The organism is Kineococcus gurbantunggutensis (assembly GCF_050871925.1).
Taxonomy (GTDB): Bacteria; Actinomycetota; Actinomycetes; order Actinomycetales; family Kineococcaceae; genus Kineococcus.
Window position 1 is genome coordinate 1 of the sequence record NZ_JBJLSG010000008.1, and the last position, 57,671, is coordinate 57,671.

The 57,671-nt window shown below is 70.5% G+C and carries 53 protein-coding genes and 4 pseudogenes (1 of these 57 running past the window's edge); 34 read left to right on the forward strand and 23 right to left on the reverse strand.

Annotated features, from left to right (window positions below):
• Window positions 1-139: 139 nt before the first annotated feature.
• From ACRYR7_RS02400 to ACRYR7_RS02410, 3 genes are all read right to left on the reverse strand, one after another.
• Window positions 140-1,036 (reverse strand): LGFP repeat-containing protein, encoded by an 897-nt coding sequence (locus ACRYR7_RS02400; RefSeq protein ID WP_432570459.1) that lies wholly within the window; start codon window positions 1,034-1,036, stop codon window positions 140-142.
• Window positions 1,037-1,328: 292 nt separating this feature from the next.
• Window positions 1,329-1,553, reverse strand: a complete 225-nt coding sequence (locus ACRYR7_RS02405; protein WP_432570460.1) for a hypothetical protein — start codon at window positions 1,551-1,553, stop codon at window positions 1,329-1,331.
• A 57-nt stretch (window positions 1,554-1,610) separates the two neighbouring features.
• The gene (locus tag ACRYR7_RS02410; protein ID WP_432570461.1) at window positions 1,611-1,982 is read right to left on the reverse strand and encodes a hypothetical protein; all 372 of its coding nucleotides are present in this window, start codon (window positions 1,980-1,982) and stop codon (window positions 1,611-1,613) included.
• 567 nt (window positions 1,983-2,549) lie between these two features.
• On the opposite strand from ACRYR7_RS02410, the gene ACRYR7_RS02415 reads away from it, so the two are divergent.
• From ACRYR7_RS02415 to ACRYR7_RS02435, 5 genes are all read left to right on the forward strand, one after another.
• Complete coding sequence (locus tag ACRYR7_RS02415) at window positions 2,550-3,080, forward strand: hypothetical protein (protein WP_432570462.1); 531 nt, start codon at window positions 2,550-2,552, stop codon at window positions 3,078-3,080.
• A 318-nt stretch (window positions 3,081-3,398) separates the two neighbouring features.
• The gene (locus ACRYR7_RS02420) at window positions 3,399-3,764 is read left to right on the forward strand and encodes a hypothetical protein (RefSeq protein ID WP_432570463.1); all 366 of its coding nucleotides are present in this window, start codon (window positions 3,399-3,401) and stop codon (window positions 3,762-3,764) included.
• Between the two features lie 94 nt (window positions 3,765-3,858).
• Window positions 3,859-4,164, forward strand: coding sequence for a hypothetical protein (locus ACRYR7_RS02425; protein WP_432570464.1), 306 nt, complete (start codon window positions 3,859-3,861; stop codon window positions 4,162-4,164).
• Window positions 4,165-4,335: 171 nt separating this feature from the next.
• Window positions 4,336-4,713 (forward strand): hypothetical protein, encoded by a 378-nt coding sequence (locus tag ACRYR7_RS02430; RefSeq protein ID WP_432570465.1) that lies wholly within the window; start codon window positions 4,336-4,338, stop codon window positions 4,711-4,713.
• 171 nt (window positions 4,714-4,884) lie between these two features.
• Window positions 4,885-5,634, forward strand: coding sequence for a class I SAM-dependent methyltransferase (locus ACRYR7_RS02435; protein ID WP_432570466.1), 750 nt, complete (start codon window positions 4,885-4,887; stop codon window positions 5,632-5,634).
• A 142-nt stretch (window positions 5,635-5,776) separates the two neighbouring features.
• Here the strand turns inward: ACRYR7_RS02435 and ACRYR7_RS02440 are convergent, their stop codons facing one another.
• The 5 genes and pseudogenes from ACRYR7_RS02440 to ACRYR7_RS02460 all read right to left on the reverse strand — a co-directional run.
• Window positions 5,777-6,283, reverse strand: a complete 507-nt coding sequence (locus tag ACRYR7_RS02440) for a GNAT family N-acetyltransferase (protein WP_432570467.1) — start codon at window positions 6,281-6,283, stop codon at window positions 5,777-5,779.
• Between the two features lie 126 nt (window positions 6,284-6,409).
• Window positions 6,410-7,051 (reverse strand): hypothetical protein, encoded by a 642-nt coding sequence (locus ACRYR7_RS02445; protein WP_432570468.1) that lies wholly within the window; start codon window positions 7,049-7,051, stop codon window positions 6,410-6,412.
• Between the two features lie 178 nt (window positions 7,052-7,229).
• Window positions 7,230-7,925 (reverse strand): alpha/beta hydrolase, encoded by a 696-nt coding sequence (locus ACRYR7_RS02450; RefSeq protein ID WP_432570469.1) that lies wholly within the window; start codon window positions 7,923-7,925, stop codon window positions 7,230-7,232.
• A 164-nt stretch (window positions 7,926-8,089) separates the two neighbouring features.
• Window positions 8,090-8,446, reverse strand: coding sequence for a tyrosine-type recombinase/integrase (locus tag ACRYR7_RS02455; protein WP_432570470.1), 357 nt, complete (start codon window positions 8,444-8,446; stop codon window positions 8,090-8,092).
• 61 nt (window positions 8,447-8,507) lie between these two features.
• Window positions 8,508-8,771 (reverse strand): annotated as a pseudogene (locus ACRYR7_RS02460) (tyrosine-type recombinase/integrase); the annotation flags it as partial.
• 1,007 nt (window positions 8,772-9,778) lie between these two features.
• On the opposite strand from ACRYR7_RS02460, the gene ACRYR7_RS02465 reads away from it, so the two are divergent.
• From ACRYR7_RS02465 to ACRYR7_RS02485, 5 genes are all read left to right on the forward strand, one after another.
• Complete coding sequence (locus ACRYR7_RS02465; protein ID WP_432570471.1) at window positions 9,779-13,783, forward strand: FtsK/SpoIIIE domain-containing protein; 4,005 nt, start codon at window positions 9,779-9,781, stop codon at window positions 13,781-13,783.
• A 72-nt stretch (window positions 13,784-13,855) separates the two neighbouring features.
• Entirely contained in the window at window positions 13,856-15,073 is a 1,218-nt protein-coding gene (locus tag ACRYR7_RS02470; protein ID WP_432570472.1) for a hypothetical protein, read from the forward strand.
• A complete protein-coding gene (locus ACRYR7_RS02475; RefSeq protein WP_432570473.1) occupies window positions 15,070-15,309 on the forward strand; it encodes a hypothetical protein in 240 nt (79 codons plus the stop codon). The genes ACRYR7_RS02470 and ACRYR7_RS02475 overlap by 4 nt, the downstream gene beginning before the upstream one ends.
• Window positions 15,306-15,632, forward strand: a complete 327-nt coding sequence (locus ACRYR7_RS02480) for a hypothetical protein (RefSeq protein WP_432570474.1) — start codon at window positions 15,306-15,308, stop codon at window positions 15,630-15,632. The genes ACRYR7_RS02475 and ACRYR7_RS02480 overlap by 4 nt, the downstream gene beginning before the upstream one ends.
• A 170-nt stretch (window positions 15,633-15,802) precedes the next feature.
• The gene (locus ACRYR7_RS02485; RefSeq protein WP_432570475.1) at window positions 15,803-16,777 is read left to right on the forward strand and encodes an ABC-2 transporter permease; all 975 of its coding nucleotides are present in this window, start codon (window positions 15,803-15,805) and stop codon (window positions 16,775-16,777) included.
• Between the two features lie 122 nt (window positions 16,778-16,899).
• Here the strand turns inward: ACRYR7_RS02485 and ACRYR7_RS02490 are convergent, their stop codons facing one another.
• Window positions 16,900-17,208 (reverse strand): hypothetical protein, encoded by a 309-nt coding sequence (locus ACRYR7_RS02490; RefSeq protein ID WP_432570476.1) that lies wholly within the window; start codon window positions 17,206-17,208, stop codon window positions 16,900-16,902.
• A gap of 31 nt (window positions 17,209-17,239) precedes the next feature.
• On the opposite strand from ACRYR7_RS02490, the gene ACRYR7_RS02495 reads away from it, so the two are divergent.
• Window positions 17,240-18,940, forward strand: coding sequence for a hypothetical protein (locus ACRYR7_RS02495; RefSeq protein WP_432570477.1), 1,701 nt, complete (start codon window positions 17,240-17,242; stop codon window positions 18,938-18,940).
• A gap of 109 nt (window positions 18,941-19,049) precedes the next feature.
• Window positions 19,050-19,298: a hypothetical protein gene (locus ACRYR7_RS02500; RefSeq protein WP_432570478.1), complete on the forward strand. Its 249-nt coding sequence runs from the start codon at window positions 19,050-19,052 to the stop codon at window positions 19,296-19,298.
• Here ACRYR7_RS02500 and ACRYR7_RS02505 read toward each other — a convergent pair.
• Window positions 19,265-19,534, reverse strand: a complete 270-nt coding sequence (locus tag ACRYR7_RS02505; RefSeq protein WP_432570479.1) for a hypothetical protein — start codon at window positions 19,532-19,534, stop codon at window positions 19,265-19,267. The genes ACRYR7_RS02500 and ACRYR7_RS02505 overlap by 34 nt on opposite strands.
• 61 nt (window positions 19,535-19,595) lie before the next feature.
• Here ACRYR7_RS02505 and ACRYR7_RS02510 point away from each other — a divergent pair, with 61 nt between their 5' ends.
• Together ACRYR7_RS02510 and ACRYR7_RS02515 are read left to right on the forward strand one after the other, a co-directional pair.
• Window positions 19,596-20,525: an NHL repeat-containing protein gene (locus ACRYR7_RS02510; protein WP_432570480.1), complete on the forward strand. Its 930-nt coding sequence runs from the start codon at window positions 19,596-19,598 to the stop codon at window positions 20,523-20,525.
• A pseudogene (locus ACRYR7_RS02515) lies at window positions 20,458-20,861 on the forward strand (transposase); the annotation flags it as partial. The gene ACRYR7_RS02510 and the pseudogene ACRYR7_RS02515, both read left to right, overlap by 68 nt.
• On the opposite strand, the gene ACRYR7_RS02520 reads toward ACRYR7_RS02515, so the two are convergent.
• The gene (locus ACRYR7_RS02520) at window positions 20,833-21,150 is read right to left on the reverse strand and encodes an integrase core domain-containing protein (RefSeq protein ID WP_432570520.1); all 318 of its coding nucleotides are present in this window, start codon (window positions 21,148-21,150) and stop codon (window positions 20,833-20,835) included. The pseudogene ACRYR7_RS02515 and the gene ACRYR7_RS02520 overlap by 29 nt on opposite strands.
• Before the next feature lie 252 nt (window positions 21,151-21,402).
• Here ACRYR7_RS02520 and ACRYR7_RS02525 point away from each other — a divergent pair, with 252 nt between their 5' ends.
• Together ACRYR7_RS02525 and ACRYR7_RS02530 are read left to right on the forward strand one after the other, a co-directional pair.
• Entirely contained in the window at window positions 21,403-21,654 is a 252-nt protein-coding gene (locus tag ACRYR7_RS02525) for a hypothetical protein (protein ID WP_432570481.1), read from the forward strand.
• 641 nt (window positions 21,655-22,295) lie between these two features.
• Window positions 22,296-22,637: pseudogene (locus ACRYR7_RS02530) on the forward strand (transposase); the annotation flags it as partial.
• A 362-nt stretch (window positions 22,638-22,999) separates the two neighbouring features.
• Here the strand turns inward: ACRYR7_RS02530 and ACRYR7_RS02535 are convergent.
• On the reverse strand, window positions 23,000-23,842 hold the full coding sequence (locus ACRYR7_RS02535; RefSeq protein WP_432570482.1) for a nucleotide exchange factor GrpE: 843 nt from the start codon (window positions 23,840-23,842) through the stop codon (window positions 23,000-23,002).
• A gap of 249 nt (window positions 23,843-24,091) precedes the next feature.
• On the opposite strand from ACRYR7_RS02535, the gene ACRYR7_RS02540 reads away from it, so the two are divergent.
• From ACRYR7_RS02540 to ACRYR7_RS02550, 3 genes are read left to right on the forward strand one after another with little or no spacing between them, the layout of a single operon-like run.
• Window positions 24,092-26,992 carry an ATP-binding protein gene (locus ACRYR7_RS02540; RefSeq protein WP_432570483.1) on the forward strand — a complete coding sequence of 967 codons (2,901 nt, stop codon included), beginning with the start codon at window positions 24,092-24,094 and terminating at the stop codon, window positions 26,990-26,992.
• A gap of 21 nt (window positions 26,993-27,013) precedes the next feature.
• Window positions 27,014-28,114, forward strand: a complete 1,101-nt coding sequence (locus tag ACRYR7_RS02545; protein ID WP_432570484.1) for a DNA/RNA non-specific endonuclease — start codon at window positions 27,014-27,016, stop codon at window positions 28,112-28,114.
• Window positions 28,111-28,539, forward strand: coding sequence for an antitoxin YezG family protein (locus tag ACRYR7_RS02550; protein ID WP_432570485.1), 429 nt, complete (start codon window positions 28,111-28,113; stop codon window positions 28,537-28,539). Before ACRYR7_RS02545 ends, ACRYR7_RS02550 begins: the two co-directional genes overlap by 4 nt.
• 332 nt (window positions 28,540-28,871) lie before the next feature.
• On the opposite strand, the gene ACRYR7_RS02555 is transcribed toward ACRYR7_RS02550, so the two are convergent.
• Together ACRYR7_RS02555 and ACRYR7_RS02560 are read right to left on the reverse strand one after the other, a co-directional pair.
• Window positions 28,872-29,633 carry a transposase family protein gene (locus ACRYR7_RS02555; protein ID WP_432570486.1) on the reverse strand — a complete coding sequence of 254 codons (762 nt, stop codon included), beginning with the start codon at window positions 29,631-29,633 and terminating at the stop codon, window positions 28,872-28,874.
• A gap of 577 nt (window positions 29,634-30,210) precedes the next feature.
• A complete protein-coding gene (locus ACRYR7_RS02560) occupies window positions 30,211-30,864 on the reverse strand; it encodes a hypothetical protein (protein ID WP_432570487.1) in 654 nt (217 codons plus the stop codon).
• Between the two features lie 944 nt (window positions 30,865-31,808).
• Here ACRYR7_RS02560 and ACRYR7_RS02565 point away from each other — a divergent pair.
• From ACRYR7_RS02565 to ACRYR7_RS02595, 7 genes are all read left to right on the forward strand, one after another.
• Complete coding sequence (locus tag ACRYR7_RS02565; protein ID WP_432570488.1) at window positions 31,809-32,918, forward strand: vWA domain-containing protein; 1,110 nt, start codon at window positions 31,809-31,811, stop codon at window positions 32,916-32,918.
• Between the two features lie 63 nt (window positions 32,919-32,981).
• On the forward strand, window positions 32,982-34,607 hold the full coding sequence (locus tag ACRYR7_RS02570; protein WP_432570489.1) for an Hsp70 family protein: 1,626 nt from the start codon (window positions 32,982-32,984) through the stop codon (window positions 34,605-34,607).
• A gap of 12 nt (window positions 34,608-34,619) precedes the next feature.
• Window positions 34,620-37,304 carry a hypothetical protein gene (locus ACRYR7_RS02575; protein WP_432570490.1) on the forward strand — a complete coding sequence of 895 codons (2,685 nt, stop codon included), beginning with the start codon at window positions 34,620-34,622 and terminating at the stop codon, window positions 37,302-37,304.
• A 13-nt stretch (window positions 37,305-37,317) separates the two neighbouring features.
• A complete protein-coding gene (locus tag ACRYR7_RS02580; protein ID WP_432570491.1) occupies window positions 37,318-38,409 on the forward strand; it encodes a TRAFAC clade GTPase domain-containing protein in 1,092 nt (363 codons plus the stop codon).
• 2 nt (window positions 38,410-38,411) lie between these two features.
• A complete protein-coding gene (locus ACRYR7_RS02585) occupies window positions 38,412-40,859 on the forward strand; it encodes a GAP1-N2 domain-containing protein (RefSeq protein ID WP_432570492.1) in 2,448 nt (815 codons plus the stop codon).
• A gap of 1 nt (window position 40,860) precedes the next feature.
• Window positions 40,861-42,579, forward strand: a complete 1,719-nt coding sequence (locus tag ACRYR7_RS02590; protein ID WP_432570493.1) for a TRAFAC clade GTPase domain-containing protein — start codon at window positions 40,861-40,863, stop codon at window positions 42,577-42,579.
• Window positions 42,576-43,085, forward strand: coding sequence for a hypothetical protein (locus ACRYR7_RS02595; protein ID WP_432570494.1), 510 nt, complete (start codon window positions 42,576-42,578; stop codon window positions 43,083-43,085). The genes ACRYR7_RS02590 and ACRYR7_RS02595 overlap by 4 nt, the downstream gene beginning before the upstream one ends.
• Window positions 43,086-43,615: 530 nt before the next feature.
• On the opposite strand, the pseudogene ACRYR7_RS02600 reads toward ACRYR7_RS02595, so the two are convergent.
• A pseudogene (locus tag ACRYR7_RS02600) lies at window positions 43,616-43,966 on the reverse strand (transposase); the annotation flags it as partial.
• A gap of 81 nt (window positions 43,967-44,047) precedes the next feature.
• On the opposite strand from ACRYR7_RS02600, the gene ACRYR7_RS02605 reads away from it, so the two are divergent.
• Complete coding sequence (locus ACRYR7_RS02605; RefSeq protein ID WP_432570495.1) at window positions 44,048-44,341, forward strand: hypothetical protein; 294 nt, start codon at window positions 44,048-44,050, stop codon at window positions 44,339-44,341.
• A 96-nt stretch (window positions 44,342-44,437) separates the two neighbouring features.
• On the opposite strand, the gene ACRYR7_RS02610 is transcribed toward ACRYR7_RS02605, so the two are convergent.
• The 6 genes from ACRYR7_RS02610 to ACRYR7_RS02635 form a co-directional block, all read right to left on the reverse strand.
• Window positions 44,438-44,965: a hypothetical protein gene (locus ACRYR7_RS02610; RefSeq protein WP_432570496.1), complete on the reverse strand. Its 528-nt coding sequence runs from the start codon at window positions 44,963-44,965 to the stop codon at window positions 44,438-44,440.
• A 293-nt stretch (window positions 44,966-45,258) separates the two neighbouring features.
• Entirely contained in the window at window positions 45,259-45,570 is a 312-nt protein-coding gene (locus ACRYR7_RS02615) for a hypothetical protein (RefSeq protein ID WP_432570497.1), read from the reverse strand.
• A 501-nt stretch (window positions 45,571-46,071) separates the two neighbouring features.
• Window positions 46,072-46,872 (reverse strand): hypothetical protein, encoded by an 801-nt coding sequence (locus ACRYR7_RS02620; protein WP_432570498.1) that lies wholly within the window; start codon window positions 46,870-46,872, stop codon window positions 46,072-46,074.
• A 149-nt stretch (window positions 46,873-47,021) separates the two neighbouring features.
• Complete coding sequence (locus ACRYR7_RS02625; protein ID WP_432570499.1) at window positions 47,022-47,405, reverse strand: hypothetical protein; 384 nt, start codon at window positions 47,403-47,405, stop codon at window positions 47,022-47,024.
• 343 nt (window positions 47,406-47,748) lie between these two features.
• Window positions 47,749-47,925 (reverse strand): hypothetical protein, encoded by a 177-nt coding sequence (locus tag ACRYR7_RS02630; protein WP_432570500.1) that lies wholly within the window; start codon window positions 47,923-47,925, stop codon window positions 47,749-47,751.
• A gap of 336 nt (window positions 47,926-48,261) precedes the next feature.
• Complete coding sequence (locus ACRYR7_RS02635; protein ID WP_432570501.1) at window positions 48,262-48,681, reverse strand: hypothetical protein; 420 nt, start codon at window positions 48,679-48,681, stop codon at window positions 48,262-48,264.
• A 467-nt stretch (window positions 48,682-49,148) separates the two neighbouring features.
• Between ACRYR7_RS02635 and ACRYR7_RS02640 the strand changes: the two genes are divergently transcribed.
• From ACRYR7_RS02640 to ACRYR7_RS02655, 4 genes are all read left to right on the forward strand, one after another.
• Window positions 49,149-49,658 carry a helix-turn-helix domain-containing protein gene (locus ACRYR7_RS02640; RefSeq protein WP_432570502.1) on the forward strand — a complete coding sequence of 170 codons (510 nt, stop codon included), beginning with the start codon at window positions 49,149-49,151 and terminating at the stop codon, window positions 49,656-49,658.
• A 91-nt stretch (window positions 49,659-49,749) separates the two neighbouring features.
• A complete protein-coding gene (locus ACRYR7_RS02645; protein ID WP_432570503.1) occupies window positions 49,750-50,373 on the forward strand; it encodes a hypothetical protein in 624 nt (207 codons plus the stop codon).
• Window positions 50,370-51,608 carry a DUF6545 domain-containing protein gene (locus ACRYR7_RS02650; RefSeq protein WP_432570504.1) on the forward strand — a complete coding sequence of 413 codons (1,239 nt, stop codon included), beginning with the start codon at window positions 50,370-50,372 and terminating at the stop codon, window positions 51,606-51,608. The genes ACRYR7_RS02645 and ACRYR7_RS02650 overlap by 4 nt, the downstream gene beginning before the upstream one ends.
• Entirely contained in the window at window positions 51,598-52,221 is a 624-nt protein-coding gene (locus ACRYR7_RS02655; RefSeq protein ID WP_432570505.1) for a phosphoesterase PA-phosphatase, read from the forward strand. Before ACRYR7_RS02650 ends, ACRYR7_RS02655 begins: the two co-directional genes overlap by 11 nt.
• A gap of 563 nt (window positions 52,222-52,784) precedes the next feature.
• On the opposite strand, the gene ACRYR7_RS02660 is transcribed toward ACRYR7_RS02655, so the two are convergent.
• Together ACRYR7_RS02660 and ACRYR7_RS02665 are read right to left on the reverse strand one after the other, a co-directional pair.
• On the reverse strand, window positions 52,785-53,537 hold the full coding sequence (locus ACRYR7_RS02660; RefSeq protein WP_432570506.1) for a helix-turn-helix domain-containing protein: 753 nt from the start codon (window positions 53,535-53,537) through the stop codon (window positions 52,785-52,787).
• 694 nt (window positions 53,538-54,231) lie between these two features.
• The gene (locus ACRYR7_RS02665; protein ID WP_432570507.1) at window positions 54,232-54,510 is read right to left on the reverse strand and encodes a hypothetical protein; all 279 of its coding nucleotides are present in this window, start codon (window positions 54,508-54,510) and stop codon (window positions 54,232-54,234) included.
• Between ACRYR7_RS02665 and ACRYR7_RS02670 the strand changes: the two genes are divergently transcribed.
• The 3 genes from ACRYR7_RS02670 to ACRYR7_RS02680 all read left to right on the forward strand — a co-directional run.
• Entirely contained in the window at window positions 54,493-56,136 is a 1,644-nt protein-coding gene (locus ACRYR7_RS02670; RefSeq protein ID WP_432570508.1) for a nucleotide-binding protein, read from the forward strand. The two genes, ACRYR7_RS02665 and ACRYR7_RS02670, sit on opposite strands and share 18 nt — an antisense overlap.
• Before the next feature lie 239 nt (window positions 56,137-56,375).
• Complete coding sequence (locus tag ACRYR7_RS02675) at window positions 56,376-56,726, forward strand: YciI family protein (protein ID WP_432570509.1); 351 nt, start codon at window positions 56,376-56,378, stop codon at window positions 56,724-56,726.
• Between the two features lie 17 nt (window positions 56,727-56,743).
• Window positions 56,744-57,671, forward strand: the 5' portion of a protein-coding gene (locus tag ACRYR7_RS02680) for an RNA polymerase sigma factor (RefSeq protein WP_432570521.1). The gene runs 329 nt beyond the window's last position; 928 of the gene's 1,257 nt are visible here — the first part of the coding sequence; the start codon lies at window positions 56,744-56,746; the stop codon falls past the right edge of the window.

Genomic DNA, 57,671 nt, shown 5'->3' on the forward strand with positions numbered 1-57,671 from the left:
GTGGCCGTGGCTGCAGCCACGGCCACCGGCCCGCGGTGGTTGCCTGTGCCGTACGTCGGGTCAGGCGGCTCACGATCGTGCCGCCGCCGGCACGTCCCCGCCCGGGACGGGTGGTCAGCGCAGCTCGTGCCTCACCGCGTCACGCTGCGTAGGAGATGACCGCTCCGCCGGCCGGGGTCCAGGTGATGGAGCCGCCCTGGAAGTCGCTGCGCCGCCCGCCGGGCACGTCGTACTCGTCGGAGGTGGGGTAACCCAGCCGCCCGCTCTCCCAGCCCTGCCGTGCCCAGGCGTCGCGGATCAGCCCGCGCACCAGGTGCGCGCCCGTGGACGGCGAGAAGTACACCGAGCCGCCGGTGAAGTGGTTGAAGGCCCCGCTGCGGATCGCGGTCTCGTCGGTGGTCGGGTAGCCCAGCGGGCCGGTCTCCCAGCCCTGGCGCGCCCAGGTGTCGCGGATGAGCCCGCGCACCGCGTGCGCACCCGTCGGGGGCGACCAGTAGATGGAGCCGCCCTGGAAGTGGTTGAAGGCCCCGCCGCGCAGGGCGTTCTCCCCGGTGAGCGGCAGCGCCAGCCAGGAGGTCTCCCAGCCCAGGGCGGCCCAGCGGTCCTTGATGGCCCCACGCACGTCCTGCGCCCCGGTCGAGGAGGACCAGTAGATCGAGCCGTTCTGGAAGTGGGTGTAGCGCGCGGCGCCGTTGGGGGTGAGCAGCTCGCAGGTGGTGGCGGCGCCGAGCACTCCGCGCGCGGCGCCCAGGGCGTTCCAGCGGGCGGCGATGGCGCCCTGCACACCGCACGGCGGGGGCGGGGGAGCGGGGCGGTGCGGCAGGGACTCGCAGGCGATGCCGTCCTTGGGGTTGCCGTCCAGGCCGTCGGGGTCACCGGGGTGGGCGTTCATGTGCGCCTGGGCGTCCTCCTGGTACTGGAAGTCGCCGCAGTCCACGTCGTAGCCGTGGTGGGCCTGCGCCGGCCCGGCCCCCAGCGCGCCGATGCTGAGCGCTGCCAGGGCCGCGGCAGCCCCGCGCCGTGCCCACCCGCCCACACCCGTGCTCGTGCCTGTGCCCGCACTCGTGCTCGTGCCTGTGCCCGTGCTTGTACGTGCGCCCGTACCCACCATGCCTGTTCCTCCGTGCTCGTTGCCCGAAGCCGCTGTGCTCCGCCGCGCCACGCTAGTGGCGCACCGGGTGGGCACAGGGCAGCTTCAGCCAACTCCCCGGCTCCGCGGACGCTGGTTCCCCCGGGGGCCGGCGCCTCGGACGCTGAGCAGCCGCCGGGCAGGCTGCGGCGCGCTGTGCGGGGCTGAGCAGGCCGGCAGGAGCGCGCGGTGTGGGCCTCTACTGCTGCGCGGAACCCTCGGCGTCAGGACCCTCGGGGCGGGCACGGTCGCACTCGGGGCAGCGCCCTACTGAGAGGTACCAGGCGCCGTCGTTCTGGTGGCGGTACCAGGTCCACCACTCGCTGCGCCGCTCGCAGCCGGGGCATACCTGGTGCGGGAAGCGCATGGTCTCCTCCAGCGTGAAGGCGCGCGCGCCCTCGGGGTGCTGGTGCCCGCGCCTCACGAGGCGTCCCCGCCGTGCTCGCCCACCACGCCGCTCACGCCCCTCATGTCGGCGTCCTCACGCCGGCGTCCGCAGCCTCCACCCCGAGCGGTGGTGCTGCCCGTCGTGCTCCAGCCAGCCGTGCTGACGCAGCCACGCGGTGCGCTGCTGCCACACCCGCGCCCCCACACCCGCCTCGCGGGCCAGCACCGCGGCGGTGAAGGACGCCGGGATGCGGTCCTCGAAGTCGGCCGCGGCGGCCAGCACCCACACCACCGCGCTCAGCGAGCGCCGGGCCGGGCGCAGCATCACCTGGGAGGGCACGGCCTTGACCGCGGCGTGCACGACCTGGGCCCAGCGCACCGCCGAGGGCACCATGTCGCGCGCCTCGGTGGGCAGCAGCCGCACGCCGGCAGGCGCGGCGGCGACATGCAAGTCCTCGGGGATCACCGTCAGCTCATCGGTAGGCTGTGAGCTCACCTTGAGGTGGGTCACCCGATCGCCTGCACCGAATCACGAGGCGCTGCCCACCGTCGTCCCCGTCCACCGCACCCCTGGCACGCAGGACCCGGTGACCGAGGAGAACCGCATCCGCGCTGCCCTGATCACGCTGACGTCCTTCTCGTTCGTGCTGCTGGGCCTCCAGGCCGCGCACGTCGGCTTCCGGTGACTGCGCACCGGCGACTCCAGGGACCCCGCACGCCGGAGCGCGTGCGTGGCCCCTGGCACGCCCGACGGGAGTGCGCGGCCGACGCGCTGCAGGGGTGTCGCAAGCCGGCCCCGGCCCGAGTCGGCAGCGGGGTGAGCAGCGGGGTGAGCAGCGGGACGACCCGCCGGGGCGCACCCCGGGGCGGTCCAGGATGCTGTCGCGGTGCCCGCCCGGATCGTCAGCCTCCTCTTCTGCGCTGCCGCCCGCGCGTCCTCACGGTCAGCATCAGCCCTGCCACTGCCACTGCCACTGCCACTGCCACTGCCCTCGCGCTCGCCCGTGCCGCCGCTGCCGCGGAGGTGGCGGGGGTGAGCGTGCACGTCTTCGTGGACGAGACCAAGGCCGACGGGCTGCTGGTGGCCGCCGCCCTGGTCCAGCCGCGGCAGCTGGCCCCGACCCGCACCCTGCTGCGGGGGTTGCTGCTGGCGCGGCAGGAGCGGCTGCACTTCACCAAGGAGGGCAAGGCCCGCCAGGGGCAGATCGCGGCGGCGTTGTGCCGCAGCGGGGTGCTCGTCGACCTGTACGACGCCCGCACGATCGCCGATCAGCGCACCGCGCGACGCATGGTTCTGGAGCAGCTGGTCGCCGACTGCGCCGGCGCCGGGGCGCACCGGCTGGTGCTGGAACAGGACGACTCCCTGCTGGCCAGCGACCGGCGCACCCTGCGCGCGGCGGTGCACCAGGCGGGGGTGGCCGATGAGCTGGTGTACGAGCACCTACCACCGCGCAGCGAGCCGCTGCTGTGGATCGCGGACGCGGTGGCGTGGTGCTGGAGCCACGGCAGTACCTGGCAGCAGCGGGTCCGCCCGATCATCGGTGAGGTCCGGCAGGTGCGGTGAGCGCGTCGGCGAGGCTGTGACGCCGCCGTGAGCACGCGGTCACGGCGCGGCTGCTGCGGCTGGGACGCGCTCGGGCCTGAGCGGCCGCGCCGGCCCGATCCGGGCTGGACAGCGCGAAGCCCGGCTCACCCACCGTCCGGAAGGCTGCCGGGCCCACTTCGCACCCCTACGGGGATGCGCACCTGCCCAGTATCGGCCTCGGTGGCGGCGGGCACAAGCTGCCCGCCTCATCCGGGTCGGAGCTGCCACCCAGCCTCACGAGGACGCGCAGCAGGCGGCGCGGGCGGGCGTGTCGTCACGGCGAGGCACAGTGCTGTGGTGATGGATCCGCTGCCGGCGCTGCAGGACCTGGCCCGGCTCTTCGAGAGCGAGCCGCTCTACCCGTTCGGCATCCAGGACGCGCCCTGGCCCTACGTCTGCGTCCGCTTCACCCTGACGCGGGGAGCCAGCCGGGTGCAGCTGCAGGTGGAGCCGGCCTCGGACCTGGTCCGGCTGGTGCTGCACGCGGCCGGTGAGGAGCTGGTGCACCTGCAGCTGCACGCGGTGCGCTCGCTGAGGGCGGAACGAGCCGCCGGGCGCGAGCTGCTGGGCATCGCCTTCGACGAGCGCTTGCCCGTGGACGGCTTGTGGCTGCGCACCAGGCCGAGCTTGTCGCTGACCTGGCGCGCTGGAGCGGGTCAGTAGAGGCACCTCGCCCGATGCCGTCAGCGGGTGCGCTGCAGCGCGGCCTGACCGGTGGGTGCGCCCGGGCGAGCGCGGGTCCTGCAAGCATGGAGAGGTGGACGTCGATGGCGTGGACCCTCGAGACATCAGCTGGGAGATCGAGCAGCCGGTCTACCGCGTCTACTTCTGGGGCGTACCGGGGCCGGATGCGGCCTCAGCCTGCGACGAGCGGCGGGTCGCGGGCGCCGGCGACGTCGAGGAGGTCATGCGGTGGGCTCGACGCCACGCGCAGGGACGCGTCTTCGTCGTCTACGCCGAAACCAGCGACGGCGGCCAGCGGGGTCTGCTGCGCCTGTACGGCCAGGACCCGTCGCTCAGCGACGCAGGAGCACCGGGTGTTCCTGCGAGGGCTGCTGGCTGACCTTGGCCACTCCTGCGGCATGTGCGCGGGAGCGCTGGTGGGGCTGGGTAGCGCTGCTGCCCGGGGCGAGTGCACGAGTGCTCGCCCGCAGGCCGGTGATTGCTGTCATGATCGCTCGGTGAGGTACGTGCAGGGACGGCGCTCACGGTCGTCACGGTCGGACTGGCTCGGGTGAGCACACCGACCGCTGCCGAGCTGCAGCCAGGTGCCCGGCGCCGCCGGGTGCGCTTGGCTGCCGCGCTCGCGCTGGGGCTGGTGCTCCTGGCTGGTGAGGCCCTGTTCTCGTGGTGGACGCTGGGGCCCCTCCTGGGGGCGGTGCTCACTCTGCTCGGGGGCGACTTCTCCAGCTGTACCTGGGGCTGGACCAGCGTTGTGATCACGCTTGTGTGCTTCGGGGGGTGGCTGTTCGGCGCGACCACGCGCACGCTGGTCATGCTGCTCTTCCTCGACGGCTTCGCGCTGCGGCGGGTGCTGCTGCTCAGCTACGGCGTGGACTTCGCAGTGCTGGTGGTGCTGCTGGTGGCCGCTCGGGCGTGGGGCTCTTTCTAATCGATGGCTCACGCAGGTTGCACGGCAGGTGCTGCTGGTGGTCGCCACCAAGCGGGGCTGGCGACGGGGGGTGCATGCGGCCCGCGCCCGCCACGCACCACGACCCGAGATCGCGCAACGCGGGATGACCGCGAGGTTCAGGGCCGGGCGCCGGGCGCCTATGGTGTGGAGATGCTTGGTCCCAGGCACTTCGAGGCCCATGCCGGGACCTACGAACGTGCCAGACCGCCGTACCCGGCGCAGCTGTGGGCGCGCCTGGCTGAGCTGGGTCTGCTGACATCGAGCGCCCGGGTGCTCGAGCTGGGCGCGGGGACCGGGCAGGCCACCGGGCCGATGATCGAGGCCGGTGCCCGGGTGCTGGCCGTGGAGCCTGGCGCCGAGCTGGCCGGGCGCCTGCGCCGGCGCTTCCCGCAGGTCGAGGTGCGGGTCGGCACCGCCGAGAGCGTGCCGTTGCCGACGGCGGCTTTCGAGGTGGCGGTGGCGGCCACCTCGGTGCACTGGTTCGACTTGGACGTGGTGCTGCCGAAAGTGCACCGCGCTCTGGCCCCAGACGGCTGGTTCGCTGTGTGGCGCAACGTCTTCGGTGACCCGTCCGTGCCACTGACGCCTTTCCGGGAGCGGGTCGTGCAGATCAAGCCCCCGCGCAGTGAGCCGCCACGGCCCGGCCCTGGGGAGCTGGACACCACGGCGTGGGTCGAGCAGCTGACCCGCAGCGGGCATTTCAGCCTCAGCCACGTCGAGCACTTCCCATGGGCGATCGAGCTGAGCACTGAGCAGGTGCGGGACTTGTTCACCACCTTCAGCAACTGGGACACGGCCGAGGTGGCGGAGGCGGCAGGGGCGGTCGAGGAGCTCGGTGGACGGGTGCTCGAGCACTACGTGACCCCGCTGATCGTGTTGCAGCGCGCTGACCGGCCCTGACGTACCTCGTGTCACTGGCCCACACCCCCACGGTGGGGGCACCTCGAACCTGCTCTTCGGCAAGACCATGAAGTCTCCAACCATGATCGCGCACGGATTGCGGGATGACCGTGACGTCGAGGGCGGAGCAGGACTGCGGTCGCTACGACGTACCGGCGGGGCGGACCCATCGGACCTCGCGCACGCCGTCCTCGGTCTTGCTGCGTCCGTCGGGGGCGAAGCGGTGCTTGCGGTAGAAGGCCTGGGCGCGAGGGTTGGGGTCTGCGACCCACAGGGCAGCCGACTCTTCGGGCTCGAGGACGGCGTTGAGCAGTGCTGCTCCTGCTCCGCAGCCGTGGTGGGCCGCATCGGCGTAGATGAGGTGCAGCTGGAACTCCTCGGTGGCGTCGGGCTCCTGCGCGGGACCGGACATCGCGATGCCGACGATGGTGCCGTCCACTTCGGCGACGACGGTGCGGTTGCTGCTCCACCGCTCATCGGTGAGGGCGCCGGTCCAGAAGCGTTCACGGGCTGGCAGGAGGTCCGGGTCGTCCAGGAGGGAGTCAGGCATCAGGCCGCGGTAGGTCTGCTGCCAGGAGGTGACGTGGACCTGCGCCATCTGTGGCGCGTCGCTGGGTCGTGCACGGCGAACGATGACCCCCGACCTCATGCGCTCACCCTAGGAGCCGGCGGCTCGAGCCACTGCTTGCGCGGTCTGCCGTCCATCGACACGTCCGTGAAGTCGTCAGCTGCCAGTGGTAGCGCGCACAACGCGGGATGACCACGAGGTGCGCGCTCAGGTGCCCTTCGCGGTCGACTGGGTCGAGGCGCCGTCGTCAGGGGAGCGGGTGGCGACCTGGGCCAGCCAGGCGTCGGTGTCCGTGCACGCCCGTCGCGCCTGCTCGTTGTCCGCTTCCGGTTGCCTGGGCCCGTCGACGGCTGCGCTCCAGGCCCGCCCGTGCTGCAGCGCGGTGTAGCGGATGCCCAGCCAGAACCCCGGCTCTTGCACCTGCAGGCCGTCCTCGTCGTCCTCGGCTTCGCGGGCGCGGTCGATGAGGACCTGGGTGACGTAGGCGCGCCCGTGGCCGTCGGTGCCTTCGAGCACCACGATGCGCGAGCCGGCCTGCGAGGGGGTGGCCGGCAGCGCCACGGTGCACACCTCCCTCGGCGCCCGGTCGGGGCCGGGTGCCTCCAGGGGCGTGAACTCGATGGAGCTGGACATGCCGGGGCAGCCGTCGTTCTCGGCGCACAGCTGCTGCATCGCCTCCTCGGTGCGCTGGGCGGCCAGGGCGACGACCTGGGCGACGGCGGTGCGGGCCTCGGCCTGGCTGACGGCGGCGAGAGGCAGCTCCTCCTGCCTGGAGCAGCCGGTGAGGGTCCCGGCCAGGGTCAGCGCGCACAGCGTGGTGGGCAGCAGCGCGCGGCGCGGTGTGGTCACGCCGTCGACGCTATCCAGCCGGCGCCTGGTTCGGGAGGCGATGTGTGCACACGGGCCCGACGGATCGTTAGCACCGGTGCAGGGACGGACATCGACAAGATCACCACGTCGCCGGTAGCTGACAATCACGCACAACGCGGAATGAGAGGACGTTCGCGCAGTCGCAGGCCGGAGTCGGTCATCCCCGGCCTGCACGGTCGACGTAGCCGGCGAGGAGGTCGGCCAGCTCCTCGGGTCGGCTCAGGCCGGCGCAGTGCCCTGCCTCGATCTCGTCCGGTTCGGTGATGCCGAGGCGCTCGGACGCGACCCGACGTTGCACCGCGGGGGGGATGAAGCGGTCACGGGTCGTGACGATGTACCTCGCCGCGATCCTCGGCAGCGCGGGCGAGGGCCACGCCACCTCACCGAGCCCTCCACCGGTCGGCCGCTCCCTCGCCAGGGCCTGGCTGGCCAGTGCCGCCGGCACGTCGTGGTAGAAGGCGATCAGAGGGTCCGGGTTGCCCGTCAGGCCGCCGTCTGCCGCCGCCTGCTCAGCCACCGCTCGCTCCCAGCCGACGTCGGCGAACCACTCGCTGCCGCTCTCACCCGGGCGCGGCACCATCGCGGCCAGGAAGACCTGCAGCGAGGCGTCCAGCCGCTGCGCCACCAGCGGCACGATGAACCCTCCGGAGGAGTGCCCGACCACCACGAGGTCCTCGGCACCTGCGGCCGCGGCGGCGAACACGTCCACGCAGTCGTCCCACGTCGCCCCGTCGCGGTCGGTGGGCAGGTCCGGTGCCAGGGCCTCGTAGCCGCGCTCACGCAGCGCGCGTTGCACCAGGTGCCACGCCCAGCCGCCATCACCGGAACCGTGGATCAACGCGAACGTCGTCATGCACTGCAGACCCGTGGACCGGTGGGAACTGATCGCTCACCCGTCGGAGAGGACGGGCCCCCGATCACCCACATACCAAGCATGAGTGTGAAGTCCGTGACCGTGAAGTCGGGCGGTCCGGCTCGTCTACCCACCCCACGGCCAGGGAAGCCGCCGGCCCGATGTCAGCGTGCGACGCCGGGCAGTTGGGCGATGGTGCGGTACAGCGGGTTGCCCGCGGCGGCGGTGCGCAGCTCGGTGGCGGCGGCGTCGATGTAGCGCTGGCTGGTGGTCAGCGACTGGTGCCCCAGCAGGCGCATGACCTCCACGGCGGAGCCGCCGGAGGCGACCACGCGGGTGGCGAAGGTGTGCCGCAGGGCGTGTACCAGGGCGCCCTGGGGGACGCGGTCGTGGATGCCGGCGCGGCGGTAGACGCAGCGCACGAGGTACTGCAGCTGGTTGCGGGTCAGGGCAGTGCCGTAGGTGGAGACGAACAGGGAGGCGTCGCCGGGCAGGCGGGCGGGGGGTGGCGAAGCGGTCACGGCGGGAGTCGAGGTAGGCGTGCAGCAGCTCGGCCATGACCGGCTCGATGGGCACGCTTCGTTCGGCGTTGCCCTTGCCGCGCACGTGCAGGCGCGGCTCGTCCTCGGCGCCGGCGAGGTCGCGCACCCGCAGCTCCAGCAGCTCCGCGGAGCGCAGGCCCGCCACGAGCAGGACGGTGAGGATGGCCAGGTCGCGCTCGGGCCAGGGGTTGCGCCCGGCGGTGACGCCGGCGGCGATGGCCTGCAGCAGCTGCTCGGGGGTGTCCTCACCGCGCAGGGCCTTGGGCTGGGTGCGCTCCGGGCGCGGGCGGGCGACACCGGACATGGGGTTGCCCTCGATGACGCCCTCGGTGACCAGGAAGGTGCACAGCCCGTTCCAGGTGGACCAGGCGCCGCCGATGGAGGCGCGGGCGTGGTCGTGGGCGAACTCGGCGAAGGCCTGGCGCAGCGCCTTCAGCGTCAGCTGCTCGATGCGCAGCTGCTCGGGCTCGGTCTCGAGCACGTCGGCCAGGCGGCGCGCGAGGCCGGCGACGTCGCGGCGCAGCGCGGCGGTGGTGTTGGGGGAGTCCTTGTGGGGAGCGCTCGCGATCAAATACGCGTCCAGCGCCGCGGTGAGGGAGCTGCTCGGTCCCAAGGTGTCCTTGTCTTGATTGTAATGCTCTCGCAACGGGTTTGCATCATATTGCCTACTATGCGGAACCGCTGAGGCCGTTCTTCGGAGCGCCGTTCGGTGGGGGAGTGGTCGGGGGAGGCGGCGGGGTCCCGGGGGCACCGGGGACCCCGGGGATCCCGGCCCCGAGGGGCCGGGGCGCCGCCTGGCGCACTCCAGCCGGCGCCAGCTCGCGCCCTGAGGCGACCGGGCGCAGTGGTGACGTGCAGCCCTGCACGGACCGGACGCGCCCCGACGGTGCCGACCGGGCGCGCGGGCCGGCCGGGCGCTGCCACAGCCGCTTTCGTCGCACAGCGTGTTGAGTGCTCAACCAGCTGGACATAGCGGCGCCTGACGCCGTACCGCCTCTGATGGAGTGCGCGACGCGAGGTCAGTGCACCGCGGAGAGCGCCACCGCAGGGGCCCGCATGGGCGACAGCTGCACCTGCCGTCCCCCGGACACCCCTCAGTGCCTGCTCCCTGGCCGGGCCGCGCCACATCCACGGTGCACCAGCGCTCGAAGTGCCCGTGCTCGCACCCGCACGACCCACGCCCGGCAGCGCGGGTCATCAGCCGCGCCGTGCGCTGCATGGGCTCCTCGGAAGTCACCTGTCCGAAACCGGTCCTGAGGGCACCTACTCCCTGTAGAGGCACCCCCATCGACGACGACCGAGGAGACACCCGTGGCCCACTCCCTGAGCGCCGCGCTAGTCACCGCACCACCCCGCCCGACCTCGCCGGCGCTCGCGGGCGAGGCAGGCGCGAGCACCGCCCGCACCGCGCCGGCGATGGTCACCCGCGTGGCCGGCCTCGAGCCGCTGCCGCCGAGCTGGCCGGTGTGGGCGTTGAGCCTGGCCGCCGGGGGAGTGGGCTGCTACGCCGGAGCGCCCTTGGTGCACCTGGACGCACTCGGCGTGCCCGGCGGTGTGGCCCTGGAGGCCGCCGCGCTGCTCAGCGCCATCGCCGGTGTCCGCGCGCAGCGCCGCGCATGGTTGACAGACCAGCTGACCGAAGCCCTCACCCCGCTGCTGGGTCTGCGCGAGCCCTCCCGCGAGCACGTCAAGGCCTCGCGCTGGCGCGGGCACTGGATCGGTGCCCCTGAGCGCGTGCGGCTGAGCTACCACCGCGGCAGCGTCAACACCGACCACCCGCGCTGGAGCCAGGACGTGCTGGCCACCGTCCAGCGGCTGCTGGGCGAGGAGTACGCCATCCGCCGGCACGACGCGCGCCGCGGCGTGCTGAAGCTGCGCCGCGTCTTGGAGAGCGCGGAGAGCACCGCCGCGAAGACCCCGGCCGTCGAGCGCGCCACCCGCATCGCCCGCGAGATGCTCGGAGCCACCGCCACCCTCGTGCCCACCTTCGACGACGAGCTCGACGAGGACGGCCAGCTGCAGCTGCGCGCGGTCACGGTCAAGCACCAGGCCGGCACGCGCATCGAACGACCCGCGCAGCGCGCGCGCATCGAGCGCACCTTCTCCGCGATGCTGCCCGGACGCTGGCGGGCGCTGTGGCAGCTGGAGGAGGACACCGTCCGCTTCGAGATCCGCCCCACGCTGCCCACCCGCATCGAGCACCCGGCCCCGCCGCAGCGCGACGGCCTGGACGTCCTGCGCGACTACGACAAGGTCGCCATCGAGCTGGCCGTCGACGAGGACGGTCACCTGAGCACCTGGCAGCCGGCCATCGACCCGCACCTGATGGTCGTCGGCGCCACCGGTACCGGCAAGACCGTGCTGCTGCACGGCGTCCTGACCGAGATCACCGCCTGGGGGTGGCCGGTCTTCGTCAACGACGCCAAGGGCGTGGAGTTCCTGGGCTTTCGCGAGTGGCCCAACGTGCGTGCGGTGGCCACCACGGTCGGTGAGCAGGTGGCCGTCATCCACACGGTGTGGCAGATCATGGAGGACAGGTACGCCGCGATCGTCGAGGGACGCGCGCACGAGTCCGACTTCGAGCCGGTCGTCCTCTTCCTGGACGAGTTCCGCGACTTCTACGGCAACCTCACCGACTGGTACGCGCGCGTGCGCGTCACCGGCAAGGGTGGTGACCCGAGCAGGGCGCCGGTGCTGGAGAAGGTGAAGTCCATCGCCCGCAAGGGCCGCACCGCCCGCACCCACCTGGTGCTGGGCACCCAGCGCCCGGACGCAGACTTCCTCTCCGGTGAGGCGCTGGCGATCGACACGCCCATCCCCACCCCGCAGGGGTGGACGACCATGGGGCAGATCCAGGTCGGTGACCACGTCCTGGGCGAGGACGGGCGCGCGGTGCGGGTCAGCGCCACCACCGACGTCGCGCACGGGCGCCCCTGCTACCGGGTCAGCTTCTCCGACGGCTCCAGCATCGTCGCCGACGAGGAGCACCTGTGGGCGGCGCGAACCGCCGCGCAGCGCGCGGGAGACGCGGTGGCCGCCACCTCGCTCACGCGTGCCCAGCGGTGGCCGGCTCACGCTGAGCTGGCCGCGCAGCTGGCAACCCTGGTCGAGGACGAGCGAGTGGTCAGCGTCAGCGAGTTCGAGCGGGAGCTGGGTCGTGGTCGCCTCACGCTGCTGCGCCTGGGCATCAACGACGGCCGGTGGCAACTGGCCAGCGTGGGCTACCGCGAAGGTGGGGCGGGCCGCTTCGGGAGCCGCACGTACCGCCGCCGCGACCTCATCGCGGTACTGCGGCAGGAGCTGGCCTCACCCGCGCCGAGCTGGCGGGAGGCCGCGGCGCGCATCGTCACCACCGGCCAGATGGCGCGCACCGTGCGCGGCCACAAGAACGGCGCCACCTGGTCGATCGGGGTCGCTGCGCCGTTGGTGCTGCCCGAGGTCGACCTGCCCATCGACCCGTGGTTGCTCGGCTACTGGCTGGGTGATGGGCACAAGGCCGCCGCCACGATCGCCACCGCTGACGAGGAGGTCTTGGAGCGGATCCGCGCGCTGGGGTACCGGGTGAGGCACTACGCGCGCTTCAACTACGGCATCAGCACCGGTGAGCGCGGCGGTGGTCCAGTCCGGCACACCCTCGTCGGCGCCCTGCGCGAGCTGGACCTGCTGCACAACAAACACGTCCCGCCCGTGTACCTGCGAGCATCGGCGCGGCAGCGCGCCGAGCTGCTCGCCGGACTGCTCGACGCCGACGGCACGTGCGCCGTCCGGGGCTCCGGTGAGGTGCTCTCCGGTCAGGTCACCTTCACCAACTGCGACCGCCGCTTGATCGAAGCCGTGGCGGAGCTGGCCGCCTCCCTCGGCTTCATCCCCACTGTGCGCCAAGCCCGCGGCGCGGGCATCGAGGAGTACGTCACCTCCGTCGCCCACGGGTGCACGTTGCGCCCGGTATGGGTGGTCTCCTTCACCCCCGACCAGCAGGTCTTCGGCATCGGCCGCAAGCAGAAGGTGCTGGAGCCGGCGCTGGCCCACACCCGGCGCGCCACCACACGACAGCGCTACGTCATCGCCATCGAGCCGGTGCCCTCGGTGCCGGTGCGCTGCATCACCGTAGACTCACCGAGCCACCTGTACCTGGCCGGGCGCAGCTTCATCCCCACGCACAACTGCCGCGACAACTTCCGCGCCCGGGTGAGCCTGGGGCGCCTGTCCCCGCAGGGCTCGATGATGATGTGGGACTCGCCCTCCGCGGCCGTCTCCGTGCCCAAGGGCATCCGCGGCCGCGGCATCACCCTCGACCAGGGCGACCGCCCCCGCGAGATCCAGACCTTCTGGACCCCAGACCCGCGCAAGGTCCGAGCCGAGCACACCGGCGACCTCGCCATCCTGCGCAGCCTGCTGCCCACCCAGCGCCGCCACGAACGCCTGGTCATCATCCCCCCGCACGTGGAGGACACCAGCGACCTCGACGAGCCCCGCTACGGGCAGTGGGCCGGTGCCTTCCTGCAGACCAGCTCCACGGGCGGCCCGGCCAGCACCGACCACCTGCGCCACCTCGCCCGCATCGTGCCTCTGGCCCTGCACCCGGAGCGGGCGCCGCGCTCCACGCTCGCGCCGGCGCTGCTGCTCGGCGCCGGCCACGACGTCGAAGCGCACGAACCCGACGAGCCCGACGACGCGACCTGCTCGACGCGAACCGCCGACGACTTCGACGCTGAAGGCGCCGTCATCGTGGAGCAGGTGCCCGCCGGCTCACGCTTCGTCAGCCTTGAGCACCGCAACACCACCGAGCCGCGCAGCAGGAACACCACCAGCGACGACCCCGAGGCCAGCTACGCACGGGACGTCGCGCTCAGCTACGCCACCGGACACGACAGCGACTACGACAGCGAGCACGACGCCGAGCAGGACCAGGACGACGAGCTCGACCGCTTCGCCGGCTACGGCGACCCCGAGGACCTCACCGTCGACGAGCTCGAGGCGGGCATGCTCGTCCTGCTCGACCAGGACACCGACCACTGGGCGGTGCTCGAGGAGGACCCGGCGCCCGACCTCGACGACGACGACACCCGATGCCTGGACTGGCGCGACGACAACGACGGCGCCGGCTCGCTGACCGTCGACGCCAGTGCCATGGTCACCGCCCGACACCCCCTCGACGAAGCACCCGAGCAGGACGAGCGCGAGGACACCACCCCCGCCTCGCCCCGCCGCGCCGGCGGATCGAGCGGCGCGCGCTCGACCGGCACGCCCCGACGCCGCGGCAGCCGCGCCGCGCGACCAGCGCCTGAGCGCCCCCCACTGCACGTCGTGCGCTGAGCACAGGACCGAAGCACCGCCTCCCGCTGTCCCACACCCACCCACCCACCCGCACGGACCCGGAGTGACGTCATGACAACGACCGCCACGCTCCACACCCGCATCCCCAACCCCACCTCCGCCGCAGCCAGCAGCGCCAACCCCACCTCCGCCGCAGCCAGCGTCGATGAGGTCCTGCTGGCGCGCACCGACGAGGGGCAGTGGCTCACCTGGCGCCCGCGCGCCGACGCGCACCTGTTCACCGGCGGCCATCAGGGATCGGGAGGCACCAACGCCCTGCCCGCAGCGGCGATGGGGTGGACTGCCGCCGGCGGAGCGGCCTTCCTCATCGACCCCACCCACTCCCGCCTGCAGTCGCTGCGCGAGTGGCCAGGCGTGCAGGCTGTCGCCGGCCAGGGCGAGGTGCACGCCGCCATCGCCATCGTCCACGCCCTGCACGCCGAGATGGAACACCGCTACGCGCAGGCGTGCGCCAGTGAAGGCCAGCTCGAGCGCACCCCGCTCCTGCTGGCGATCGACGAGTTCACCGACCTGCGCGGCTGGTGCCACTACGCCTGGAGCCACGACGAAGACGACGCCTCTCGCCGCACCACCCGTGAACTGCTCGCCGCCGACCGAGCGTGCCGTCGAGCACACCTGCAGACGCGGCGGCACCTGCACCACCCCGCCAGCACGCCGGAGGCGACGGCCCTGAGCGCGCGTGCCGACACCGACGAGGCCGAACCGCCGGACCCGGCCGTCTCACCGACCCTGATCGCCTTGGAACACCTGCTGCGCGAGGGACGCGGCGTCGGCATCCACCTCGCCGTCCGCGCGGCCCACTGCGCACCCGAGGCTGTCGGCACCCTGCAGCACTTCGGCCAGCGCGTCTGGCTGGGCAAGGCCTCAGCGCTGGAGTCGCAGCTGATGTGGCACAGCGTCATCGGCGCCGAGCTCAGCGGCCGGGTGCCCGGACGCGCCGTGTGCTCCAACGCCCACCGCCTGCCGGTCAAGGCGCAGGTCGTCTGGACCCCGGACCCGGGCAGCCCCGGGGTCGCCGAACACGAGCTGCTGCAGCGCATGAGCCCGCTCACCGCGGTTCACGAAGCGCTGCAGCTGACCGCCCCCGAGCCCAGCAGCACCGGCTTCGGCTACGCGCAGTGGGCGCACCCGCAGATGTACCGGACCCTCGAGCAGGCGCGCATCGCCCACCTGAACGACCAGCGCCCCTGGCTGCTGCCCCGCCGACTGCACCCGCAGGCGGAGCGCTCGCGCACCAGCCGCAGCAGCCGGCAGCAGGTGCACGCATGAGCGAAGGCAGCGCCTCGGCGCTGCTGTCGGTGCTGCTCGTGCTCACCTTCGCCTACGCCTTCTTGCCCGCCGGCTTCCTCACCGGGCACCGCCGTGCGGCAGCGCGTGCGCGCCAGCACGCGAGCGCCGCCACGTCGGCGCCGGGCGTGCCGCACACGGCCAGCGCACCCGTGCCCACGCCGACGGCAAGCCCGCACCCAGCCGCCCCAGACCCCGCACCTGGAGGTCCCCGATGAGCACCTCGTCCGAGCCGACCCGCAGCGACGACGACAAGATGACCCTGGTGCTGGTGGCCGCGCTGTTCCTCGCCTTCGGCGGGGCCGCGGCGCTGTGGGACAAGGTCCTGACCAAGCTGCTCGAGCTGCACGTCATCCTGCCCGCCGGTCCGCAGATCACTCTCGCCCTGCCCAAGGCGGCAGGGGCGGGCCTGGACGGGCGCCGGCTGCTGCTGGCCGGCGCCCTCGTCCTGCTGCTGCTGGCGGCCGCCGCTGGTGAACGCCGCCGCAGGGCGCGCGTGCGAGCGCGCGGCGGCGACGGCGCCCGGGCGGGCCGGCGATGAGGTCGACCAGCGCACACGGCACCCGCGCGAGCGCCTGCACGCTGCAGCGCGTGCGCCGGCAGGCACGCGGCGCTAGGCGCATCCCCTACCCGGCGCTACGCTGCCAGCGCAACAACCGTAACTCCAACAGAGTAATGAGGTCTGGCGCTGGTCAGGCCGAGAGGAGCCGCGTGACCGCCGCACGCCTTCGCCAGGAGCACTCCGCCGCAGGTGCATCGCCGCACTCCCGCACTGCGGCAGCGGCGAAGGTCAGGGAGCAGGCGAGGGTTCACGCCGCTGCGGCGCCTGCTGAGCACGCAGGAACGGCCGACCCTGCGCAGTGGCGCGCCTCCACCGAGCGCCGGCCGCTCCATCCCACCCGCACACCCTCCGGCCTCAGCTTCGGCAACCTGCTGCGCAGTGAGCTGCTGAAGGTCACCAGCGTGCGCTCGCTGCCGATGACCGCCTTGGCCGCCGTGCTCGTCGTGGTCGGCGTCGGCGTCGGTGTGAGCGCCGCGCTGGCGCACGACGCGGCCGGCGGCTCGGCGCAGAGCGCGCAGAGCTTCTTCAGCGTCCCGATGTCGGGAGTGCAGCTCGCCACGGTGATCGTGGCCGCGCTGGGCGTCATCTCCATCACCGGAGAGATCGCCAGCGGAATGATCCGCACCACCTTCCTCGTCGCCCCTCGGCGCGTGAGTGTGCTGCTGGCCAAGGCAACCGTCCTCGCCGCAGTGGTCATCACCAGTCAGGGCCTGGCCATCGCCGCGACGTTCGCGACCGTCAACTACGCGATCGTCGAGCGTGAGCAGCGCCTGTCCCCGGGGGCCCGTGAAGTCCTCACCGCCTTGGTCGCCAACGTCTACTTGCTGGTGGGAGTCGCGCTCATCGGCTTGGCGCTCGGTGTCGCGATGCGCCACGCGGCCGCGGCGATCTGCACGCTGCTCGGCGCCTTGTTCGTCCTGCCGATCCTCCTGCAGATGCTGCCCAGCTCCGCCCTGGTCGACGCGCTGAGGAAGTGGTGGCTGACCTCCACCATGGAGAACGCCACGGACCTGCGCAGCAGCGATCAGTACCTTCAGGCCCCCATCGGCGCCGCGGCCTTCACCGCGTGGATCGTGCTGCTGCTCACCCTCGCCGCCATCAGCCTCAGGCGGCGCAGCGCCTGATGAGTCCGAGCACCTGCCGCGCGCCGCCTGCGCGGCAGCTGACCGCCCCTCACCGTCGACACCGCTGACGGTGAGGCAGCAGCCGGTCGTTCCGCGGCCTGCCACCCGCGGAACGCCCGACCTCACACAGCGCCAGGGCCGCCCACAGCAACCGGCCACGCCGACCCTGCCGCTGGCCCCCCGATCTGCTTCTCGCACCTGGAGGACCCCTTGAAGTCTGTCAGCCCCCCGCCGTCCCTGGACGCAACGGACACCACCCGCTCACCCGCGCGCACCCGTACCCGCGCCCGTTGCGCCCTGACCAGCGGGACGCTCTTGAGCCTGCTGCTCAGCGCCAGCGGCGGCTCGCTGGCCCACGCCGCCGGGAACGTGGCATCGCCCACCTCGTCGCCCACCTCGTCGCCCACCTCGTCGCCCACCTCGTCGCCCACCTCGACCGCCTCGGACGCAGCAGACCGGGAGGTGCCCGAGGCGCCCCGAGCGCCCAAGACCGAGGACCAGGACGAGGCCGACTCCCTGTGGCAGAAGCTGCTGGCCGCCCTCGGCATCGGCGACGACGAGGACGAGCAGAGTCAGGACGAAGACCGGTCGAAGGAGGACGACAGTCAGCAGGACGAGCCGGACAGCAGCGCGCCTGCGACCGGTCCCACAGGCGCGGAGGTGCTGCCCGCGGCGGTGAACCACACCACGATGACGGCCGAGGGGCTGGCGGACTCCATCGGCTTCAACACCCACGTCACCTACGGCGGGCCCTGGTCGCAGCTGGACATCTCCGACCTGGTCACGCAGATGGGGGCGGCGCGGGTGCGCGACGGCTCCCTGGGCGACAGCCCGGCCCTGTCGGAGCTGAGCGAGATGAGCCGGGCCGGCGTGAAGATCGACTGGATCATGCCCGAGCCGGACCAGTCCTTCACCGTCGAGCAGACCATCGAGCTGATCAAGAAGTACGACGCCCACGCGAAGGAGCACCCCGAGCGCATCACCGTGGAGGGCCCCAACGAGCACGACCTGGGCAGCGGGGCGGACTGGGCAGCGAACCTGCGCGCGCAGCAGGAGGAGATCTACCGGCAGGTGAACCAGGAACTGCCCGGGGTCAAGGTGCTCGCCCCCTCCTTCATCATGGCCGACTCCCGCGCGCAGCTGGGTCAGGTGCCCGCCGACGTGGCCAACATGCACTCCTACACCAACGGAGCGATGCCCAGCGCGCAGCACCTTCACAGCGAGCTGGAGCTGGCCGGCCACATCACCGCCGAGGTGGACACCCGCTCGCCCCAGCAGGCCGGCGCGGGCGAGCGGATCAGCCTCAAGGCCGCGGCCAGCCCCAGCGGTGTGCCGGTGTTCGTCACCGAGACCGGCTACCACACCGCCACCGCCTCCACCTCGGGAGGCGGCGTGCAGAACTACGTCAGCGAGGACGCGCAGGCGACGCTGATGGTGCAGCAGGCGCTGGAGAATTACCGCAACGGCATCGACGCGTCCTACTTCTACGCCCTGCTCGACGACGGGGACGACGAGGACGAGGCCGAGGACAAGTTCGGCGTCATCCGCGCCGACGGCACGTGGAAGCCGGCCGGCACCGCCCTGAAGAACATGCTGGCCACGCTGCGCGGCTTCAGCGCACCCACCGGCCCCATCGCCGGTGCTGCTGTCCTGAAGGGGTTGGACGTGCAGGTGCAGGGCGGGGGCGAGCACACCCAGCACCTGGTGCTGCCGCGCAGCGACGGCAACGTCCTGATCGCGCTGTGGGAGGCGGCCCCGGTGTGGGACCAGGACGCCAAGAAGGCCCTGGAGGTGCCCAGCCGGGACGTCACCCTGCAGCTGGGCGTCGGCGCGGACGCGCAGGTCGTCGTGCCGCGCCAGTCCGCCCGGGCTACCGACACCCAGAAGGGCACGTCCTCGGTGTCGGTGACCAGCCAGGCCGATCCCACCTTCGTCGTGCTCCACCCCTCCAGCTCCGCCTCGTCCGAGGAGCGGGCCACCGAGGACAGCGGGCAGGCTGAGCAGGGTGGGCAGAGCGATGAGCAGCGGGAGGACCGGATTCCGGTGGTGACGTCCACCGGTGCGCCCAAGCCGGGCTCGACGCCCACCCGCACCACCGACCCGACCGTCGACGACACAGGAGACCACGACGCGGGGGACGACGCGAAGGACGGCGGGCGCTGAACACCGCGCACCCGGGCCCGGCGGACCACCCGCCGGGCCCACCCCACACCCGAACCCGTTACCGGTGCGGCGGTAGGCGACACGTCGCCGACCCACAGCAGCAGGCATCGTGAGGCACTCCCGGGGCTTGCTGCTGTGGGTGGCGTCCACGGCTCTTGGTGGTTCAGGCGCGCTGCTGCTCGCCGCCGGCAGCAGCGCCTGGCTGCGCTGGAGCGGGTGGATCGCCCTTGACCTCGGCCTGTTCGGCGCGCTCACCGTGCCGCTGCTCGCTGTCCTCGCCCCGCCGCCGTCGGAGCGCGACCGCTTCCACGACGACGACTCCCATCACGACGCCTTCCGCTCCGGCCGCCCCTCTTGAACCTGCGAGGTCCCCGTGTCGACCTGTCTCGACCCCACCCGAACGGCTCGATCCGGCGCTTCATGGTGCCGGGCCGCAGCCCTGCTCATCGGGCTGGCCCTGCCTTGGGCGGTACCGCTGTCCGCCCACGCCGCCAACCCCGCTGTGACGCCGACACCGACGAGGTCCGCCAGCGCCTCGTCGAGCGCCTCGTCGAGCGCTTCGTCGAGCGCTTCGTCGAGCGCCTCGTCGAGCACGGCAAACGCCCCAGAGCCGGCCGAGGGAGCGCAGCGCACCCTGCTGTCCCAGGCCGCGCAGATGCAGACCTCCTGGGTCGCCAACGACGCCGGCGGCGGGCGGTACGAGAACCCGGAGGAGGCCTGGGTGCAGCACGACGTCGACGACGCCGTCGTCACCCCCGACGGGACCGTGTACGCGGCCACCCCCTGGGAGGAGGGCACCGCCGAGGTCGGCGTCTACCGCGACGGCGAGGTGCTCGGGCGCCTGGCCGACACCCACGGCTGGGGCCGCCAGGGCGGCACCGCCCTGGCTATGGATGCCACCCGCGTCTTCCAGGCCATGCAGCAGGACGCCTTCGCCGGCATCGACTCGCCCGGCTCGGGGTCCTGGTACGCGGTGCGCGTCTTCGACCGGGGCACCCGCGAGGCGGTGGAGATCCCGGGCGGGAAGGGCCGCGGGCGCTCGATGCTCGTGATCTCCACCTCCTCACCCGTCACCGCGCTGGCCGTCTCCGGCGGCAAGCTGTTCGCCGGCGTCGCCGGGCAGGGTACGGCCATCACCGCGGTGCAGGACCCATCCGCGCTGGCCGTGGACGAGCGCGGCCAGCTGCTCGTCGCCGACGACGGCGAGCACCAGCAGGTGCACGTCGTCGACCCGGCCTCCGGCCGGGTGGAAGGCTCGATCGGCGTGCGGGGCGGCACGGTCGCCCCGGACCGCTTCAATGGGAGCACCGGCCTGGGCGTGGACGGCGAGGGGCGCTGTACGTGGCCAACGGCCTGGGCGGGGACGGCACTGCGATCCGCAAGCTCACCCTCGACGGTAACAACTCCTTTCACCATGACTTGCGGAGCCGCTGGGGCGGTTCAAAGCCGTGTCCATGGCCGAGGACGCAGTGCCGGAGCTGGTCCAGGTTCTGGTGTCGGAGGGGCTGTGGCAGCGTGTGCAGCCGCTGCTGCTACCACACCCGCCGCGCCGCCACCGCCATCCAGGGCGACTGTCCCGCGATGACCGCGCCGCCCTGGCTGGCATCGTCTTGATGTTGAAGATCACCTGCACCTGGGCTCAGGTCCCCACCGACCGGCTCGGCTGCTCGGGAGTCACCTGCTGGCGACGACTGCGGGACTGGACCGAGGCAGGCGTGTGGCCGCGCCTGCACCAGGTGCTGCTGGAAGAGCTGAGCGCCGCAGGCGCGCTGGACCTGCAGAGCGCGGTGGTGGACGGCTCGCACGTGCGGGCGCTAAAGAAGGGGGTCACAGCGGCCCTCCACCAGTACACCGCTTCCACAACGGGTCCAAGCACCACCTCCTCGCCGACCTCAGCGACATCCCGCTGGTCGGTGTCCTGCGTCGGGTAGTTGGCAGGGTAGCGGTTCAGGAACGTTGGGGGTGGTGGGGTCAGCGGGTCCGACGTGGACGTCGGCGATGCGCTTGCAGGTCAGGGCCTCGTGCGGGCGGACGGTGTTGTAGCCCAAGCGGTAGTCCTCGGCGTGAGCGATGAGGTCGGCGACGTCGTTGATCTCCTCAAGGAACAGCCGTTCGTACTTCAAGGAGCCGAAGCCACGCTCTCGCGAGCCGTTTTGCCCTGGTGTCCGGACCCGGGTGCGGACGTGGCGCAGCTCGGGGTGGGTGGCGATGAAGGCCTCGAAGCGAAAGGAGCGGAACGGACCGCCGCCCCGGTGACGATCGTGACCAGCGGCTGGGCATTCCCTTCGTCATCGCGTGGGACCAGCTCCAGCAGAGGGCGCCCGGCCAGCCGCTCAGCTTCGGCGAGGGCGGCCTCGACGGCGCTGATAGCGTCGTGCTGGTTCGCCGTCGGTGAGATATGCCAGCCGAGCTCGTACTTGGACCAGTAGTCCCGGCAGCCGGCCAGGCGCCAGGTGCCGCCGGTGGTGGTCTCGAACTCGGTGGGGGCACCTCCCACGCAGTGGGGGAAAGTCCAGTTGCCAGACCTGGTTCGCACCGGTGGGCTCGGTGGCGAAGACGGCCTTGCGGCGGGCGGCGAGCTGGCGGCGTTCGCGCTGGTAGGTCGCCTCCAACAGCAGCCCTTCACCGCGCAGCAGCCGCAGCACGCTGGCCTGGCAGACGCGGTGGCCTTCGTGACGGCACCGGTGATCGGCATGACCCAGACCTTGGAATGACCTGGATCTTGTAGTGTCCCCAGGCCGGGTGCGCCAGAGCGTGGCGGCGGGCGCCTTCACAGGTGCGCTCTCGCGCCGGGCGCGGCCAGGGACCCTTGCTCACCTGCCCGACCCGGGCCCTGGCCTGATGGCGGGGCCAGGTCCGCTCGGGCACGCCGATCAGTGCGCAGAACCTCGACGTCGGCTGGGGGCGCCTCCCGCCGCGCAGCGGTGGGGGGAACCGCCTGCTCGCGGATCACCTTGAGGTCCTCGAAGGCCCCAGCTGCCCCTCGGCGGACTGGGGGCACCTCCCGCTGCGCGGGGGACTTCCACACCCTCAGTTCGACGGCCGCTTCGCCTAGGGTCTGGGTCAGATCCGCGACTTCGGCCTCCAATTGGGCCTCGCGGGAGCAGGAGCCGGACTTTCCCACCGACTGCTCGGAGACCTTCGCCCACCGAGCGGCCTCAGCGAGGCGTGACCTCCCCAGCCAAGATCGACAGCACGATCCTGACGTTCTCCTCGGTCGGCAGCGCCGGCACCCTTGCCATGATCGATCAAATTCTTCTGCAGGTCAGACCCGCAAGCAACGGGCCCTGCCAACAAGTCTGACGCGGGACATCGTGACCTTGGCCGGAAGCGACCGCCACAAGCACATCGACGGGTCACCCAGCTGCTGCCGCTGGTCGATGCCTTTCCGACCGTTCGAGGAGTTCGCGGCCGCCCCCGCCTGCACCCGCGCTACCTCTACGCCGATCGCGGCTACGACTTCGACGTCTACCGCAGGGCGCTGCGCGAACGCGGGATCACCCCACGCGCCGCCCGCCGCGGCATCGCTCACGGTTTTGGACTCGGCGGTGTTCGTTGGGTGGTGAAGCGGACGTTAGCCTGGCTGCACCAGTTCAAGCGGCTGCGGATCCGCTACGAGGTCCGCGCGGATCTACACCTAGGGCTGCTGCAGCTGGCGTGCGCGTTGATCTGCTACCGCAAACTGCCGACGTCATAGTGTGAGGAGTTGTTATGCCGAATCAGGACGTTGCCGTTGACGAAGCAACTGCCTCGGCTTGCAGTGCCTCGAGCCCTTTCAATGGCTCGACGACCGTGGCGAAGTGGTTGCCGCGAGCTGAGACGCTGCCGCGGTGGTGATGGTATTGCGGGGGCGGCACAGATGGCGCGGTAGTTGTGGCGGCTGCGCTGAAACTCGTTCGACCACGTCAGCAGCAGTAGCAGTAGCAAGATACTGCGCAGGCGGCTCGGATCAGCCTGGTTCGCGTCAGTGGCAAGCTTGTGGCGAGCGTGCAGCCGCTTGACGTGGTGCAATCAGATCGAAAGTGCGCTCGGTATGGCGCTCACCGACCTCCGCCAAGCTCACGTGATCGAGTCCTCGACCTCTGCGTGTGAATCCGTCGGAGCCTCATGTGGAGCCTGGGTGCTCGTCGACGTCGAATCCCCTGACGAGGAGGCGTCGACGTGGGGTGCGGCGTCTGCTTCGGAGCGCTCGGCGAGGTGCCACACGAGCACGTCCGCCGGCCTGATGATGCGCTCTTCGTAGCGGTAGCCGGGACGCAGCGCCTCGGCGACGCACTCGTCGAGCGTGCTGTCGGACGTGTTCCTGGTCCCCTTGGCTTTGTGGAGGCGCCGGTCGAAGGTGTCGCCCGGCGCAGGGTCGTACGTCTCGAACCCCTGGTGGTCCAGGATGAGGCGGATGTCGTCGGCGACACCCCTCAACGCCTCGGCGACTGGCTGCGCTGCGGGGTCGTCGCGCTCTTGCCAATTTCGGGCGGTGCGCATACTGGTGTCTGCCAAACCGATGAGTTCGCGGATGAGCGGATCCCTCTGCCGCTCGGTCTCGGCGCGGCGCAGCGCCTGGTTGTCCGCGTGGAGCCGGTCCACGAGTGCGCTCTGCCGCTCGTGAACGTCGGTCAGGCGGCGAAGGTCGTCACCGACCGCCACGAGCGCCTTCCCCATCTCTGCGAGCGCGGCAGAAGCGGCGATGGTCCCGGACGCACCGGCGTCCGCCTCCGGCTGCGGTCGCTGATCCGGCTGGTTTGGTGAGTTAGACTGCTGTGAGGAAGGCGCCTGCGCATCTCCCTCGTCCTGCGGCTCCGAGGCGCTCGGAGCCCTTTCTACCGCTTCCGGTACCGGTTGTGCGGGTACCCACGTCTCAGGGGGAGCCTGCCCGAAGCGCTGCCAACCGTCGTTGGAGGTCATCACGCACTCCTTCCGTGTGCTGATCATGCACCGCGTCCGCGGGGTGGTGCCTCACCGAGCTCACCCGTCGTGGGGGGAGTCCCGGCGCATGCTCGTTCGCCCGGGTGTTGAACTGCAAGCATCCTGCCACCCCGGGTCGACCGGTACACCGCTTTCACCTCATCGGCCAGGACTGCGAAAAGCGTAAGGGGCTTCCCGCTGGCGGCGACCCTCCGTAAGGTGACCTCGCGTCGAGGTGAGGAGGTCCATGTGGCCGGGCACGAGGTGGCGGCAGCCGATCGGGACGAGGTGCAGGCGTGGCTCGACCACTTCGCCCAGCTGCGCACCGAGCACGTGCCCGACAACCCGACCGCGGAGGGCCCGCAGCAGGTGCGGATTGACGAGCTGCGACGAGGCCTCCGCCTCGGCCGCTTCGCTTCCTCGAAGACCTTGGTCTGCGGCAAACCCTACGTAGACGCGGCAGACTGGTCCTGGTTCGCCCTGCGCCGGACCATCGCGCCGCGGGCAGAGGTTCGACACCCCCTGGCCGACGTGCTCTCCGGCCTCTCCCGTGCGCGGACGGCAGTGATGGTGCTCATCCAGGGGGATGGCGCAGGAGTGCACGTTGCGCTGCCGCGGAGTGCTGGTGACTTGGCGGCCTGGACCCGTTCGGTCCTCGCGCCGGCGAGCCTGTTGGACCCGGTGGGGCGCGCGCCAGACCTTCGGGTGCTTAGCCGCGGGGACGTCAACGGCCTCCGCTTCGCCCTGCTCGCGGCTCAGGAGAGCAGGAGCGGAGGAAAGACCGACGGCATGGCGTTGCCCGGGCTCGGTCGGCTCCTCCTCGCACCTGGTGGGCAGTGGAGCCTCCTCGTGCACCTCGAGCCGGTGTCCCTGCCCGATGTCGTCGACCTGCGTGCGGAGCTGGTGTCGTTGTCCTCGGCGCTCGCGCCACACCGCTCCCACACGGACAACCGCGATCCGCGGCACTCGGTGACCGTGGAGGAGCCGGACGTGGCGAGGCTCCTCGGGCACGTCGACACGTTGATCGCGCACCTGGACGGTGCAGAGAGCGTCGGCGCCTGGATGGCGACTGCCCACGTCGGGGCCTACGGGGGGGCGCAGGTCGACATGATCACCAGCGTCGCCGCCTCGATCCTGGAGGAGGACCCGTTCAGCGGGGGGCGCTGGAGCGGCGACCGGTTGGTCGCGGAAGGCGATGATCCTCCCCCACCGACTTCACTGCTGTCCACCCTCGATATCGCGGCTCTCCTGGCACCACCGGGAGAATCCGTGCCCGGATTGGAGGTGGCGGTCCAGCCGCCTGGCGGGAGGACGAGGCAACGGCACCGTCAGGAGCTGGAACTGGGGTCGTGGAGCGGGGTGTCGGACGAGTTCGCCATCTCCGTCGAGGACTTGGAGGGTCACGCGTTCATCACCGGCACGACCGGCTCGGGCAAGAGCACGACGGCGCAGCGGTTGCTCGCTGAGCTGTGGAACCGGCACGGTATCCCGTTCCTAGTGATCGACCCGGTGAAAGCGGACTACGAGGCCGTCGCGCCATCACTGGCGGGTGGCCTAGCCGTCGTCGACGCGGCGGACCTGCGCCTCAACGTGCTAACTCCCTACGGCGGCTTCAGCACGCGCACCCACCTCGAACTGCTGTCCAACGCGTTCAAGGGCAGCTTCACGCTGCCCTCACCGGTGCCGTACATCGTCTCCCAACTGTTCGAGCAGCTGGCGGAGCGCGCCGACCTCAAGCCGACGCCGACCCTCCACGAGCTGCGGGACATGCTGGATCCTTTCGTCGCGGCCCTCGGCTACGACTCGGAGATCAGCAGCAACATCAGGGCCTCGCTCGGCACCCGCCTGAGCCTGTTGCTGTCGCCCTCGAAGGCGGAGCGGCTCGCAGCTCCCGTCTCCATCGGCGTCGAGCAGCTCTTCACCCGTCCCACGGTCGTACAGCTCGCCAGCCTCGGAGACGACGAGGAGCGCGCGTTCCTAATGTCCGTGCTGACGCTCGCGGTGCTGGAGCGAGCCCGCTCGCTCGGTCCGGCACCGGGGGTTCGCCACGTCACCGTGCTAGAGGAAGCGCACCGGATCCTGCCGGAGCCGGCCCGGGGCGGCGGCGACCCCGAGAGCGGTGACGCCTCCAGTGTCAGTGCCCGGCTCATCACGCAGATGCTCGCCGAGATCCGCAGCTACGGCGAAGCCATCCTCGTCGTCGACCAGAGCCCCAGTGCTGTAGCGCGCGACGTCGTGAAGAATACCAATCTCAAGATCGCCCATAAGGTGCTCGACCCCAGTGATCGCGAAGTCGTCGGCGGCAGCATGGGACTGGGGGAGGAGCGGCGGGAGAGCATCGCGGGCCTCGCCCGCGGGCAGGCGGTAATTCTGACGCGACGCCTGCCTGATGCACAGACTGTCACGGTCGCCAAGGCGCAGGACCGGCGGGACAGCCGCGGAGTACTGACACCACAACCGGCGCCGCACGATGACTCGCGGCCGTGCTGCGCCGGTGAGGACCCTATCCGGCACCACGCCGCCGAGCGGCGATCGCGCGAGGCCGAAGGCGTCATGGCGCTGGCGATCGCGGGTCTTATCGTCGACTCCGCAGCGGAGGAGGCGTTGTGGGAGGAGGTCGAGCGCGGACTGGCCGGCATCGCTCTGCAGGATCCCCTACTCGCCGCCGCGCCGGCCGACGCGCAGCGGTGTTTGGCTTGGGTGGGACTGCGGCGCGGGCTTTTGCAGATGTCGCAGTTCGGCCAACTCCCGCGCGAGCACCTAGCCAAGCACCTGCGTGCAGCGTTCGCCGCGTGGCAATACCGACGTGGAGACTCATTGTTCGTCCGGATGCGGAAGAGAACTGAGGGTTCACGGCCCTTCTACGGGTGCCGGTACTGCGACTCGGTGTGCTGGTTCCGCCACCACGCGGCAGCTTCCGCCACACACGGAGTCCCCGCAGCGGAGGCGTCGCTGCGCGGTGCTTGGGACGGGCCATCGCAGCCAGCTGTGGCGACCTTGCGAGAGTGGCAATTGGACACGGCGGCCGACTTGAGCAGCTGGCTGGGGCGGGAGGCCGTCGCCCGTGGAGCGGCCATGTGCGCGGTGACGCAGGTCTTGCACCGCAGCAACGCCCCGACAGGCGTCCAGGACAGGCTGCTGCTGCGCTGATGACCGGAAGATCGAGGAGGCGTGGCTGTGGCTGAGCGGATCGACAGGCCGAAGCGCCTGGAGGCGCGTAGTCCGGGGGTGGTTGGCGAGGGCGTTGAAGGTGTCGGTGCCTCCACGCGCTACCTCGCCGAAACGCCATCCTGCACAGACTTAGCGATCAACCGAATGAGGCGACCGTCTGAACTGCCGGATGACTACGTGCAGTTACTGACGCGTGCTGGCTCACCATCCACCGACGTGCGGTGGTCCATCGCCGACGGTGACTCGCCTCAGGGTGCCGCGATTAACGTCAGGGAGTTGGCGTACATCGAGGCCAAAACGTCGATCGCCGCCAAGAACTCCGCTGTTGAGCTTCGTGAGTCGTGCTCGTACCCCGCGGTCGGCGTCTTGAGGTCCGAGTTTGCGACCGAGCTCCACGAACGTCTCGGCAGCGCCAGCGGTGCGCTTAAGGACGCCACGATCGGGGTGGACTGGGGTCTCTCGAAGGACGGCGACGTCCGCATGAGCCGCTTGTGGTGGGAGACCGGCGAAGGCCAGCGCATCGAGCTCGCCCGGGACGAAGCGATGTGGGAGGCGCGAGTCCGCGACAGGCTGGATGAGCGCTACGCGGATCTCCCTGTGCGTTCGCTGCAGCCGGGGAAGAAGGGCGACTGGACAAAGGAGCTCCACAAGCCGAGCGCAGACACCATCTACGACGTTGGAGGTACCACCTACGTGACCGACTCGCGAGGCCGAGTCGAACACATCGAAGCGCGGTTGACCTACGTCGAGCCCGCTGAAGCAGATCTGTACCGCAACACCTATCAACAGGGCATCGCTGGCAAGGGCGCTGGGCGGCTCAGTATCGACCAGGGTGGGCACATCATCGCTGTTAGCCTCGGTGGTGCCGGGGAAGGGGTGAACCTCGTTGCGATGTCCAAGGACCTCAATGGGCCCGGCAGGAGCAGCTGGTACTCCATGGAGGAAAGTTGGCGGGAGAAGCTAAAGCAGGAGGCAGGGACCGATATCCGTGTCAAAATTGAAGTTGAGTACGCCGACGATGCGGGAAAGCGCCCAAAAGCCTTCCGTGTCACATGGAGCATAAATGGGGAAGATCCGACCGAAAGGGTATTTTTTCAATGAACCCCGATGAGCTGGATGGATTCTACCAGAGGATTGGGCAGGCTCTGGTCGGCCGGGCCCCCAAGAACTGGGCTTCTCTCGTCGTGACGTACCTCAGTGCAGGCAAGATGTCGGAGTCCCGTGCACGGGTAACACTGGCTGACGGCTCGGAGACGCCTTTGGATCGCCTACCGATGAGCGTGCACTACGAATTGAAAGAGCTTCGCGAAGCCATGTACCGAGATGCCGGTGAGGTGTGGTATACGGCGGTCATCGTCATCACTAGTGATGGACGCATCACCTTCGACTTTGACTACGACGGCGAGCCGTCATGGAAGATTCCCGTGAGTTCACCAGCATACGTTGAAGACCTCGAGCTTTTCCCGCGCGAACCTGATGCTCTCCCATCCTGGTTACAAGATAAAGTCCAAAAATCTGATTCGTAACTCATCATGCCACTCTTGTGCCACCGAGTACACAAAAAGTTCACCCCGGCTCCTTTCCTTGTTGTGAAAGGTGGCTTCCGTGGTCGACCGCAGAGCCCGGTGACAATCTGGTCGGGATCACGGCGTAGCAGTGTTTTCCGAAGTTCCAGCGGTTGTGTCAGTCGCGGCGGTCGTGTGAGCTACCGGGGTCGTCGAAGCGCTGAGCGCCGATGAGGCTGCCTGCGATCGAGCAGCAAATGCTCATTCTCCTATCCATGCGCTGGCAGAAAGCTCGGCAGTTCGGGCACTGAGCCTTTGTCAGTGGCGGCTCTCCAGTCGGCTCAAGACGAAGGCTATGGCGACCATCGCCGTGGTGCCCACGGGCACAGGCTAACGTGATGTAGAGCCCGCCGGCGGGTCTCGAGGTGGGCGATGCTGTGCTCGACGAAGGCGCGTTCGGCGTTGACGTAAGGGTTCCAGCCCCACGTGCTGCGCTCGAGGAGCTGTCCGCCCTTGTCGGCCAACGTAGAAACGCCGTGGCCCGCGGCGACGTAGAGCAGCGGCAGGGGGTGCATGCATGCCACCGTGAGGTCATGGGTGCAGCCTGGCTCCACGGGTGAACCCCACAAAGGCCGCCCGTCGGCGTCGGTGACGACCTGCACGAGACCACCGTGGTGGCGCTGCTTTTGTGAGTACCACCGGTCACGTCGACCGTTCCGGTCGCGGACGCGGTCGGTGGCGATGAGGGTGCCACCGAGCAGCAGGCGCTCAGTTCCTCGGCGCACTGCTTCGGCGACGACCTCGGGCAGGTCAGGTGCTTGGGCTGCCAGGACATCGAGGGCTTCGTGCAGGTAGCGGTAGGCGCTGGACAAGCTGATGGTGTTGTCGCGGGTCAGGTCGGCGACGGTGGCGCGCTGGCGCATGAACCGCAGCAGCACCGCCTGAGCGAAGCAGCCCATCGAGCGGCGTCCGCGGCGGGTGCCGATCCGGGTGCGGTGAGCGGGCAGCAGTCGGGCGACGGTCTGGGCCAGGATGCGGGGAACGTCGAGGCTGGCACGATAGGAGAACACGCAGGGTACAGGTGAGTACGGCGGATAGGGCTTGTTCGCCTCCATCGTCTCGTCCAGACCCTGCGTGCCCCAACGCCTTCAACTCCCGGTCGAGCGGCGGCCTCACGCTGCTACTGACAAGACCTCACCGAGGACAAGTGACGCCTCGACCCGGGAGAAATGAACGATTCTGCAGGTAGCTGGAGACACCGCCCGCTCACCTGAGCGAAGCGGTTTTGAGAATGAGTGCGTAATATCGGCCACACCAGCCGACTGCGGTGACTTTTCGCATCGAACGCAGCAACACTACCTGAGCGACGCAGCTCAGCAACTCGAGTTTCTGTGGGTGCCGATGTGAGCGCGGCAGGAAGGGGGCAGGTGGTCGACAACCATAATTTACCCGTCATCAGTGCCGACCTGAACTGTATCTCAGGCTGGCCGCGCGGCTCCTCGTCGACCTGAATTGTGCATTTCTCGGCGGCGCGGTCGTTACTCAGCCGCGCGACAACCCGACTGTAGCTGACCGGTGCGCCCATCGACGTAGCGGGGAAAGTACGTTCGGAGCAGAAGCGAGCATCCTGCCGGGTCGGTATCGGGCGGAACGTGGTTATCACAGTCGGAGCGGTCATGATCGTATGACGAGTCACAACCGGAAGCGTGAGCGGAAGAACTTAAGAAGTACGGCGATGACGGCGACGCATACGAGCACCTGAAGCGATGCAGCGAAAGCCGCGCGCGGGTTGAATGTTTTAATGACGTCCCACTCGAGGTAGACCACTATTGCCGCAATGCCGTAGAGCACTAAGCTCGGAAATAGGATCGAGGTGCTCGATCTTGGGTGGGCTGGGCGCAGTCGGGTGCCGTGGGCGCCGCCCACTTGTAGGCCGCTGAGTTCGACCAGTCCTCGGCCGATGCGATATCCGTGGCCGACGACCGCCTCATCTCCGACGATCGGCGCCGGACCGGCTTCGGCGGACTGCACGATCCGGCAGTCGAGGCTGCGGAAGGGCCGGTGGTCGGCGTCGTAGATCTGCACCCGGAAGGAGGTGATCTGCAAGCCGGCGTCGGCGCGCTCGCCGCTCCGCGGCAGTCGGTACCCACCGCGGAGCCAGCCCTTGCTCCGCAACCACAGGTAAGCCAGGACGGTCAGGACGATGACGGGCGTCCACGCGAGCACGTACGGCAAGACGAAGGCCAGGCCAACGGCGAACGCACCGAGCACGATGGGGGTCAAGCGGGGGCGGGGCCGTTGCGAGGTTCCGAACACCTGGCTGACCCGCCCCTCGAAGCGGGTCACGAAGGGACCGAAGGTCGACAGGTTGCCTGTCTTCGCTCGAGCAGACGTCCCGCTGTTGCCGCCGCGCCCGCTGGAGGTGCGATCACCGGAGCGATCCGCTCCGGTGGGGTCCGCCTCCCGGCGCCGGCCACTGTTCGTGGACCCGCTGTCGCGGCTCCCGCCGCTGCGATCCGCTCGTCCCGAGCCGGAAGGCTCGAAGGTCTCACGCCTGCCGTGGTCCGGCCTGCGGCTCCCATCGCTCGTCCCCGGGTCGTCCGGACGTCCTCCGCCCCTCTGGCGTTGGCGATCTGCTCGAGAGCGCAGGTCCGCATCAGGCGTGCGGTGGCCGTGGGCGTCGGTGGATCGGCCGTCGCGATTCTCCGTCCTGGAACGGGCGGATCCGGAGTGGCGCGTGCCGTAGCCGTGCTCGCCGCGGTCGTCTGGTGATCGCTGGTCCGCGGTCCGTGAAGTGCGTGAAGTCCTGCTCCGGTCGGCATCAGTCTGCCTCGAGCCGTCAGGGCGCGACTGAGAGGTGTCGTCACCGCCCGGGCCGCGCTCGGCGACCTCCTGCTGCGCTCGAGCTGCTGCTTCACGTTCCTCTCTTGTGGTCTTGACGATCCTGGGTCGCGGTGCAGCCGCCGGGTCCCGCATGTCCTCGCTCGGCATCTGCGCTCCTCGTGGGTGACCCGGGGCACCAGCCCGGTGCGTACCGGGACGTCGCCGGCCGTCGTCAGCAGTGCTGCGAGCAAGGGTGGCAGACCCGGGAGGGTACGGGAAGCACTTCGGCGCATCGGGAGGTGACCGCCGCGACCTCTATACCGCGTCGTGCGCGTGAAAGTTCCACGACTTTCCCGGAACCTACCCGTGTCGCGCCTCGCTGCTCTACCGTCACGCCTGTCTGGCTCGTCCAGAGCACCGCTTCGAGCTAGGACGGCACGGGTGGTCGCTTCGTCAGGGAGGTCGCCGTGGTCGCCGACGCACCGCAGCACGTTGCTGGGCTCAACCGATGGTTGGCGATTGGACTCGCGGGTCTCGTCGTCCTGGTGCCCGCGCTCGCCCCGTCGCCAGCATCGGCGAGCGTGGCCAACCCTGCCTACTCAGGATCGTGTCCGCAACGGTTCGTCCTCCTCTTAGACCAGTCGGAGTCGATGCAGCCCCAGCAGGACGACATGCACCAGGCGGCGGAGGACCTCGTCGACGCTCTTCGAGGGACCACCAACCTCGTCGGTGTCATCGGCTTCGCTACCGATGCGCGTCAGGAGGCGGAGATGACGGACGTCTCAGACGAGGCGGATCGGAAGCTGGTCAAGGACCGCATCGATGGGCTCGGCATCCTCACCGACGAAGAGGGCGGCACGAACTGGGAAGCGGGACTGGCGATGGCTGCGTCCCTCGACCCCGACGTCGTCGTCCTCGTCACCGACGGGCAGCCGTCGGTGCACGGGGTGCCGGCAGACCTCACCTCGCGACCCGAGGACCCGCTCAACATCACCGCGGCCGTCGACGCGTCCGATCGCCTCAAGCAGGCCGGGGCTCGGGTCGTCGGCGTCGGCCTCGGGCTTGACGAGATCGCCGGCGGGCAAGCCAACCTCATCGCGGTCACCGGCCCCGCCCTGGGTGACGACTACTACACCACCGGCGTCCACGACCTCCTCCCGGCGCTGTACGACGTGGCGAGCAAGTCGTGTGCCGTCCCCGTCAGTGCGTTGCCAGCGCCGCAGCGCGACGGGCTGCCTATCGTACCTCTCGCTGTCGGGACCGCTGCGGCCCTCTCCGCGATCATCGTCGCGGGTCTGCTGCTGGCTCGCCGACGCAATGGAGGCCCGGTGCCGCAGTCTTATCCCCGTCCGAAGACGGTCCTGGCCGACCCCTCCATCCGGCTGGACGACATCCCCCCGCCGCAACCCTCGTCGACGCTCGCGTCGTCGGAGGAGCGGCCCACGGTCCAGCCGTCCTCCGACCGCACTGCCGAGAAATCGCCGGGCGCCCCGGAGCGCCCGCTCCGACCGACCCGGCGCATCAAGATCTCCCCCCCGCCGCCGCGCGGGCGGGACCACGATGCCCCGCGCGACTGACGACTGCCGGACCGACCGGCTCGCCGTGGCCTCCGAGCCGCGGTTGATCAGAAAGGACTCCTGATGAGCGACCGCGTGACCCTCGGGATCGACCTCGGGACGACGTATTCGTGCGTCGCCCACCTCGACGAGTACGGCAAGCCCGTCGCTCTGCTGAACTCCGACGGCAAGACGACGACCCCCTCGGTGGTCTACTTCGAGGACGAGCAGACCATCGTGGTCGGTGACCAAGCCAAGAACGAGCTGGCCCGCAACCCCGACCACGTCATCAGCGAGATCAAGCGGCACATGGGCGAGGAGGGCTTCTTCCGCACGATCGGGGACCGCGACTTCTACCCGGCGCAGGTCTCCTCGTACATCCTCCAGTCCCTCGTCGAGGACGCGCTCGACGACCTCGGTGTCGAGCCGCCCGCCGACGGGCCGATCGCCGACGTTGTGATCACCGTGCCGGCGTACTTCGGCGGCGCGGAGCGCGAGGCCACCAAGGAAGCCGGCCAGAACGCCGGGTTGAACGTCGTCAGCATCATCAACGAGCCGACGGCAGCGGCCATCGCCTACGGGCTGAACACGCAGGACGAGGCACGGACGGTTCTCGTATACGACCTCGGCGGGGGCACGTTCGACGTCACCGTCATCCAGGTGTCTCAGGACGAGATCCGCGCCGTGGCGACGGGGGGCGACCGCCAGCTCGGCGGCATCGACTGGGACCGCCGCCTGGTGGACCTCTTCCTCCAGCGCTTCCGCGAACAGCAGCCGGACGCCGGTGACCCCGAGGATGACAAGGAGGCCCTCGGCGAGCTGGAGCTCAAGGCCGAGGGCGCCAAGCACTCCCTCACCAAGAAGGCGACGTACGGCATGAGCTTTGTCGCCAACCGCCAGCGCGTGCAGTTCGACCTCGCGCGCGAGCAGTTCGAGCAGCTCACCGAAGATCTGGTGAGCCGCACCCTGGACTACACCGAACTCGTCCTCGATGCCGCCGCCGAGAAGGGTGTGAACTCGATCGACGAGGTCATCCTCGTCGGTGGCATGAGCAGAGTCCCAGTGATCGCCGAGCGCCTCGGCGAGCGCCTGCTGCGGCGATTCCCCGACCTCCCCGAACCCCGCCTGCAGGACCCGGACCAGATCGTCGCCAAGGGAGCGGCGCTCTTCGCGGTCAGCCGGATCGCCGAAGTCGACGAGGTTGAGAGCAGCGCCAGGCAGGACGAGGGTGGGGGCACTGTCGGTAGCGGGTTCCTACCGGGGCCGCGACCGGGTGCCGGACCGAAAATCGTCAACATCACCTCACGCGCCTACGGAATCCGCGCAGTCCGCGACGAGCGTGACGAAGTCGGGTACATCTCGTTCATCATCCAGCAGAACGACGAGCTGCCCGTCGACAAGCACGAGACGTACCGGACGGTCTCGGACAACCAGACCGAGGTCAACATCGAGGTGTACGAGCAGGACACAGAGGTGCCGCAGGAGGCCGTTTCCGCCAATAAGCTCGCCATCGAAGGCATTCTGCCGAACCTGCCGACGGGCAAGCCCGCCGGGCAGCCCATCGACGTCACATTCCGACTGGGCGACGAAGGGATCCTCGAAATCCTCGCCGAGTCGGGCGGCAAGCAGTTGACGTTGGAGTACACCCTGCCCGGGCAAACCCCGGCGGAGGAACTCGCCAAGCCGCGTCCTGTCCTCGCCAAGGGATGACCTGATCGCACCGTGAACGAGTGGGTGTTCGACGCCAAACGCTACCGCGAAGAAGTGCTAAGGGCGATGGCGCACGGGTGGAGGCCCTCCGACGACCTGTTCCGGTGCTACCAGCTCCCCGTCGACGTGGCCGACGAGGCGGTGGTCGCCAAGGCCCTCAAGCAGGTGCAAGGGCACGTCAACGGGCTTCGGGGCGGCGGAGAGTGGGCCACGCTCCTGCGTAAGCAGCACAGCCACGCTCAGCAGACGCTGATGACCCCTGCCCTGCGCGAGCAGCACCGGCAGCAGGTGCTCCAGCGGCGCCGCGACCTGGTGCCGCTCGTGCAGGTGGAGACGGCTGGCCTGCCCGCTGTGCCGCCGGCCGCGGTGGCAGCGCTGGTCGCCCGCGTCTCGCCGCACTTCGTCGCCGAGGACGTCGCTGCCGTGCTCGACGAACTGAGCTTGACGCGCCGGGATCCGACGGCTCTGCCGGCACGGAGCAAGACGCCCACGGAATGGGCTGAGGTCCGAGGGGCGCTGGCCGTCTTGAACAGGCGGTCACCCGGCGCCGGGTCGGGGTACGCGTCCTTGCGCGCCTACCTTCTGGAGTCGTTCTCCACGGTACGCGTCGACGCGCGAGCGCTGACGGATCGGACGAAAGCGTCCAAGGGCGACCGGCGCGGTGAGGAGGCCACTTACGAGGCGAAAGTCCTCAGCAACACCGCGAAGTGGTTGAGTGACGGGTCGCTTACGGGTCTCCTGCGCACAGAACTCCTTGAGCAGCTCGACTCCGCGGCCCGCCTCGGATTGCGACGGCTGCAAGAGGAGACCCGGCAACCGGACGTCATCGCAGCCCTGGTCGACCTGGGGTTGCCCGCCAACCTGGACGACCTCTGCTTTGCGGTGCTCTGCGCGACGCGCTACGCCACCGCCTCTACGAGTTCGTGGAAGTCCCAGGTGGACGCAGCGGTCGAGACCAAGGACCTGCGCCAGGCGCTCGAGCTCTTCGACAGGCAGATGGAGCTGTCCGCGGACGACGTGAGGCGACGAGACGACCTGCGCCGCCGCGTAGCGCAGGCCGATGCCACACTCCAAAAGGCTCGTTCCCTGGAGCCTGTCGACCCGGAAGCCGCAGCCCAGATGTACCTGGACGCCGGCCGTGCGATCGATACGCCCGAGGTGGCCGCAGGCCTGGCTCGTTGCCAGCCCGCGCCGCCCCCGCGGGCCGCGGCGACAGTGGAGGGCGATCGTGTCCTCATCAGGTGGGAAACCAGCCCCGCCCGTGCGGGGGACATCACCTACCGCGTCGTTCGCTCCTCAGGCGGGCGGCCGGTCGCAGGTGCTGAAACCGTGGTGCTCGACGGTGTCACGGCGCACGAGGCGGCCGACTCCTCGCCCCCCGCCGGAGTGCCGCTGCACTACGCCGTCGTAGCAGTGCGGGGCGCCACCGCATCCCGCAGCGCGGCCCACGCCGCTCCCGTCCTGATGGCCAAGGACGTCGAGCACCTGGAGGTGCGAGGTGGTCAGGGTTTCGTCGAGGGAACCTGGCGCCTGCCGCGGGGCGCGTCGGGCGTGCGGGTGGAGCGCACCGTGTGGCATCCCGGAGCCGGGTCCGCGGGCGAGCGCGAGGCGCCCGTCGTCATCCTGGCGCCCACAGGGGAAGCCTTCCGGGACCGCTCCGTCCGGGATGACGTCACGTACCAGTACCGCGTGCAGGCCGAGTACTCGTTGGACGGATCGGGCGCGCTCCGCAGCGCCGGAGCTTCGGCTCGCGCCCACGCGCAGCGACGGCCGGTCCCAGTCGAGGACCTGAGCTACGAGGTCCAGGATGAACTCCTTGTCCTCACCTGGACAGCACCTCCTGCCGGGGACGTCGAGGTGCGTCTGGCCACTGAGGACCCGTCGACGGAGCGAGGGCGCGTCGTCCCCCTCGCTGCAGTGCGCTCCCTCGGTCCGATCGTCCGAGCAGTAGGCGCCACCGGCAGCTCCAGTCTGCAAGCGTCGATCCCGGGGCACGCGAGCCGCCACTGGGTCGTCCCCGTCACGGTGCTCGACGACCTGGCAGCGGTGGGGCGTCCCATCGAGGTCAACCGCAGCCTGCCGCCCGTGAAGGGCCTCAAAGCAGTCCGGTTCGGGTCGACGGTGGGCCTGACGTGGGAGTGGTCCCCGCGCGTGGGAGAGGTGCAGATCACGTGGCAGCGGATCGATCACCGCATTGGCACCGGCGCGGGCGACAGCACGTCGGTGCAACGAGCGGTGACGCTGGCGACGTACCAGCAGTCCGGGGTGCAGTTGGAGGTCGGTGCCGGTCAGCATCACTTCGAGGTCGCCCCGGTCGCGCAGGTCGAAGGCCGCCGCCTGGTCGGGCCACGCCGGACGGCGACCGTGGTTGTGCCGCAGGAAGTTCACTACGACGTCCGGAGGAAGAAGTGGTCCCGCTCCCGCTACGAGGTCGTCGTCGAGGCGGTCGACGGTCTCGTCCTTCCGACCGTCCACGTCGTAATCAAAGCTGGAGTGCCTCCCCAGAGCGTGACCGACGGAACGTCGTGCGCCGTGCTCGAGAGCGCAGGCCCGTACGCGGCCGGGCGACCGCTCGTGGGTGACCTCGAGCTGCCCGAGCACCGACAGCCCCTGTTCCTGCGCGCGTTCGCGGTCGACGCCGCAGCGGAGGCCATCGTCCTACTGCCCCGACGTCCCGACCAGTTGCGCTTCACCTGACACGAGGATCACCGTGGCCCAGATCGTCTGCCCCCACTGCTTCGAGCAGCACCCGCTCAAGCGGCTGAACATGCACTGCCCCGTTGAGTGTGGCAGGGAAGGGGACACCTTCTCAGCGGCCGAGCGGTGCCCGCACGGCAACAAGCCCATGACCTCCCGCTGGTGCCCTAAGTGCAAGACCGTCCTCGAGTACGACTACCTGCACACGCAGGGCAGCACGGTCGCGCTGATCGGCGCAGGTTCTGCAGGCAAGAGCACCTACTTCGGGGTCTTGGTGAACGAATTGCGTCACCGCGTCGGCGACGACTTCCACGGCATGTCGGCCGAGTTTGTCGGAGACCTCTCCCGCCGACGCTACGAGGAGACCTTCGCTCAGCCTCTCTACCGGGAAGGTGAGGCCCCTGAGATGACCCGGGAGTCGAGGAGCGCAGCTCCAGCTCCCGTCCTCGTCGCCCTGAAGTTCCCTCAGCAGGGCAGGGGGGTCTTCGGCCGGGACCGCGTGAAGCCGGCGATGTTGACCTTCTTCGACACGGCGGGGGAGGATGTCCGAGATGCGACCGAGATGCAACGTCTCGCCCGCTACCTGACCTCCGCCCGCGGGATTATCCTCGTCGTCGACCCCCTGCAGGTACCGAGCGTGGGTAGGAGCATCCCCGCTGACGTTCCTGACAACCCCGTCGTGGAGCAGTCCAGGGTGGTGACCCAGCTGGCAGCGCGGCTGCGCGAGGAGCGCAGGTTGTCCCCGTCGAAGCGCCTCGACGTGCCTCTCGCGATCGCGCTGTCCAAGACGGACGCCGTCGGTTCGACGTTCGGCGACCACTCACCGCTGCGCCGCCACCACCAGCACGCCGGGGCCTACGACGAATCGGACGGGAGGCACGTGCACGACGAGGTGCGGGCGTGGCTGCATCGCTGGTACGGCCCGGAGTTCGACAACATCGTGGCGAACAACTTCAGCAGGTACCGCTACTTCGGCTTCTCGGCGCTCGGTGCGCAGCCACGGGGCCGGAAGCTCGTGGGGTCGGGTGTCCACCCGCTGCGGGTGGAGGACCCCTTGCTGTGGTTGCTCGCTCAATTCCATCTCATCGACACGGCGAGGAGCTGACGGTGGCCATCCTCCAGATGCACTACACGAGCCTGGCCAGCGGTCCCGACGGACGGCGGGGCTTCCAGGTCAGCGCGAGCACCGGCGGGATCTCACCCGTGCTCGAGGACGCCGCCATCAAGGCGAGCGCTTACCGCGCTCCTGCCGGAGCGGCGAGCGAGACACCTGAGGAGATCGACCGGCTGCCGGTCAGCCTCGGGTACACGTGCGTCGACGGCAAGGTCGTGCTGTACCAGAGCCGGTACGTCGGTCAAGACTTCGCCGGTCGCCAGGGCAACTACTTCGCTCACGCGCTCGTCACCGACACCAGAGCCTTCGACGGCCTGCGCCCGATCGACACGTGGCGCGCACCCTCGTGGGACCAGTGCTCTGCGCCGGCGGCTGCTTTGCCGCCGCTGTCCCGCCTGCAGCCGGGGTCCCTGGCAGACCAGGAGGCCGTCGACCGCTTCCTGCGCGGTGGTCGGCTCTCGATGCTGGCACCGATCGCGGCCGCCGTGCAGAGCGCGCTGGTCGACCCGCGCGAGAGAGTCGTGCTCGTCTGCACCACCTCTGATGAGGCCGCCGCGTGGATCGCAGCCGTGACCCACGCACTGCCGCGACACCTGGCGCTGGCGGTTACCTTCACGACGTTCAGCGCGGCTCCCCTCGAAGCAGACGTCATGCTCATCGGCACCGTCCGCGGCGTCACCGTTGGACACGATCCCTTCCGCCCTCAAACGATCATCGACCTGACGCGGGAGCACCCGAAAGCGGCAGTCACTCCGTACGCCGCCTGCGTGGCGGAAGCCTGGGCGGTCGGTCCTGCGCGCGTGCAGCAGCTGGTCACCCTCGCTGAGGCCGTCCACTCGGAGCTAGTGGCGGAGGAGCTCGACGTGCTCGCCGACGTCCACCTTCTCCTGGCAGACGGTACCTGCGATTCAGACCGCACCGCGTCAGCGCTCGAATTCACGCAGAGCCGCCTTGCGCCGGAGACGAGCAGAGCAGCCATGGAAGCAGCGGCGCGACTTGTAGAGGGTGAGCGGTCTCTGCAGGACGCGGACACGTGGGGCCGGGTGATCGACCGGGCCGATCGTTCCGGGAACCACCTCCCGAGCGGCGTGGTCGACGTCTACGCACGCGACTTCCTCGAGCGCGCCGTCGAAGGCTCAGTCGTCGCAGCGCCTCAGGACGCCGCTTCGGTCCGCGCCGCGCTGGATCGCGTCGGCGGTGGCTGGGCGCTGGACCGGCTGCGGATCACCGGCACGCTGGCTGAGTCGATCGCCGTCCTCACCACGCTCACGCGGTCGCAAGTGCGCCTCTCTGCTGAAGCACTGGTGGCGCTCGTGGACGCCGCCTACCTGCCAGCGATGCTGACGGACCCCTCACCGGACACGGCCGACCTGGTGGCCGGCTCACCTCATCGGAACGCCGTGCTGGACTACGTGTGTCGTCGCCTGGAACAGGTCCTGTCAGACCCCGGCTCGCCCTCGCACCAGCTCGCGCTCGCCCTGCCAACGCCAGCTGCCCGGCTCCTGCACGAGCACGGCCAGCCGGGACCAGCTCTGAGGGACGTGGTCGTCCCCGTTCTCGTGGCGGCGGGCGAGCTCAGCCGCATCGGGGGTCTGGCCGAGCTGGTCCGGCGCGGCTCGGCGAGGACCGCCGTGCACGACGTCGACCGGTGGATGGAGGTGTTGTGGGTCGAGCCGCCCACCGCTGAGGAGGCCGTCGGCTTGTTCAGGATCCTGGACACGCAGACGCTCGCCCGCACATCGGTGCCTGACCTGCTGGTGCAGCGCCTCCTCGAGGACGCGAAGGCCGGCGCCTTGAGCCCAGGGGACGCCGATCTCGCCGACCAGCTGCTCCAGGAGCCTGTCGGCGCGGCGCTGGGGCCGGGGCGCTCCATCGTGGAGGCCGTTCGTTGGGGTGCCTACTTCCGCGGCTCCCCGACGGACACCGGCGCAGCGATCGCAGCGGCGCAGACAGCGTCGCTGTTGATCCCCCACGTGGGCGTCGACGTCTCCCAGTGGCTGTTGCGCGCCGTGGTCGACTGGACGCTGCAGCTGCCCGATCCCATCGACCACGTCGATGCGCTGGCGAGCGTCCACGCAGCCGCGCCTGGGGACTTCCTTGAAATGTACGTGCGCCGCGCCGCGCAGCAGCTACCTCGGCAGCCGGCTGATCGGCTCGCGCGCATCGCGGTCACGTGGGCTACCTTCGCCGTCGCCGAGGGTGGTGACGCCCGGCTCGTGGAGCGGACGCTGCCAGAGGTGGTCCGACAGCGGCGCAAGCGCGAGCTGGACGACGTGGGCCAAGCACTGGAACGCATGCGGGCGGAGCTGGACCCCGTGCGGTGGGTGGTGCAGGACCAGGGTCATCAGGAGTGGAGCGCTTGGTGGAGCGCCGTGCGAGAGGCGAACGAGCGACCGAGCGCCTTCAACCGAATCTTCCGCCGGCGAAGGACGGACGCCTGACGTGGGCTACCTCATCGTCTTCTTCATCGGGCTCTACCTGGCCCTGCTCGTGCTCTGGTTCTCCTTCGCGGTCTTGGCTCCCCTGGCCGGCGCCGTGGCCGCGGTGATCGCCGGAGTGCTGGTGCTCGTCGAGTACGCCTCGGCGTCCTCGGGCGTCTTCGCCGGCTCAGCGCCCATCGACAGGATTGGTGTCGAGCCGTCCGACGATCCGCGCCGTCGGCACGATTCGGCCTACCGCAGCTACTTCCTCGGTCCAGTGCTCCGCGACTACCAGGTCGTGGTGCAGACCGCCACTCGTCACTCGTGGGCCCGGGTCTTCTCCAGCGGCTCGTCCGGCGACCCGCGAGCCGGGTGGATGCACCGAGAGCGTGGTGCGCTGATGTCGCAGGTGCTCAGCGCTTGGGGTCGCTACGACTCGAAGATCGCGAAGCTTCTCCTCGCCGGTCCCATCGTGGGTGGCGCCGTCGGCCTCGCTGCGGGCGCTGCAGCAGCAGGCCTGCTCACCGCCGTGATCTCCATCGTCTTCTGGATCGTCCTGCTCCTGGTGGTCGCCGCTGCGGCGACGACGGCCTTCGTCCTGCGCATCGCGGAAACCATATCCTTGCGGGTCCGCGGGATCACGCTGGAGTGTCCCAGTTGCCATGAGCGCATCGCCAAACCCGCCTACCTGTGTGCGCACTGCCCACCTCACCGGCCGACGATGCACCGGAACCTGGTGCCTGGGACGCTCGGGGTCTTCCGGCGTACCTGCCGCTGCGGGAACTCGTTGCCCACCCTGCTGGCGGGTGGCAAGTGGAAACTAGCAGCGCGGTGCCAGCGCGAGCAGTGCAACGCAGCCCTGCCGACCAAGGTCAACACCACGCCGACGTTCCACGTGCCCGTCGTCGCGGGGACCGCGGCGGGCAAGACGGTGTTCATGATGGCGGCCACCGCGAGGCTGGAGTCACAGGCCAGGTCATCGGATGGTGACTTGATCTTCGAGTTCGCCGACGAGGGCGCCAAGCAGCAATACGTGGCAGCTCGCAAGGCGCTCGAGAACGCCAGCTTGAACCGCATCAACCCCACCTTGCCCGGCGTTTCGCTGCGCGCTTACACCGTCTACTTGGGCGGTGCAGGGATGCGAAAACGACTGCTCTACTTGTACGACTCGGCCGGCGAACGGTTCGAGCACCGCAGCGGCCTCGACCACTCCAATTTCCTGGCCCTCACGAGGGGGGTGGTCTTCATCATCGACCCCTTCGCGCTCGACAGCATCCGCCGGCTCGCCGGGTCGGAGGTCCTCGAGAACGTCACGGCATCAGTGGTGGAACCAGAGGACGTCTTCAGTCGATTCGGCCAAGCATTGCGCGAGGCGTTGAAGTTGAAGCCCGGGCGGAAGTTCGACGCCTCCGTCTCCGTAGTCATCACAAAGGCTGACGCTCTCTTGCGGTCGCCGTCAGTTCCGCATCCCTATGAGAGCCTGCATGCAGAAGCGGATGCTGCGGATCGCGCTGCATACTCAGCCGCGGCACGCCGGTGGCTCATCGACGTGGGGGGTCAACGAAGCTTGGTCGCGCTCATCGAGAACAGCTTCACCTACGCCGACTACTTCGTGGTCAGTGCCTTGGATGCCTTCACGGTCACTGTGCGGCGAAGCGGTCGAGCGGCCACCGGAGTTAAGAACGACGACCCTAGTGCTCCGGTCACCTGGCTCCTCGGCCAGGGCAGGAGGCGGGCGTGACGGTCGTGATCCCGAGAGCGATCCGGCGAGGTCGGCACCTGGCCGGTGTCCTCCTCGCGGTCACCTCGGTGGCCACCATTGCAGGAGTAGGCGGATTGGGTTACTGGTCGTACACGCACCCGTCGGTCACCGCTCCGATCAGCGCTGGACAGTCGGCGAACGCGGCGCAGGCGCTCCAGCAAATCTCCGGTCGGTGGGTGGGTGAAGTCCAACAAGCCGGCTACGGCAGCTGGACCGCCGACGTCACCTTCCGCTCGGACGGTGCCGGCACCTTCTCCGGCGAAGGTGCGTTTCCGACCCTCGGTTGTCGAGCCACCTATAACCTCGTGCGCATCGACCGGAGCGGCATCGACCTCATCGAGAGAATCACCGAGCAGGCGCCGAACGGACAGTGCCTCGATCCCGTGTACGTGACGTTGCAGGCCAACCCCGACGGGACCCTCGACTACCGGAGCACGAGCAACAGCTCAATAGAATTCCAAGGAAGACTCACCAAGCAGGGATGAGCCCTGCGTGAGGCAGTCTGCTGTCGTCGCTGGGTTGGCCTCGAGTGCACTCGAGCACGCTTCCCGCAGGCCCGTCTCACGGCGCTCGCGCGGAAAAATCCTGTGAGAGGAGCAAATCTGGATGCTGAGGCGCAAGGCTCTGCGTCCATGGGATGTCTCGTCTTGCTGGTGGGAGTCGGCGTCTTCGCTGCCGGTCTCCTGTCGGCCCTGGGTGCATTCGCCAGCGTGTACTTGTCCGTGCAAGATCCATCCCTCAATGCCGCCGCGGGGCTCATCGGTGCGGCGGCCACGGGTGCGGCGTTCATGGTGGCGGGAGTGTGCATTATCCGACTCGGCAACAAGATGATGAGCGCTGGGTCTTGTGGTTGCGGAGGTCTTGGCCCCCGCAAGGATTGGCATCCAGGCGGGAGCGCTTACACCGTTCCCTGCCCCCGATGCGGAGCCTCCGCCTGAGCGCATCGACGCTCCTGATCTAATTACGGCAGCGGATCGGGTGATTGCGCTGCGGTGGTGTCTGACAACTTCTTGCACTATGACGCCGGCAGCTTGCGGTAGCAGATCAGCGCGCACGCCAGCTGCAGCAGCCCTACGTGTAGATTCCCCCGAACCTCGTAACAGATCCGCAGTCGCTTGAACTGGTGCAGCCAGGTGAACATCCGCTCCACCACCCAGCGAGTGCGCCCGAAGCCTGAGCCTTGCCCGACGCCCCTGCGGGCGATGCACGGCACGATGCCACATTGTCGTAGTGCGCGGCGGTAGACGTCGAGGTCGTAGCCGCGATCGGCGTAGACGTAGCGCGGACGCAGGCAGGGCCGGCCGTGAACTCCGCGAACGGTCGGCAAGGCATCGACCAGCGGCAGCACCTGGGTGACGTCGTGGCGACGGATCTACACTTGGGGCTGCTGCAGCTGGCCTGCGCGCTGATCTGCTACCGCAAGCTGCCGCCGTCATAGTGAAAGGAGTTGTTAGTCGAGGAGGACCACGCCGGCAAGGTGCTCATGTACCGCATCGGCGAGCCGGACCCCTCCCTGCTGCCTGACGCTCCCGGCCCCTCGACCCAGCAGTCGGCTGACGGCTCAGCCGCGAACGACGAGACAGAAGCCCAGGAGCACGACTCCGGCGGTGAGCGGGCAAGCGGAGCCCTCGAGGACTCCGACGATGACGACGGCGTCATCGCTGAGCTGCGCTGGCTGCTGCGGGAGCTGCTCAGCGATGACGACGAGAAGGCACCCCGCTCCCAGCCCATCAGCGGGTGAGGAGAGCACGACGGTGCGCATCGGCTGCACCGCAGGCTCGGCTCCTCAGGCGGGAGCCGGGCCTGCGCTGGTCAGCGGCCGTGAAGGTGCGAGCGCTCAGCGTCGCTTGGCGGCGCGCTTCTCCTGCTGAGTGAGCTCCACGATCGTGCCCTTGGGGAGGTCCTGGGCCAGGTTCAGCTGAGCGAGGCGGTGCTCAGCGCGTCGGCGAGGGTTGCGCGGTGTCATGAGGATGCCGCGCTGCGCCTTCAGACCGGCGAGGACCGTCTGCAGGATCACCTCTTCGCGCTCGAGGTGGCTGAGGTAGCGCCGCACCCGCCGCTGCCAGGCCTGCTCGTCCTCCTCCACCTGGCGCGGCACGGTCTCGCGCACGCTCTGCTGCGCCCGACGCGCGGCCTTCAGAACCCGCGCCGCCAGCGCCGGTGTGCGGTAGGCCGCCTGCTCGGCGAGCTCGTCGTCGGAGATGTCGTGCACCGGCTCACCGTCCGCGGTGACGACGCTCGTCAGCCACCACAAGTGGTCGCTGAAGCCGCCGGCGAGCGCCTCGTCGTCCAGGGGGACGAGGCGCTCGACGTGGGCCTGGACCGCGGCGGGGTCAGGGGTGCGCCGGGAGCTGGCCTCAGGCATCGGGGTCGGTCCTCGTCGTAGGCGTGCAGCGGGCGGTGGCACGGATGGTGCCGGGGCCGACGAAGGTGCCGCGAGTCGAGATTCGAGCGCCAGCGAAACGCATCCCTCGACCCCGTGCCGAGCCGCACCTGGGGCCCTCACGGTTTGCTGGTGCACGGTCCTCCCAGCGACGACAGGATCCGTGCCCCTTGACAGCGCCTTCGTCGGTCCGGGCACCACCCGAGCCGCAGTGTAGTGCCCGTCCCGCTCACCCAGCGTGCCCGCGACCGCCGCACGCAGCGGCTGAGCGGCCCTTACGCGGACAGCGCCGCAGCCTGCGCCGGCACCTCGAAGGCGGTCCACGCCCCGCTGCGCTCGATCACGACCAGCGCGGCGGCGCCAGGACGCCCGCCCAGTCCGCGCAGCGCCGCGGCGCTGGCCGCGCTGCGGGCGGCGTTGAAGCCGGCGGTGCTCTCCCAGCTGCGGGAGTCGGCAAGCCAGCAGCCGGCGACCCCTTCCACGCGCTGGCCCACGCGCCAAGGCTCGCCCTGCCGGCGCTGGGGCAGGGCCAGGGCGACGACGGCGTGGTCGACGAGCTCGACCGGCTGCGCGTGCAGCTGCGCCACGGCCGCGTGCCGGGGCGAAGTCGTGCGTAGCGGTCGTCTCGCGCGCTGGGCTCGGTCAGCTCCCGCAGCCGGCGCGCGCCGGCGGGCAGGTACACGGTCAGGTCCACCGCACGCGCGGCCATCAGCGCCATGATCCCCAGCGTGCGCGCCTGCCAGGTGCGCACCGCTGCGGTGCTGGCGCCGGGGCCCTCGGGAGCCCGAGGTGATCCTGCGGTGATGAGCAGGCGCTGCAGCGGGCCGCGCAGCGCCGAGGTGACGTAGCCGTCCTCGGGCTCACCGGGAGCGGCGCCGGTGCTGGGAGGGGGCGGGGCGCTCTCGCGGTCCACGATGAGCACCTCGGGCAGCAGCGAGGGGTCCTCCCGGCGGCTGAGAAGTGCGCGAGCGCAGCAGGCGAGCGTCTCGCGCACCAGCGGACGGGTCTGCGCACCCGGCGCGTGCGTGATCGTGATCAGCACCTCCGGGCCCCCGGCCGCACCCGGACCGGACCCCGTCGCTGCCCGCTCACGCCAGCCACCGCAGGAAGGCGAGGGCGTCGGTGGGGTCCATGCCGGCGGCCTGACGGGCCTGCACGGGCGTGAGGAAGGCCGCCAGGTAGGTCACCAGGTGCGCCTGGGTACCGATGAAGGGCCCCCAGGGCGTCTGCAGAGCCACGCGCTCGCGCTCCGGTTCACCGGTCGAGCTCACGGACGTGGCGTGCTGCAGCACGCCGATGCAGCTGAGCAGGTCGGTGCGGTACTGCCGGCTGAAGCGGTGCTCGGTGCGCACCGCGGTCACCTCGAAGCGCACCAGACGCGGCAGGGTGCCGGCCTGTGGTCGCGCCAGCAGGCTCTCGCGCAGGTAGATGCGCTCGCTGGCGGGGTCGTGCTCCAGGCCGAGGAAGAGGTCGGCCACCGCCTCGACCTCGCAGGGGCGCGGGCCGTCAACCCAGCTGATGTTCAGCACCGGGCCCTCGTCCCAGCGCACCGCGTCGCGGTGCGCACCGCTGGCGGTGCCCCGGGCGCAGACGGTGCCGCTCTCCTGGCTCTGCGCGGCGCGCAGGAGCTGCAGGGCGGAGTGTCGACCGCGGCCGGGGGAGACGGTGAAGCAGGTCTGCGGCCAGCGCGCGTTGAGGCTGGCGCTGAGCAGTCCCGCGCTCTGCTCGACGTCGACGAGCACAGGGGCGCTGGTGCGCGTGTGCAGCCGGTGCGCTGAGTCACCGGTGACCGCCTCCGAGGTGGTTTCTCGGTGGATCGCCTGGCGCGCGGCGCTGGGGGAGTCGTCGATGCCGGTGCAGCGCTGGCGGGGGTCGGGAATGTCGTTCATCACGTCACCTGGACTTCTCGGGAGAGGAGGGCTCGGGGAGGCGGCGCCGGCGAAGCGTTGCGTGCAGTCGTTACGGGTAGCCGGTGGGTGTGGTCGGTGGGTGTGGTCGGTACGAACGGCCGGTACGAGGGACCGGCGGGACTGCAGCGTCAGGCGTTCGCGTCAGGGGCGTGGCGGACCCGCTCGACGACGGAGAGCACGTGCAGCACGGCGGCCAGGCTGGAAGCCGACAGCGACTGCGTCTCGCCGTGCTCGTCCGGCCCTCTGGTGAACAGCGCAGCACCGTGGACGGGCACCACGTCCTGAAGGTGCGGGTTGAAAGCCTGCACGGCCGCGGTCGCGGCCATGTTGAGCGCCGGCCCTGCGCGCCAAGAGACCTCGACCCACAGGTCCACCTCGTCCGACGCTTCGATCACGTCGACCGCATCCGTCTTCAGAACCTGCAAGAAGCCGTCGAGGAGGAACTGCTCGTCATCGCGGGGGATGCGCACCGAGCGCAGGTTCCCCTGCGGGCCGATGAGCACGGCATCCACGTCACCCATGGGGTCACTTCCTCGTCGCTGGGCTCGGCGGTGGTGGCCGGGTCGCTGTCCCGGTTGAACCGCTTGGTACGAGTACGGTAACTGTCAGTAGAAGACGACCGCAACCGGTGAGGGAATTTATTAATAGATTGCTAGTGTTCGGTGCTGTCAGTGGCTGCGGGTCTGTTCTGGAGCAGCCTTCGGTGCCGTCGGCGAGCAGTGCCGTCGGTCGCTGCCTCCTGCGGCCCGGGCCCTGCGCCGACCGCCAGCACCCTCGGTCGTGAACGCACGGTCGGCAGGACCTGCGCGGCCTGCCAGCTCAATCGCACCTGTCCGCTGAACACCGCCTGCGCGCTCAGCGCTCGTGCAGGCTCGGGTCCTTGCCGTGCGCGCACCGTCGTGCCAGGTGGGCCAGAGCGCCGGTGCGAACCAGAGGTGCTGCCTGCGCGCGGTGCAGCTGGCCGGCGATCTCCAGCAGTAGGGCAGCCAGCGCAGTGGGACTCAGCGGGGCTTCGTCGTCGGCCTCGAGCACGTCCTCGAGGAGGCGGTGGGCGTTCAGGGCAGTCGCGTGGCGAGGCGATCCGCAGCCTCGTGGCACTGCTCGATCAGCCACCGCCGCGTGAGACGCGGACGTCGGATCGACAGGTGAGCGTGCGGGGCGCTGGCCGGATCGGAGAACGGCTGTACCAGCTGGTGCGGCCGCAGCTGCGGTGCGCTCACCACGGCAAGCAGAGGCGGTCGCGGCGGTTGCACCGGCGAGCTCGTGAAGCCCTGCCACGTGGTCGTGAAGGCGTCAGAGCAGTCGTGCGTGCAACTGCGCGTACGTGCTGGAGCCTGCAGCGCAGGTGCGCAACCAGCGACCTGTTCGTCAGCGGCCTCCCTGCGCGTTCGACGCACTGTTCGTGGCTGAGGTCGTAGTCCCCGCTCGCTGCCGATCGCCCTGCGTCGACTCCACCAGGCCCAGCAGCGTGAACAGGCCCTGGGAGACGTCGGTGTTGGTCTCGGGGTCATCGCCGGCCGGGACCTCGCCGGAGCAGATGCGCTCCAGCTCCCGGCCGAGCACCACGTGTCGGCGCAGGTCGTCCAGGTCGGCGCTGAGCAGGATCAACCAGCCGTCGCGGTAGGTGAGGGTGAGGCCGGTGATGCGCTCGGAGTGGACGAGCCTGAGCAGTCGCAGGAGCTTCGGCGGCATCTGGCTGCAGTAGATGGGGTGGCCCAGGCGACGGCTGACTGTCTCCAACCACGTGTCCTGCGCGTAGGGGGTCGGCAGGTCCAGTTCGTCGACCAACCGCTCAATCTCGCGGTGGGCGCTGGGCCTGGTGGTGCTGCGGGACACGGTCCTCCCTTCCTCCTGGGGTCGGGTCGTCGTGCAGGTGGCGACTGGTGGCGCGGTGAGCCGCCGAGCTGGAGTGGTGGGCCTGCTCCACCCGCTGCGCTGGGTGGTGCAGGTGGAGAGGGGGCGTCACCTTCCTGTGGTTGCTGACGGGTCGAGGAGGTGACCTGCGACCTGCGTCGAGACGGGCCTGCTGCGTGTCCGGGGACCGGTTGAGGGAAGGGGGTGCGCATAGCCGTGCCTCACGATGCACCACCATAGACCTGTCGTGCATCTATGCACGACTCTGGTTGAGCGTCGCAGCAGCCGGTGTGTGGCAGGCTTCAGCACGCTCCGCTGTGAGGCCCTAACGTGTCGGAGCCGACGACGACGGTGACCTCAACGGGCATGGAGGACGCATGGCACCCCCGAATGACCCAGGGGTGTTCGCCGCACGGCTCGATCAACTGTTCGACCACGTTCGCCACCCCAGTGGCCGGCAGTACTCCCTGCGCGAAGTCGCCGACGGCATCAACGAAGCCGGTGCGGTGAGCATCACGCCGTCCCACCTGTCGCGCCTGCGCTCCGGTGCTAGCCGCAACCCCGGCTTCGACCAGATCACCGCCATCGCCGCCTTCTTCGGCGTCGACCCGAAGTACTTCCTCGAGGGCGATGAGGTGGCTGCCCGCACGAGCGCGGAACTGGAGCTGCTGGTCACGATGCGTCAGCGGGGCATCGAGGACCTGCTGCTGCGAGCGACCAACCTCAGCACGGAAGGCCTGAAGGTGTTGCGCTCAACCATCGAGGGGCTGGAGTCCGTGGAGGCCTTGCGGGCGAAGGACCCCCTGCGTCGACGCGGGTCCCGACACCACGGCGAGCCGACCAGCACGTCCGACGCGGCCCAAAGCCCCGGTCCAGCAGAGGGCACCGACACAGACCGCGAGCAGCCCTAGGAAGCCTTGGAAGCGGTCTCACAGTTTTCGCTCGCTCGCCAGGACGTGTGCATACTGCGCGGGTTCGTCGAGTCATGGAGACCCCCCGACCATGCGTTCATGCACCACCCGCAGCACCTGGACCACCCTGGGTGATCGAGCCTTGAGCTTGTACCTGCGCGCACGAGACGTCCTGGCCAGTCCCCGGTGCCGCCGCCTGGCTGACTCCCTGGCGCTGCCCGCCGACGCCGACGTCAGCGACCTGCGCGAGGTCGTCGAGCAGCGCACGGGGCGCGAGATCATCGTCAGCTACGTCTCGCGCCACCAGGTGCGCTCGATCACCGGCAAGGACGACGCACGCGCTGCCTGGCTGCGCAGGAGCGATCACGACCTGCTGCTGGTCGACGAGGCGGCCTGGCACGAAGGCCGGGCGCACAACATCCTGCACGAGCTGGCCCACATGCTCCTGGACCACCAGTGCGGCCTGAACCACCACCTGCAAGGCGTCTCCGCCGCCACCGCGCGGCGCATCCTGGCCACCGAGCCGGCACCAGCTGAGTCGATCCTGGCGCGCGGTGAGTGGCGCGACCCCGCTGAACGAGACGCCGAACTGCTGGCGACCCACCTGGGAATGCGCCTGCGACCGATGCAGGTCTCCGCTCCCCGCTCGCCGTCCTCGGCGCTCGCCGGCGTGCGGGTGCGCGCCATGCTCGGCATCGAGGAGGAGCAGGCGTGAGCATCCCGCGGCTGTGCATCGCCCTGCTGTGCTGGGTGACGGCCGCCTGGCTCCTCTCGCTCGTGCTGCGCGCGCGGCGCAGCGGTGAGCCGCGCACGCGCCGGCAGGACAACACCCTGCGGTTGCTGTGGGTGATCGGTGCCGCAGCGATCGCGTTGACCTTGAGCTTGGAGCCGATCACCCGGGCGTTGGACAGCGCGACCGGCCGGCCCGGCGTGACGGACCACGTCAAGCACCTGGTCGGCCTGGTACCCATCCGGCAGGCCATGGTGCAAGCCGAACTGCTCGCCGGCACGTCCCCGCGCTACCGGCTGCGCAGTGTCTCGGAGTGGATCTCGCGCCGGTGGCTGGTGGTCGCGCTCCTCCTGCAGGTCTGCTTCCACGTCAACAACGACCCCAGCGCCATGCTCGAACGCGACAACGGCCTGGGTGGCCACAGCGGGTTGATCTACTGGCTGGTGTTCATGGGGTACTTCCTGAACTCCGCGCTCGCCTTCACCCGACAGGCGCTGCGCTTTCGGCACCAGACCCGTGAGCCCACCGCTCAGCGCGCTGGCATGAGCGTCCTGGCCATCGGTGGTGCCGGGGCGATCACCTACGGCCTCAGCCGGGTCCTGGGCGCGGTGCTGGCTTCGGGGAACGGCGCTGTCCTCAGCGCAGCGACGGCCAACGTCGGCAACCTCGCCCTGGTCGTGGCGTTCACCGCGATCTGCTACGGCCAGTGGCGCAGCCGCAACACCTCTCCGCCGTCGTGGTTGCTGCCGCACTTGGAGCGCACGGCGAACCTGACGCGCACGAGCCTGCTGCGTGACATGGCGCGCGCGCTGCGCGCAGCCAGCCCGTCCTCCAGCGCGGGGCTGGTGGTGCTGAACCCCCGGGCACGCCTGCTGCGGCGCGAGCGGGAGATCAGCGACGGCATCAGCGACCTGACCGAGTGGATGCACGAGGACGACGAGGCCCACGCCCGCCGGCTGCTGCACGCTCAGCGCGACGACGAGGCCCTGCTGCTGGCCACCCGCATCGAGCTGGCCCGGCGGCGCAAGCTCGACGGCCGGGAACCCTCCGCCCCCTCAGCGCCCGCCCAGCACGATGACGGGCCGATGCTGCAACGCCTCGCAGCTGTCTACCCGCAGGCCGTCGACCTGGCCGAAGTCGTCCAGCACGAGCGAAACCACGCGCAGCGCCACGTGCGCTCTGCTGGGGCGAGGGCGAAGGGCGCTCGAAGTGTCCGTTGACGCCACCGGCACCTCCACCAGCGCACCCACCTGGTCGACGCGAGCCGCGGTGGTGCTCTCCGACGTCTTCGCCCCGCCCTGGGTCATGCTCGCCACCCAGCTCGTCGTGGCCTGGCACGTCACCTCCAGCGCCGCTCAGGCGCTGCGCTGGGCGGTGCTCACCGGCATGTTCACCGCGGTGGTGCCCTACGCCTTCGTGCTGCTCGGTGTGCGCCTGGGCCGCTGGAGCGACCGGCACATCCGGCTGCGCCACCAGCGCCTGGTGCCGATCCTCTTCGGGTTGAGCACCAGCGTGCTCGGACTGCTGCTCCTGCGCACCTGGGCAGCGCCCACGCAGCTCCTCGTCGTCCTGGTCGCGATCATCGCCTCCATCCCGCCCTTCGTGCTCATCAACGTCTGGTGGAAGATCTCCGTCCACGCCGGGTGCATGGGCGGCTCGCTGGTCGTCCTGACCGACGTCCTCGGAGCCCCTGCCGCCCTCGTCGGCGCAGTGGTGATCACCCTGACGTGCTGGGCTCGAGTGCGCCTGCGCGACCACACCACCGGCCAGGTCATCGTCGGAGCCCTGCTCGGCGCCGTGATCGTGGCCGGTGTGTACGTGCCGCTGCACTAGATCTGCCGTGCTCCACCCGTGCTCCTCGCCGTCCCCGGCGCCGGCGCGCGCACAGCGCCCACCCGAACTCTCCCGCGCCGCCCTGCTGGCCACTCCGGCGTGCCCGATGCGGTCCGCATCGCGTCCTGCGACTGTCACCTCGGGTCCGGCGAGCCCCGAGGTCCCCTATACCACTGCCACCGTCACCGTCACTGCCACCGCACTGAGCCTTCTCACCGCCGTGATCGGCGCGCGTGCCGTGCGGGTCGGGCACTGGGATCCTTCGCCGTCGGCGCGCACGAGGAGCTGCCCGTCGACTCGCGCGCGACCTTCGGCTGCGCATCGCCCACCCCGAAGCCGCTGCGAGGAGGGACGCTGGCAGGTCAGCGCCCCGACCCGGGAGCGGCGGCAGGACCCCGGCGTGCTGGGGTGCTCGCGGCACCGGCACGAGCACGGACGGGTCCGCTGCTCAACGATGGGCGCTCACCGCTCGCGTTGACGATGGTGGCGCCGCTCGTGCGAAGGGAAATTGCGGTTAGGAGGGTGCTACCTCGCGGAACCTTCCGTGCGGAAGGCCGAAGGATTCACGACTGCTTTTCTTCGGGGGTTCCACCGTGCTTGATGATGTCCAACTGGCTGAGCTCCCGGGCGATCTTAGCCAGGGTCCGCTGCGTCTGCGGTGTCATCCTCGCCGCGTTGAGCGCGATGTCGCGCACGCTCTCGTTGCGCATCGCGGCGGCCAGGGCTTCCTCTGCTGCAGAGGGCTTGTGTGCCTTGGTGGACGCGTCAGCGGTGAAGAAGTAGTTGATCTCCACGCCGAACACTGCTGCTAGGGCCTCGAGCGCTTCCAGGCTCGGGTTGGTCTTTGAGCCGTTGCGCAGGGAGAGGATGTAAGAAGTGCTCAAGTTGTACCCGAGCTCAGCGGCGCGCTGTGAGATTTCTTTTCCGGTGAGCGGCTCGTTCGTGCTGGGCGATACGTGATTCTCGAAGAGGTACCGCATCCGCTGCAGGACGAGGGCATTGCCACGGCCGCCGCCGGAGGCGCCGCTGGCCATCCACTTCCTCCATCGCCCGTCTTCCGGCATGAGCACGATCCGCGTGCCACCGCAGGAGTCGCACTGCAGACCGGCGGTGTGCCCGGTCAACACTAGCGGGAGCGGTGTGGCGAGCGTGGGCGCCTGCTGCGATGCATCTGCGTCCGCGACGGCCGACGTGCTGAGCGTGGTGATGCGCGCCTTCCGCGCCGTGTCGGCCAGGCCCGTCGGCGCAGAGTCCAGGACGCCGAGACGGTGGCCCGCCACGGTGGGTGCGGAAGGGTCGACCTGGGGCGTCGTCACCCTCCTAGCGTAGTGACCGTTACTCTGACAGAGTGAAGAGGCCGGTACGCGCGTTGCGGCCCACAGCGAAGCCGCGATCCGCGGAGCCTGCACGACCGCCTCACCCCACCAGCGACTGCCGTACGTCTCGGAGGACGTCATGACTGAAGCTTCCAGGACCGCCCACCCGGACCACGACGCCCTCGCCGAGTCCGCCTCCAGCGTGCAGCCTGCTCGACCTGCACGTCGAGCCCCCGGGCTGCGCGCGGCCCCGCGGAGTGGTGACTCCGGCGGTCCGCGCAGGGCACCGCGGCTAGGTGAGGGCGCTTCGAGCGCGCCGGCGGCGCCTGCTGCCGGGCGTGAGAGCTCCGCGCGGCAGTCCACCGAGCAGCAAGAAGCAGCGGTCGAGGTCACCACGGCTCGACGCCCGCCGCGCATGCCGAGCTCGCGCACGCGCACCACGGCCGCCGCGAGCGTGCGTGCCAGCCAGCGCGCCGAGCTGAAGCGCCAGCAGCAGAAGCAGCAGTCGGCCGCCGCTCAGCCAGTCGAGGACCAGCGTGAGCAGAGCGAGCAGGAGCCGGCGGACGCCTCGGCCCCTCAGGCGAGCACCGCCCGCGCTGCAGCGATCGCCGTCGCAGCGGTAGAGCCTGCCGGAGCGGCTGGTGGTCAGTCTTCGCGCGCTGCAGCCGCCAACCCGTTGGAGGTGACCGCCGAATCACCGGCCGCGGCCCAGCCGGGCACCCTGGTCGGTCGCCTGCACCGCCTCAGCGCTCCGGCGGATCCGGTCTCCACCACCGGCGCCCGCGTCGACGCCGACCGCTGGGCTGACAAGGGCACTGGAGGCGACGTCGACGCCGAGGGGAGCGTCGGGCTGCTTCAGGGGGCAGCCACGTCTCTGCCGCGGGCGGCCCCGCACGTCGACGTCATCGAGTGCGGGGAAGCGGTAAGCGCTCAGGGCGCTGAGACGCGTGAGCAGGTGCACGAGCGCGAACACGCGCAGGGTGCGCCCACCTCGCCGGTGCAGGACCCGCGCACCGACGAGCGCAGCGAGGACGGGCCTGTCGTCCGCCACCGGGACGCCGCGCTCAGCGCTTCGGACGGTGGGGCCACCCGGGAATCCGTGCACGGCGACGACGTCGAGGGCGTTGAAGTCAGCAGCTACGTCGTCCACGAGCTCCTCGAGGGCAGCGAGGAAGTAGACGACGGCACGCAGGAGGAGTCGTCGAGCTTCATGGGCGCCGTCGATGCTCACCTCGTCGAGCAGGAGCTGCAGCAGCTGACCTGGCCGGGCGTGCAGCAGTCGCAAGCCCCCGTGCGCCAGCTCCTCGCCACGCCGCAGGCCCAGGCGCGCACGGCCCCCCGGGGCGGGCAGGAGCCAGAGGAGAGCTTGGTCGAACCACCCATCACGCCGGCCGGGAACGCCGCGGTGGACACCAGCGCGGAGGACGAGGACTTCATCCGCCGCTACCGCGAAGCGACGCTGCGCGATGCCGCTCCGCTCGTCTTGGCGGACACCACCCGCCCCCGCAGCGGCTGGCGCGGCGCCACGGCCCGCGTCACCGCCGGCCGGGTGATGCCCTCCCCGACGCGCCAGCAGATCGAGCACGAGAACCTGCTGGCCCGCATCCGCCGGCCCCTGCGCGACGGGCGGCACATCGCCGTCATCTCCTTCGGCAGCGGTGTGGGCAAGACCGTCACCACCGGCCTGCTGGGTCAGGTCTTCAGCACCGTCCGCGAGGACTCCGTCGCGGCCGTCGACTGCGACCCCGTGGCCGGCAACCTGCTGCACCGCTTCGCCACCGTCGACAACCTCAGCCTGCAGCAGATGCTGCAGCAGAACGACCGCCGGCCGATCCAGTCCATCCGGCAGCTGAGCCACTACGCCGTGCGCAGCCACCGCCTGCACCTGTACCGGGCGGACCACTCCCGCGCCGCTGGCCCCTTCGGCGAGGCCGAGCACGCCCAGGCCCTGCAGGTGCTCATGCGCTTCCACGACATCGTCATCACCGACATGGGTCCGGGCGGCGTGCACGAGATGCCCAAGGCCTTCGACACCGTCGACGACCTGGTCATCGTCGCCGGCACCAACCTGGACGCCGCCACCCGCTCCTCCCAGGCCCTGGACTTCCTCGAGGAGCTCGGCCACCACGACCTGGTCAAGCGCGCCTGCGCCGTCATGGTCTCCCGCTCAGGCAAGGACAGCGCCCTGGCCCGCGCCCGGCGCGGCGGGGGCGTGCACGTGGAGTCGCTGATGGACCACTTCCAGCGCCGCTGCGGCTCCGTCGTCCTCGTGCCGTACTCCGCGGCGCTGGCCGACGGCGTCCACGTCAGCATCGACACCGCCGGCTCCGACGTGCGCGACGCCTACATGGACGCCGCCGCCGCCCTGGCCGGCAACTTCCAGCCGCACGAGCACACCCCGGTGCCGGCGCCCAGCATCCCGCTCAGCGCCCCGCTCAACGTGCAGCCCGAGCCGGACCAGCCGCGTGCACCGCGCGCCCCGCGCCGGCACTGGTGGCAGCGCGCCCACCGCCCCGTCCCGCTGTCAGAAGGTGCGGTGGGCGATGCACTGCCCGGCCTGATGGAGCTGCCCCACTACGGCCGCGCGCGCCAGCCGTAGACGCCGCGGCGCCCAGAGCGATCAGGGCGGCCGCGCGGCAGCTCATCGGGTCACCGCGCCGGCGCAGCGCGGTGACCCGATGCCCTGAGGGCGCTGTCTGCGGGCGCGCCGCAGCACGGCAAAGCCGGATGCTTCGAACCCGGCGAACTCTGTCCCGGTGAGGTGTCGATCCAGACCGGTGGCGTTCGTGTAGAGGTTGAGCGCCGGCACCGGACCGGCCCGGGGCACCAGGAGGAGCCATGACCCAGTACCTGCTCAGCGTGATCCAGCCCGCCGGTGAGCGACCCGCGCCCGAGGCCATGGCGCGCATCGGTGCGGACGTGGCCGCCTTGCACGAGGAGCTGCGCGCAGCCGGGGCGTGGGTCTTCGCCGGCGCTCTGCACGGGCCGGAGTCGGCCACGGTGGTGCGCCTCGGCGGGGAGGAGGGGCAGGAGGTGCTGCTGACCGACGGGCCGTGGATCGAGGCCAAGGAGCACCTGGGCGGGATCTGCGTCATCGAGGCCGCGGACCTGGACGCGGCCCTGGAGTGGGGACGCAAGGCGGCTAGGGCCACGACCCTGCCCATCGAGGTGCAGCCCTTCCTGGGCTGAGCCCCGTGCCCGACCCCGTGCCCGAGCTTGCGCCCGACCACGGATCCACGTCAGCGCCGCGAGTCGGCGTCGAGGACGTCGAGAGCGTCTTCCGCGCCGAGCACGGCCGTGCGGTCGCCGTCCTGATCCGCCTCCTCGGTGACATCGACGCCGCCGAGGAGGCGGTGCAGGAGGCCTTCACCACCGCGGTGCAGCGCTGGCCCACCACGGGCCTGCCCCCCAGCCCGGCGGGGTGGATCATCACCACCGCCCGCCGCCGGGCGGTGGACCGCCACCGGCGCGAGTCCACCCGCGCTCGGCGCCAAGGCGAGGCCGCGCTGCTGCACGCCCCGGCCGAGCCCACTGAGGAGGGTGCTGTGCGCGATGAGCGGCTGCGGCTGGTCTTCACCTGCTGCCACCCCGCGCTGAGCACGGCGGCGCAGGTGGCCTTGACGCTGCGGCTGCTGGGGGGCTTGAGCACCCCGCAGATCGCCCGGGCGTTCCTGGTGCCGGAAGCGACGATGGCCCAGCGCATCGTGCGGGCGAAGAAGAAGATCCGCGATGCCGGCATCCCCTACCGGGTGCCGCACGAGGCGGACTTGCCGGCGCGGCTGCGCGGGGTGCTGGCGGTGCTGTACCTGATCTACACCGAGGGGCACTCGGCGAGCTCGGGACAGGAGCTGGTGCGTGCCGAGCTGTGCGCCGAGGCGGTGCGCCTGACGCGCTCGCTGGCCGAGCTGATGCCCGATGAGAGCGAGGTCCTCGGGCTGCTGGGCCTGCTGCTGCTCTCGGACTCGCGCCGCGGCGCCCGCACCGGTCCTGGTGGTGCGCTGGTGCCGTTGGGCGAGCAGGACCGCTCCACCTGGGACCGGGCCTTGATCGAGCAGGGTCAGGAGGTGGTGCGTTCCTGCCTGCGCCGCGCCCGGCCGGGGCCGTACCAGCTGCAGGCCGCGATCGCCGCGGTGC

Bases quoted from the DNA above. Each gene is read 5' to 3' on its own strand.
- ACRYR7_RS02435 (WP_432570466.1), top strand. From the start codon at position 4,885: ATGCTTGGTCCCAGGCACTTCGAGGCCCATGCCGGGACCTACGAACGT.
- ACRYR7_RS02440 (WP_432570467.1), bottom strand. From the start codon at position 6,283: ATGAGGTCGGGGGTCATCGTTCGCCGTGCACGACCCAGCGACGCGCCA.
- ACRYR7_RS02450 (WP_432570469.1), bottom strand. From the start codon at position 7,925: ATGACGACGTTCGCGTTGATCCACGGTTCCGGTGATGGCGGCTGGGCG.
- ACRYR7_RS02470 (WP_432570472.1), top strand. From the start codon at position 13,856: ATGACAACGACCGCCACGCTCCACACCCGCATCCCCAACCCCACCTCC.
- ACRYR7_RS02475 (WP_432570473.1), top strand. From the start codon at position 15,070: ATGAGCGAAGGCAGCGCCTCGGCGCTGCTGTCGGTGCTGCTCGTGCTC.
- ACRYR7_RS02480 (WP_432570474.1), top strand. From the start codon at position 15,306: ATGAGCACCTCGTCCGAGCCGACCCGCAGCGACGACGACAAGATGACC.
- ACRYR7_RS02510 (WP_432570480.1), top strand. From the start codon at position 19,596: ATGCAGACCTCCTGGGTCGCCAACGACGCCGGCGGCGGGCGGTACGAG.
- ACRYR7_RS02535 (WP_432570482.1), bottom strand. From the start codon at position 23,842: ATGACCTCCAACGACGGTTGGCAGCGCTTCGGGCAGGCTCCCCCTGAG.
- ACRYR7_RS02550 (WP_432570485.1), top strand. From the start codon at position 28,111: ATGAACCCCGATGAGCTGGATGGATTCTACCAGAGGATTGGGCAGGCT.
- ACRYR7_RS02555 (WP_432570486.1), bottom strand. From the start codon at position 29,633: ATGGAGGCGAACAAGCCCTATCCGCCGTACTCACCTGTACCCTGCGTG.
- ACRYR7_RS02570 (WP_432570489.1), top strand. From the start codon at position 32,982: ATGAGCGACCGCGTGACCCTCGGGATCGACCTCGGGACGACGTATTCG.
- ACRYR7_RS02610 (WP_432570496.1), bottom strand. From the start codon at position 44,965: ATGCCTGAGGCCAGCTCCCGGCGCACCCCTGACCCCGCCGCGGTCCAG.
- ACRYR7_RS02620 (WP_432570498.1), bottom strand. From the start codon at position 46,872: ATGAACGACATTCCCGACCCCCGCCAGCGCTGCACCGGCATCGACGAC.
- ACRYR7_RS02645 (WP_432570503.1), top strand. From the start codon at position 49,750: ATGCGTTCATGCACCACCCGCAGCACCTGGACCACCCTGGGTGATCGA.
- ACRYR7_RS02675 (WP_432570509.1), top strand. From the start codon at position 56,376: ATGACCCAGTACCTGCTCAGCGTGATCCAGCCCGCCGGTGAGCGACCC.